The sequence below is a fragment of the Serinibacter arcticus genome, from assembly GCF_004786095.1.
GTDB classification, from domain to species: domain Bacteria; phylum Actinomycetota; class Actinomycetes; order Actinomycetales; family Beutenbergiaceae; genus Litorihabitans; species Litorihabitans arcticus.
The window spans coordinates 909,767-967,437 of the sequence record NZ_RHPJ01000001.1 but is presented as its reverse complement, the minus strand read 5'-3'; the positions used below and the strand labels follow the sequence as shown (position 1 = coordinate 967,437).

Genomic DNA, 57,671 nt, shown 5'->3' with positions numbered 1-57,671 from the left:
CGGGTGGCACCGATGACGGCCCTGATCACGACGAACACCATCGCGGTGACCGACGGCACGCTGAACATGACGTTCACGTCCACCGTCGACCAGCCGAAGGTGTCGGCGATCGAGATCGTCAAGGTGCCGTAGCGTCCCACGTGGCGCAGGCTGAGGGCGGGCGGTTGACTCAACTGCCCGCCCTCGGCCTGCGCCTGCCGATGAAATGGTGTTCAGCGACATGGTGAGGTGACGATGACTCAGACTCCCTCGGTGCGGGCCGACTCGGCGCACCTTCTCCCGAACGAGCCCGAGGGGAACGGAGCGGATGTGCGGCCTGAGGAGGTCCGACCGCAGATCAGCGACCGGCTCCTCGAAGGTGTCGCCGCCGATCTTCTAGCGAGCCGACGCGCGGTTCCTCTCCATCAGCTTCTGGCGCACCTGGGGCGCGCGGCCGCGCCGTCGCTGACTACGCTCGACCTGCTCTGCCGGGAGCTGCGCTCCCAGGGCTACCTCCGTCGCGCGTTGGAAGTTGCGGAGCGTGTCAATGCAGTCGCGCCGACCACTGGGGCGCGCCGCAGGGTATCGACCCTAGCGAGCGAGATCGCCGTACTGGAAGGAGGGAGCAGCACGGAGGTCGTCTCGCGCGACGGCTGGCGCGGCCCCGTCTCCGGCTCGGTCCTGCTGGTCATGGGTCGCTCGCTTCCCGACGTCGACACGAACTATGCGCGGCACCTCCACGCCGTCGCGGTGGGGCTGGCCGAGATGGGGCTCCGTGCCGAGATCGTCACCGAACTCGGTTACCGCGCGACTCAGGACGCCTATCGATCCGAGAACGTCGACGGGGTCGTCTACCACCGGCTTCCCGGCCCGGTGCGAGGCGAGGCGTCCTTGGAGGACTGGCTGCACAGGTACAGCCAGAAGCTGGCGACGGTCGTACGCAAGGTCAGACCAGCCGTGCTGGTCGCAGGCTCCGACTTCCTGAACGTGCTCCCGGCCCTCAGCTCCGGCGATGCGTTCGATCTTCCCGTTGTCTACGACGTCAGTGGCGACTGGGACGCATCCTGGTATCGCCGCACGGGTGAGCCCCTCGGCTGGCCGTCTCCGGAGGAGCTGGCGCTCTCGAGCCAGGGACTGCCAGACCGCTTCCTCCTTCGCCGCCGTCGTGAGCGCAGCGCACGGAACGCCGTGTCGCACGTGGTGGTGAGCTCGGCGAGCTCGTCGGTCCGCTCAGAGGTGGAGAGAGAGCTTGGTGAAAGTGGTGTTCCTTCGACGACGGTGGACAAGGACCCCATCGGCACCTACGCCCAGGTGCTCGAGAGTCTCGGTGCTGTTCCTCAGGGACTGCGGTCGCTCGTCGACGTTCGGGCCGACTCGACGTCGAGAGTCGCACTGACGCGACGGGCCGAGACCCTGCGACGACCACTCGAGGGCCACGTGACCCTCGACAAGCCTGAGGCCGTCGCGGAACTGCTGAGCGACGGATGGAGGTGGAACGGACTTCACCCTGTCTCGATGGCGCTCCCGATGGACTGGTGGGCCTGCAGTGGGAATCGCTCGCAGGACTTCCGTTACCAGGCCTGGAAGTTCATGGGCCCCGTCCTACGGGAGGACAGCGTCCGACCGGGTACCGAGCTCCTCGACTGGTGCCACGAGAGGGCGCTCGACTGGTGCGCAACCGCGGTCGATCGTCGCGAAGGAACATCGATGGTCTGGTACGACATGGCGCTCGCCCTGCGAGCACCACTGCTGGCCTACCTCTTCGAGCACGCCTTGTCCGACTCTCGAAGGACCCAGCCGGAGATCGATGCTCTTCACCGTGCGGTAGTCGCTCATCAACGCGCGTTCCTTGCGCCTGGCGCCTTCAACCCGGCGACGAATCACGGTTTCTACACGGCGATCGGCCAGCTGGCATTTGCCCGGCGGCTGATCGAGCTGCCAGGGATGAGCGATGTCCTCCAGCAGGGCCAGCAGCGGCTTCGCCAGGTTGTGGACCAGCAGTTCGCGAAGGACGGCGGGCATCGTGAGCACTCGCCGGACTATCACCGCATGCTCGTCGACTCGTTCGTCGATGCCGCGGAGGACGGACTCATCGAGGACGAGAGCATCCTCGCCCTGATCGAGCGGTCCGCGCACGTCACGGGATGGTTCATTCGGCCCGACGGCGAAATAGAGCAGATCGGTGATTCGATGGCCCGTCTCGTTGCCAGCCGGACGCGGTCGAGCCGTGATCCGGCGACCTCGTTCATCGTGAGCAGGGGCAAGTCGGGCGCGCCGCCGACGGAGGAGATGCTGGTCCTGCCGGAATCGGGTTACGCAATAGTGCGCGCTCCTCGGCCGACCACAGGTGAGGAGCTGGCGAACAGCTCCTACCTCACCCTGATGGCAGCGTTCCACTCGCGGACCCACAAGCACGCAGACGACCTCGCCGTGACCTGGTTCGACGGCGGGGCTGAGATATTGATCGACAGCGGGCGATTCGGCTATCTGGACCCTCTTCCGGAGGACCATCCCGACCGCGCCCTGGGCTTCTTCTACAGCAGGCCAGAGCGGCAGTACGTCGAGAGCACGCCTGCGCACAGCACAGTGTCCGCGGACGGACGCGATCACGATCGACGTGATCGCAAACCATACGGTGCCGCAGTCGTGAGCGGTCGTCACGAGGCAGGTGTCTTCGTGGTCGAGGGCGAGGTCGACCACGGGCACTGGCGGCATCACCGAGTCGTCCGACTCGCCCCCGGGCTTGGGCTCGACATCCGGGACGAGGTCGAGTCGCTCGACGGTGAACCGCACACCTTCACCACCTGGTGGAACATGGCAGGCGGGCTGACGCTGAACGACTCCGATCACAACTCCCTGCGATTCGGGCGCGACGGGGGATCCCTGGTTGTCGACGCGGTCGACGGCGGCGGCCAGTGGGACGCGCAGCGAGGACGCCACACGCCGCTGCTGGGTTGGCGCTCGCACCGTGACTTCGAGCTGGAGCCGTGTTGGAACGTCTCGCGCTCCGTCTTCTCGCGTCACCATGTGTTCGAGACTTCCTTCAGACTTGGCTCGGCGCGCTGAGTGGGCGCACGGGTGGAAGGACCAGGATGTCGCGTGTGAGCGTGAGGCACGTGTTGATCGTCGGTGCCGTCCTGGTGTCCGCGGCGGCACTCGCGACGCTGACGACGGTGTGGTCCGGGAACGTGTCCCGGAGCGTCGTCGCAGCGCTGACGCTGTCGACGCTCACCGCGGCTGTCCTCCTGCTCGGCCTACGTGAGCTCCGTCGACGACTCACGATCGTCGAGCGACGGTTGCAGGCCATCGAGAGTCAGGAGGCCAGTCGGCTGGCCTCGGGTCCAAACTCCACCGAACGCGGCGCCGACGTCGAGGTGGCGCGTGGTGCCGTGGCGGATCTCGAGCGGCGTTCCGCTGTGTCGACGGCGCTGCTGGATCTCCGGGTTTGCGGTACGGGCGGCCCGCTCGACGAGGTGCCTCTGCTTCTCGACGAACGGATGGCGACGATCGCGGTGCGCGCTCTGACTGAGGACGCACAGCTGCTGGACGCGGACGAAGTCGCGCAGCGATATGGTCTCGTGGACCACCTACCGCTCGGAACTCGACGAACTCTGGCACGGGGTCTGCGTGCTCGGGGATACCTGGTGCGATCGATGCGTTACTTCCGCTCAGCCGCAGCGACCGGACAAGAACGCGATGTCGTCCAGCTCGACCTGAGGCAGGCCGAGATCGACGTGATGTGCGGAGCGTTCTCGCCCGTCCTGACCAGGCGCGACGTCAAAGCTCCCATCAGTGGACGGGTTCTTCACGTCGTCGGCCGAGCAATCCCGGACACCCAGTCGGGCTACACCCTTCGGACGCACAGCACCGCCCGCGCCCAAGTATCGGCCGGCCACGAGGCGCACGTGTTCGTGCAGCTCGGCGTCGTCGAGAGCGAGGTCTCGGCGCAGGACGACTTGGACGGGGTCGTCTATCACCGCCCAGCAGGAGACTCCGTGTTCGCCTCCGGCCACCGGACGTGGTTGCAGTCGAACGCCGAGGCCCTCCTCAAGACCGCTCTGTCGGTTCGCCCGGAGACGATTCATGCCCACTCGGACTTCTACAACGTCCTGATTGCCGGCGCGGTCTCGGATGCGACAGGCATCCCTGTCGTCTACGAGACGAGGGGGTTCTGGGAGGAGACCTGGTTGTCGAGGACTGCCGTCACGCACGGATGGGTGGACGTCGACCGCACATTGACCACCTACGGCATACCTGAGGCCTACAGCTGGCGGCGCCAGCGAGAGGCGGACGCACGGGAACGCTCGAACGCCACTGTGACGCTGGCACGCACCATGCAAAGTCGGATCGTGGCAGCGGGACTGGATGGGAGCAACGTCACCATCGTTCCGAACGCTGTGGATGCGAGTCGTTTCGAGGCAGCCCACTTCCGAGAGGACCTGGCCGAGGAGCTGGGAATCCCGAGAGGTGCCGTGGTCATCGGCTCGGTGACGTCGGTCGTGGAGTACGAAGGCCTGGACGTCCTCGTCGAAGCCTTCGCGGTCGCGACTCGTTCCAGCGACGTTCCTCTCTGGCTGATGATCGTTGGTGACGGGCCCGTACTCGACCAGCTGCGCACCCAGGTAGAGACGCATGGCTTGACCAACGTGTCGATCACGGGTCGAGTGCCCCACGACAGAATCGTCGACTACTACGGCTTGATCGACATCTTCGTGGTTCCGCGGCGGGATATCGAGGTCTGCCGCCTCGTCACCCCGTTGAAACCATTCGAGGCACTCGCGGCGGGGTGCGCGCTGCTGATGTCGGACTTGGACGCCCTCCGGGAGATCGCCGAGGACTGTGGTTCCGTGCGTCTGTTCCGTCCCGACGACGTGTCGGCCCTCGCCGCAGAGCTCTCGAACATGGCGAACGCCCCGTCGGAACGTCGGCTGATGGCCGAGCGCGGCAGGGCGTGGGTGCGCCGAGAACGGTCCTGGGAATCCAATGCCAGTGCTTATACCAGGGTCTACGCGAGCCTCGGTTCGACCGGCTCGGGAAGGCGAACCGGTGTCTGAGGAGACCTATTTTCTTGTCGATCGTGACAGGGCGGAGATCGTGGTGTGCCCGTCTCTCGCAGGCATCAGCGAGGAGACGCGAGCCGCCCTCTATGACAAGGAACATCGGGCCTACGTCGATCTGACCGTGATCAAGCCAGGGGGCACGCACCGTATCGCCCTCGAGGCGATCCAGCCACTGCGTCGGTACTCCTTGAAACTTCAGCGTCGTGGCGCGGAATCGAAATGGCACGACCTGCGCCGTACCCTCAGCCTGGGGCTCCTGGGCGATCTGCACACCAGGACGGTCAGTCCCGGCGAGTGGGGTGTTCGGGACCACTGCCACGTACACCTCCGCGATGCGGTCAGTGGTGACGTTCTGCATCGCCGGTCGATAGCGCCGGGCGGCTCAACGACCTTCGTCCTCGAGCGCTCTGACGGTCCGACCCACCAGCTGGAGATCTTCGAGGACATCGATGGGCGGCCAGGTGGCCGCCTGGGGAATCGCATGAAGCTCACCCCGCCGGCGCTGCTCGGTCAGCTCCCTGCGACGTTCGAGGAGCATGAGAGCGGTCTCGCCCACACGAGACGCTCGAACGTGGTCGTGAGTCGAAACGTTCTGAAGAGGAAGCGAGCTCAGGGTCTCGCCTCCCATGGCTTCATCGGTGTGTGGGACCACGACGGACCGGTGCTCGAGGCGTCGGACTGGGTGCTCGGCAGGCAGCAGTATCAGCACCTGCCAGAGCGTCCGTCTGCGACCAGGCGTCTCCCCGTCGCCATCTACCTCGGGATCCCGCGACCTTCCTGGGGGCACTTCCTGACCCAGGGTCTGGCCCGTGCGTGGTACGCCCTCGAGCATCCAGACATACCCGTGCTCTGGCATGCAGGACGACTCGCATCGTTCCAGAAGGAGGTCCTCGACCTCATCGGTCTGCGGAACGAGCAGCTCTTCGTGACGGAGCCCACGGCGATCGACGAGCTGATCGTTCCTCTTCCCGGGGCCTGCATCGGCGAGTTCGTGCTCCCCGAGTTCGCGAAGGCCGTAGGTCGTCACCCGAGTCGCCCTCAGGTGGCCGGTAGGAAGGTCTTCCTCTCGCGGTCAGGCCTCGGAGATGGCCGCGGATCCATCGAGAACGACGGTGACCACACGTTGGACCGTCTCTTCGCTGACCATGGATTCACCATCGTGCGTCCCGAGGAGCTCTCGGTGCGCGAGCAACTCGACGAGATGACGTCAGCCGAGATCGTGGTCGGGCTCGAAGGGTCGGCCCTCCACTCGGTGCTGCTCATGGAGGATCCGGTGCGCACCAAGTTCTGGGCGCTCACGAGACACAGGGGTGGTAGCGGGGTCTACGCACACATCAAGTCGGCCAAGTCGCTGAGCTACGAAACTTTGAACTTCACGACTCGACGCATCAGGACGGCCGATGCCGACGTCGCTCTCGACGTCGAAGCGCTTGAGCGGGCGCTGCAGTCGACCGACGGGTTTTCACGAAATCTTGCAGCGTTGGATCAACGCATCGAGAGGCCGTCCGACTTCCAGACCCGCCTCATGGGCCATCTTCACAACGGACAGGTCCGCCTGGACGGGCGCGACGGAGCGGCTCGCGACGCCTACCTGGCGCTCCGATCGCGGTCTGGCGAGCCGGACGAGGTGGCGACCCTGCTCGAACCCCTGTTCTGAGCGAGGGGTGGTCCTCCACGCTGCAATCGTGGGAAGTCCTGAGGAAACTACGCGCTGCTCGTGACCTCTGGCGAGCACAATTGGTGATGTCGCCGAGCGCTGCGGCCCAGGACAACAGGGCCGCGGATCGAGGACCGCGCCGAGCCTGGTGGAGCGGTTGTGATCTCTGTTTCACCGGGTCCATGGGAAAGGTGTCCTCGTGTCGTCATCCACAAGCGGGCGCCGCGCAGTGGCGCGGCCGCTCGTGGTCTCGCTCGTCCTGATCCTCGGCCTTGTCGCCTGTGCGTTCGGAGGCATCTGGTGGATGCAGCGGTCGCTCGCGAGCAACATCGAATCTCTGGGTGATCCTTTCGCCGGTCTGGAAGGTCGACCGTCAGCGGGAGGGTCTGTCGACGCTGACGAGGGTGGTGCGGCGGACGCCATGAACGTCTTGGTCCTCGGCACCGACAGCCGCATCTCTGCCGGTGATCCGTCGCAGTGGGAGTCCGGGGCACAACGGACCGACACGGTGATGCTTGTGCACGTACCGTCGGACAGGCGAAGCGTGGTGGTGATGTCGATCCCCCGTGACTCCTGGGTCGACGTTCCCGGTCACGGTCAGGCGAAGATCAATGCTGCATTCTCGTACGGGGGCCCGTCCTTGACGATCGCGACCGTCGAGCAGCTGACGGGCGTCTTGATCGACCATTTCGTGGTCACAGACTTCGAGTCCTTCAAAACGATCACGGACGCGCTGGGCGGCGTACGTGTGAGTCTGAAGGAGGACCTCGTCGTCGGCAACGACCTCGTTCCAGCGGGTAACCAGCAGCTCCTCACGGGTGAGCAGGCGCTGAGCTTCGTACGCGACCGTGCGAGCCTCCCCCGGGGAGACTTCGACCGGATGCAGCGGCAGCAGGCCTGGGTCCGCGCGATCGTGGCCAAGATGCGGAACGACGGGACGATGGGGAACCCGTTGACGGCGCAGCGATTTCTGGACACGGTGACCCGGTCCGTAGCGGCGGATGATGGTCTGGACGCTGCCGTTGTCAATGACCTGCGCGGATTGGCGACCGACGTGGGATCCAACGACATCTTGTTCATGACCGTGCCGACCTTGGGTACCGCCCGGAGCGCGGATGGTCAGAGCATCGTCGAGCTCGACCGACCCGCTCTGGGCGAGCTCATGGAGTCGGTGCGCTCCGACACGGTCATGGATTACGTGATGTCCGAACCGGGCCAGTTCGACACGCTGCCGGCAGTGGTCGACTAGGCGTGGCTGGTCCCTCGATATGTAGCGGGCGCGGTCGTTGCCGCGTAGCTCGAGTACTGTCCGTCGGTAGCTCGTACTCTGCGCGACGGGGAGCGTGATCGTGACCGGGAGCAGAAGAATGGCCGCGCGGATCCGGATCCGCGCGGCGCGGCGCGCGCTCTGGCACCTCCGACACGGTGGCTTCGGCGGGCTGGGTACCCACCTTCGTCGGCGGCGAGCCATCGACCATCAGCTCGTGTCGAGACGTCAGGGTGCTCGAGGGCTCGTCGCCTATGACCCGGAGCGGTTCACGACGAATACGCGCCGCCGGGCTCTCCGGGTCGCGGTCATCCTGGATGAGTTCTCGGCGGCCAGCTTCGACTTCGAGTGGGTGCAGGTTCCGCTGACGATGAAACGTTGGCGTAAGGAGCTCGAGACTGCGGACGTCGATCTTCTGTTCGTGGAGTCAGCCTGGGCAGGCAACGGCGCTTCGTGGAAGTACCAGCTGACGGGGCCGGGCGGTCCGGGGCAGCCGCTGAAAGATCTGGTGACCCACTGCCAGTCGCGCGGGATCCCCACCGTGTTCTGGAACAAGGAGGACCCGGTCCACCACGAGGACTTCCTCGACGCAGCCCGGTTGTTCGACCACGTGCTGACGACCGACTCGTCCACCCTCGAGGACTATCGCTCGGCCCTGGGACACGATCGCGTCGGAGTACTTCCTTTCTCAGCGCAACCCGCGCTCCACAATCCCGTTCGTTCGGAGGGCGACGCTGTGCTCGGCGACATGGCGTTCGGAGGTATGTACTTCACTCATCGGCACCCCGGAAGAGCCACGCAGATGGACATGCTCCTGGGCGCGGCCGTGCGAGTGTCCGAGCGGACGGGTTCCACCTTGGACATCTACTCCCGTCAGCCCAAGGGCGATCCTCGGTACCAGTTTCCAGCGCCCATGGCTCAGCACGTCGTGGGGACGCTGTCCTACCCGCAGATGCTGTCTGCCTATCGCGCCTACAAGGTGTTCCTCAACGTCAACACCGTCGCGCTATCACCCACGATGTGCGCGCGCAGGATCGTCGAGATCACTGCTTGCGGTACTCCGGTCGTCAGCACGCCCAGTCCGGCGATCGATGCAGTTCTCGGCGAGGACGGCGTCGTGCAGGTTTCGGAACAACCAGAAGCCGAGGATGCCCTCCGGGCCCTCCTCGGTAGCTCTGAGCTGCGCGACCGGACCGTGCATCGAGCCCAGCGCCGGATCTGGGCCGGCCACACCGCGAGCCACCGTGTGGACGAGATACTCCGGCGCGTGGGCCTGACGGAGCACCTGCGCGAGGCTCGCACTCCCCGCGTCACAGCCCTCGTCTCGACGATCAGACCCGAGCGTGTGGATCTGGTCCTCGAGACGCTCGGTTCCCAGGTCGGGGTCGAGGTCCAGCTGGCTCTGCTCGCGCACGGCTGGGACCTGGACGAGGCGGACCTGCGGAGAAGGGCGCGAGACCACGGCCTCGACGACGTCGTCGTGCTGTCCGCCGATCGGTCCGTGGCGCTCGGAACCTGCCTCAACCGACTGGTCGAGGTCGCGGACGGGGCCGTGGTTGCCAAGATCGACGACGACGACCTCTACGGCCCCCAGTACCTGCTGGATCAGGTCAACGCTCTCGGCTACAGCGGCGCCGACGTCGTGGGGAAGCAAGCGCACTACGTCCATCTGGTCACGTCGGGTCTGACCGCTCTGCGGCACGCTGACCGGGAGCACCACTTCACCGACCTGGTCACCGGACCGAGCATCGTCGCCGGTACGGACCTGGTCCGCGACATCCCGTTCGCCGAGCTGACCCGCGGTGAGGACACCGGATTCCTGCGGGCGGTGACCGCCGCGGGGTGCCACATCTACTCGGCCGATCGCTTCAACTTCGTCCAGGTGCGCGGGGCGACCGCACACACCTGGAACGCCTCCGACATGGAGATCCTGGCGTCGAGCCAGGTCCAGGTCGTCGGCCCTCCGCTTCCGCACGCCCTCGCCTAGGAGAGACATGACCGACCCGATCCCCTTCGCTCACACGCCGGCCGCCGCTCCCGTCGACGCGCCGACCGTCGCCGTCGTCGGCCTCGGCTACATCGGCCTGCCGACGGCGGCGATCCTCGCCTCCCACGGTGCGAGGGTCATCGGCGTCGACGTCAACGCCCGCACCGTCGAGGCGGTGAACCGCGGCGAGGTCCCCTTCGTCGAGCCTGACCTCGAGACCTCGGTCGCTGGCGCCGTGTCACGGGGGCGGCTGACGGCCTCGCTCGACATGCCCGAGGCCGACGTCTACATCGTGGCCGTGCCCACCCCGTTCGCGGAGGACTACCGCGTCGACCTCACATACATCGACGCCGCGGCCGACGCCATCGCACCGAGGCTCGGCGGCGGGGAGCTGGTGATCCTCGAGTCGACGTCACCGCCCGGGACGACGCAGCACCTCGCCGACCGCCTCCTCGCCGCCCGGCCGGACCTGAGCTGGGACGGCTCCGGGGGGAGGCCCGTCGTCGAGTTCGCTCACTGCCCCGAGCGGGTCCTCCCCGGCCGCATCATGGTCGAGCTGGTCACCAACGACCGGATCGTCGGCGGACTCACCCTGGGTGCGGCCGAGCGCGCCAGGGACCTGTACGAGACGTTCTGCCAGGCCGAGATCCCTCTGACGGACGCGCCGACGGCGGAGCTCGCGAAGCTCGCCGAGAACGCCTTCCGGGACGTGAACATCGCCTTCGCCAACGAGCTGGCCAGCATCTGCGAGCGGGTCGGCGTCGACGTGTGGGAGCTGATCGAGCTCGCGAACCGTCACCCCAGGGTCAACATCCTGCAGCCCGGTCCCGGGGTCGGTGGGCACTGCATCGCCGTCGACCCCTGGTTCATCGTGTCCGCCGCTCCGGAGGAGGCTCGCCTCATCCGCACGGCGCGCGAGATCAACGATGCGCGACCCGCCCAGGTCGTGGAGAAGGTGCTCGCCGCGTCCGACCACCTGACCTCCCCGCGGATCGCGGCACTCGGTCTGGCGTTCAAGGCCGACATCGACGACCTGCGCGAGTCGCCGGCGCGCGAGATCGTGGGCATGCTCTCCGACCGCATCCCCGGTGGACTGATCGACGTCGTGGAGCCGCACGTGGACGAGCTGCCGAGCGAGCTCGAGGCACGGCAGAACGTGGCCCTGCGCCCGCTCGAGTCGGCGCTGGCCGACGCCGACCTCGTGCTCCTCCTGGTGGACCACGCGGGATTCCGGACCGTCGTTCCGCAGCTGCTCGACTCCCGGGCGCACGCGCCCGCCGTCGTCGACACGCGCGGTCTCTGGCGCGAGGTCCGCGCCGACCCGCGGAGCTCCTCGGCGCCCTGACCCGGACCTCGTGAAGTCGGCCGTGCGCCCCGTCGGCGAGGTGCGCGGCCGTCCTCAGACGGCGAGCGAGGGAAGGGCCGCCAGCACGGGAGCCGCTCTGAACTCGTCGATGCGGGACCCGACGCCGAGCAGCTCCGCGAGTGCGGCCACGCTCCGCGCGGCGGCACGCCCGTCACCGTAGGGGTTGACGGCGCGAGCCATCCGCCCGTAGGCGTTGGTGTCCGTGAGGAGGTGGCTCACCTCGCCCACGATGCGCCGCGCGTCCGTGCCGACGAGCCTCACCGTGCCGGCGTCGACCGCCTCGGGGCGCTCGGTGTTGTCGCGCATGACGAGAACCGGCTTGCCCAGGCTGGGGGCCTCCTCCTGGACGCCGCCGGAGTCGGTCAGCACCACCGTCGCCCGCGCCGTGAGGTGGACGAAGTCCGAGTAGCACAGGGGCTCGGTGATGACGACGTTGCTCCGCCCGCGCACCGCGGGCAGCACGGCGTCCCGGACCAGCGGGTTTCGGTGAGCGGGGAGGACGACGGTCAGCCACGGGAATGCGTCGGCGAGAGCGCCGAGAGCTGCCCCGATGTTCCTCATCGGAAGGCCCCAGTTCTCGCGCCGGTGGGTGGTGACCAGGAGCAGCGCGCCACCCCTGGCCGCCACGGCGGCGACGGCGGGATCCTGGAACAGCGCAGGGCGGTCGACGACGTCGAGGAGGGCGTCGATCACGGTGTTTCCGGTGACGACGACCGTCTCGGGGCGAACGCCCTCCCGGAGCAGATTGTCACGGCTCATGGCGGTCGGTGCGAGGTGGAGGTCGGTGATCTGCGTCGTGAGGCGCCGGTTCGCCTCCTCGGGGAAGGGGGAGGTGAGATCCCCGGAGCGCAGGCCGGCCTCGAGGTGGACGACGGGGATGCGGCGGTTGAAGGCCGCCATCGCGGCCGCCGTCGACGTCGTCGTGTCGCCCTGGACGAGCACCGCGTCAGGCTGCTCGACCGTCAGGACGTCGTCGAGCCTCGCCATCACCCGGGTGAAGATCTGCGAGAGGGACTGGCCGTGGCTCATGACGTCGAGGTCGTGCTCCGGCCTGATGCCGAAGACCGCGTTGACCTGGTCGAGCATCTCCCGGTGCTGGCCGGTGACGACGGTGATGCCGTCGAGAGCGTCGGAGGCAGCCAGTGCAGTGACCACCGGAGCCACCTTGATGGCCTCGGGGCGCGTCCCGTAGACGGTCATCACTCGGGGTCTGCTCATGTCCGCATCCTGTTCTCGAAAGGGGTGCGACAGCGCTTCCCCGCGATCAGTTTGCAGGCATTTCGAGGCACAAAAGCGAGGAATGTTAATACTGACGAAAGAACGAGGTTCTACTAACTCGCGTCCGTGTGATGTCAGCCTGAACGGCGATGTTCCTGCGTCATTCCTGAGGTTGTCGTACGCCTCTGGCTGGGTCAGGCACGTGCGTCTGGATCTCCCGGAGCGTGGGGCCGGAGGGCACGGATGCGCGCGACGAGGTCGGCGTAGACGTGCGGGGAGTAGTGGAACGGGGCCTCACCCCACGGGTGCGAGGGCGTGGTGGTGACGTCGAGGTCACGCCCGATGAGGTCCACCCCGAGGTCTGCGACGGTGTCGTAGTAGAGGGCGAGTCGTCGGTTGGCGTCGGCCGCGACGAGCCCGAAGCTCGAGGGGCCCTCGTCGCCGGACTCGTTGACACCGGCCCAGGGCGGCGCGAGCGCGACGAGAGCCGCCCCGGGGTGGTGCTCCCGCACCAGGCGCACGAACGCGTGCGCCGCCTCGGTCCACATCGCCCGGTGGGCCGCCGTTCCCAGCTCGACGAGCACGCCGGCGGCCGCGACGTCGAGGTCCGCCCCGGCGGCGATCAGGTCCACGGTGCGAGTCACCGCGGTGTCGTCCGGCAGGACCCAGACGCCGAGTCGCTCGTCCGTGAGATCCCAGAGCACGAGGTCGACACGTCCGGCGGTGCGCCGCAGCACGTCCGGCAGGCCCGAGGCGAAGTCGGCCGAGACCATCTGCTGCTGGAAAGGCGACGTCAGCGCGGGTGCATCGAGCAGCACGACCGGCGGCGAGAACGCCGAGATCAGGGACTGCCGCGCGACGTAGCCCACCAGGCTGAACCCGTCCGTCGGGAGGTGGGAGAAGGTGTCCCGCGAGACGCAGCTGCCGACCACGAGAGTGCGGACGCCGCCGGTCGTCATCGCCCACCCCGGCGTCGCACCTGGTGCTGCGCCGTGCCGCGCAGATCGAGGCGCACGTCGGTGTCGGTCCCGTCCCGGTAGGCCTCCTCGAGGAGTCCGGCGGCCTTCGCCTCCTCACCCTGCGCGAGCTGCCACGCGAACCAGCGGTACCGCCGCGCCACGTCTTCGGCCTCGCCGTCGAGCACCACCCGACCCTGGTGCAGCCAGACGGCGCGCGTGCACGTCTCCTCGATCGTCTGCGCGGCGTGGGACACGAGGAGGACGCACCCGGCGTTGCCCCGCAGGGCGGACATCCGATCCTGCGAGCGCTCCTTGAACGCTGCATCACCGGCACCGAGGGCCTCGTCGATGAGCAGCACCTCCGGATTCGACGCAGCGGCGATCGCGAAACGGAGCCGGGCGCCCATGCCGGTGGAGTACGTGCGCATCGGGTGGTCGATCGCGGCCCCGATGCCGGCGAGCTCGACGACGTCGGGAAGTGCGGCCGTCGCCTCGGCGGGCGACATCCCCATGGCCAGGCAGCCCAGCCGGACGTTCTCCCGGCCGGAGAGCTCGGTGAGCATCGCCGCGTTCACCCCGAGCAGGAGCGGCACGGAGGAGGCGAGCACCGTTCCTCGTGCTGGACGCTCGAGCCCGGCAACGACGCGGAGGAGCGTGCTCTTCCCCGATCCGTTCAGGCCGACGACGCCGACGGCCTCGCCCGCGTGCACCACGAGCGAGACGCCGGCGAGTGCACGCACGAGCACGCTGGGGGAGCTGCCCACCAGGCGGTGCAGAGCTCGACGCGGCAGGGAGACCTGAGCCCGCGCCGTCGCGGCGGACGAGGGCGTGGTGTATCGCACGTGGACGTTGTCGACGACCACGTGGACGGGGGCATCCGTGCCGCCAGCAGGGTGGCTCCCGGCATCACGGCGCGGCATAGGTCTCCTCGGCCTGCCAGAAGACGAGCGTTCCCAGAACGAGGAGGCCGGTCGACCACGCCGCCAGGAGGGCCCATGCCCCCCACGACGGCAGCACGCCGTAGAGGAGCAGGTCCCGCGCGATGTCGATGACGAGGAACATGGGGTTGACCTGCATGATCGCCGACAGCGCCGGGTACTCGGCGAACCGGTCGACGGAGAAGAACACGGCCGAACCGTAGAGCCAGAACCGGGCGAGGATGCTGATGATCTGAGTCAGGTCCGGAATCCTGGCCGTCACCCGGGCCGCGATGAGCGCGAGTCCGGTGTTGAGGACCAGCTGCAGCAGGAGCACGGCGGGCAGCAGGAGCCACGGCCAACCGATACGGAGGGCGATGGTCTCCCCGCCCGGATCCATCAGGGGGACGACGAACGGGATCGCCAGCACGAGGACGAGCATCGTCGCCAGCGCCGGCAGGAAGCGCAGCGTCTCCCGCATCACCACCGCCACCGGGAGCGCCGCACGCGGGAAGCTGAAGGCGCGGATCAGCTGGCGGCCCCCGCTGATCGACCTCGAACCCTGGTTGAGGCACTGGATCGTGTACTGGAACAGGAAGACGCCGACGACGAGGTATCCCAGGAAGTTCTCGATGCCCCGGCTACCACTCATCACCAGACCGAAGATGACGAAGTAGACCGCACCGCTCAGGAGCGGGTTCAGCACGAGCCACAGCGAACCGAGGAGATTGGCGCGGCTGTCCGTCTGCACCCGGGCGCGGGAGTCCGCCACGATGAAGTGGCGCCGCTGCCACAGCCGCCGCAGGTACTCACCGAGAGGGGGACGGCCCAGCACGTGCAGGAGACCGCCCGCGTCGACCTCGACGACGGTCCGCGCGCGGTAGACGCGCGGTGCTCCCGTCACGGGCCCGTCCCTCGTCGGGTCCTCGCTCCTCGCCGACCGCCTGCTCATGCGACCGCCTCGTACATCGTGCGGTAGCCCCGGCCGATGGCGGCCCACGTCCGATTCGAGGCGAAGGCGCGGCCCGCCGCGCCCAGCGACGCGCGCAGGGCGGGATCGGACGCGAGGAGCGCGAGCGCGTCCGCCAGCGAACGCGCGCTCTCAGGCTCGGTCAGCAGGCCGGCCCCTGGTCGACCCACGATCTCGGCGAGCGCCGGCAGGTCGCTCGCGACGACGGGGCGTCCCAGCGCCATCGCCGCCATCGGCTTGAGGGGGACCACGGTCCGGGTCACGGCGGTGTCCAATCGGGGGACCGCGACGACGTCGAGCGCCTCGTACCAGCCCGTGGCCTCCGCGGGCGGCACACGTCCGGGGAGGAGCACCACCTCTCCCAGCCCACGGTCGGCCACGAGACGCTCCAGCTCGGGACGGCTGACGCCGTCCCCCACGAGCGCGGCACGGACGTCCCGGCCCGCGGCCCGCTCGAGGGCGACGGCTTCGATGAGCGTCGCCAACCCCTCGTAGCCGACGAGGCTGCTCACGGTCCCGACCCAGAAGCCCTCGCGCGGGAGACCCAGGGCCGCCCGTGCAGCCGCGGGCTCGACAGCGCGGGTGAGCAGCTGTGCGTCCACCGCGTTCGGCGCCAGGACGATTCGACCGCGGTCCACGCCGCGAGCCACGAGCGCGTCCGCGACGCTCGAGCCCAGCACCACCACGCGATCGGCGGCCCGTGCCAGCTCGGTCTCCCGGGCGCGCAGGAGTCCGTAGCGCTCGCTCGCTCGCACGGCGGCTCGCTGCTCGGTCGGGAAGGAGGCGACCCACGTGTCCTCGAGGACGCCGCGCACCTCGTACACCCAGGGAATCCCGAGCTCGCGCGCCAGGCTTCTCGCCACCACGGCGTTGAGGTGGTCCGTCGTCGTGTGCAGCACGTCCGGCCGCAGCTGCGCAGCGAGCGCGCGCGCGGCGTCACGGTGCTGAACGAGGCGCGCAGCCGGGTCCGCCGCGAGTCGCCACGGAACGAGACGGTGGTAGCGGACTCCGTCGACGAGGTCGGAGCCCCGCACGACGGGTCGGCCCACGGTCACGGGATAGCCGAGGCGGGTGGCGGCGGCCACCTGGAGACCGGCCGCGGCCTGGGCGCGGAGCACCGCGTGGCTGCGGACGGCGTAGCCGCTCGTGGTCGTGGGCAGCGAGTTGGTCAGCAGGTGCAGCACGGTCGGGACGTCGGTCGAGCTGCGCCTCGGTCGAGCCCGCCGTCGCTCGGACGCGCGCCCGGGCAGGTCGTACCCGGCTTGGAGCGTCGAGAGCTCGGAGCTGAGGCGGCCTGCGAGGCGGCCTGTCGACCCCGCCGCCGCGACCGCGCCGCTCAGGTCACCGCGGCGCCGGAGAGCACGGGCCCAGGTGGCGCTCGCGATGTCGTCGCCCGTGAGCGGCACGTCGAGGAGCACCGCGATCTCGGCGACGAGGGAGGAGACGCGTCCGCGACCCAGCAGGTGCGAGACACCTCGGCGCGCGTCCGCGTCGTGCCCGGCGAGCCACCGTCCGACGACGTCGCGCGAGCTCCCGCTGCGAGATCGGGCAGCGACGGCGCGCGCCGCCGGGGCCCGCCAGGACGCTGGAGCGCGGCGCGCGGCCTGGATCACGAGCAGCGCGGGATCCTCTCTCGCCATCCGGGTCGCGACACCCACCGCGAGCACCACGCTCCGCGCGGGCGTCGCGAGCCGCTCGAACCGTGCGCTCACCGCCCCACCACCCCGTGCAGCACGTCCAGGTACCGCGCGGCGAGCAGGTCGTCGTCGGCGTTCCGGACCACCCACGCACGCGCCTCGTGCCCCGGGTCGAGGCGGCGGCGGTCGGCGGCGAGTCCGCGCCACAGGTCGACGAGGTCGTTCGGGCTCTCGGGTGGGACGACGTCGCCCCCGCGCGCCGCCTCGACCACCGTGGCGGTCTCGCCGCGCACGGCGGCGGAGACGTGGCGCCGCACCGCGAGGATCTCGTACAGCTTGGAGGGCACCGTCCAGTCGAACGGCGCCCAGTCGCGCAGCGTCACGAGCGCCGTGTCGGCCCAGGCGTAGTGCTCGCCGACGCCCGAGTGCGGCACCCGGCCGACGAACTCGACCGGTGCACCGAGCCGCGCGGCGAGGTCGCGGAGCGCGGCGTCGTCGGCGCCGGAGCCGACGAGCCGGAGGGTGACACCCAGGCCGCGGTCCCGCGCGAGCGCGGCGGCGACGACCGCCGTCGCCAGGCCCTGGCTCCGACCGATCGTGCCGAGGTAGAGCACCCGGAGACCCGGGCGGTCCAGTGGCGGCGGCTCGAGGACGGGGAGGAGGTGGACGGAGGAGCCGTTGCGGATGACGTGCGTGCGCTCCACCCCGCGTTCGCGCAGCACGCCGGCGAACGACTCCGTCGTCGTGACGACCGCGGCGGTCGAGCGCTGCAGGTGCGTGACGACCTCGTGCGCGCGGCGTGCGACCTGCCGGGTCAGCGGGTGGCGGCCGTCGTCGGGTCCGAACATCCCGCTCGGGGCGATGAGGTCGGGCCACGCGTCGCGCATCTCCACGACGGTCGGTCGGCACAGCGCGGCCCCCAGGGCCATCCCGGCCGGGATGGTCGGCAGTCCGGGTGCGGTGGCGACGACGACGTCGGGCCGGTGCCCGGGTCGCGTGAACAGGCGCAGGCCGGTGGCGAGGGTGTCCGCGGCGGTCACCGTCTGGTCGGCGACGCGGCCGGGGAGACCGGGGCCGTGCTCCCGGAACCGGACGCGGGCGATGCGCTCGCCCCACTCCCCGACGGTGCGGGCACCGGCGCGATGGGCGGCATCGGCGGCCTCGAACGTGCCCACCGGGTAGTGCGGGGGCGGGGCGATGACCGTCAGGCGGTGGCCGCTCGCGCGGAACCGTCGGGCGAAGGCGTTCCAGCGGCGCTGCGGCGCTCCGACCTCGGGCGGGTAGTAGTGCGTCAGCAGAGCGATGTGCACTGACGACTCCCGGCGGCCTCGACGCGTACGGACAGCGCCTCCCGAGCGGAGTGGGAGCGCTTCTGAACGGTAGCCGACGAGACGGCGTCCGGCCCGCCCGGGATCAGGCGCGTGCGACGGCGCGTGCGATCAGGCGCGTGCGGTGAGGATCAGCGGGCCGTCGGGCGTGACCGCCACGGTGTGCTCGCTGTGGGCGCCGCGGGAGCCGTCGACCGACCGCAGGGTCCAGCCGTCGGGGTCGGTCTCGATCTCGTCGGTCGCGATGAGGAACCACGGCTCGATGGCGATGACGAGGCCGGGCTTGATCTTCAGGCCGCGGCCGGCGCGGCCGTCGTTGGCGATGTGGGGCTCGCCGTGCATGGTGCGGCCGACGCCGTGACCGCCGAAGTCGAGGTTGACCGGGTAGCCGTACTGGTGGGCGACCTCGCCGATCGCCCAGGAGATGTCGCCGAGCTTGTTGCCGACGACAGCGGCTTCGATACCGGCCTTGAGGGCGACCTCGGTGGCCTCGATGACGCGCAGGTCCTCGGCGCGCGGCGTGCCGACGACGACCGACAGCGCCGAGTCGGTGACCCAGCCGTTCAGCTCGGCGGCGAAGTCGACCGAGAGCAGGTCGCCGTCCTGGAGCACGTAGTCGTGGGGGAGCCCGTGGAGCACGGCGTCGTTGACGCTCGTGCACAGCACCTTGCCGAACGGCGAGGCACCGAAGCTCGGGTGGTAGTCGATGTAGCAGGAGGAGGCGCCGGCGTCGCGGATCATCTCGTGCGCCAGGGCGTCGAGCTCGAGGAGGTTCACGCCGACGACGGCCTTCTCCTTCAGCGCGCTCAGCACGCTGGCGACGAAGACGCCGGCGGGGCGCATCTGCTGGACCTCGGTGGGCGTCTTGAGCTCGATCACGGGGTCCAGCCTACGGCGCGGGGCTCCGCGGGGCGCGCGTCACCCCTAGCCGCCGAAGACGAGACGTTCGACGGCGTCGACGATCGGCACGTCCGCCGGGAGCCACGGGACCGAGTGCAGGTCGGTCGGCTCGAGCCAGCGCAGCTCGTCGTGGTCCTGCAGCGGGGCCGGCGGGCCGGCCGTGATCGCCGCGGTCCACACGAGCATCACGTGGCCCTGGTGGATCGGCCAGGACAGGTCGCCGTTCGGGCCGGGGACGAGCTGGCCGAAGGTGATCTCGACCCCGAGCTCCTCGCGGAGCTCGCGCACGAGGGCCCCCAGGGGGTCCTCACCGGGCTCGACCTTGCCCCCGGCGAACTCCCACGACCCCGCGAGGGTCTTGGGCGCGCTGCGACGGGCGGCGAGGAGGCGGGTGGGGGCGGCGAGATCGTCGAGGATCGCGGCCGCGACGACGAGTACGGTCACCCGGCGATTCTAGGAGCCCCGGTGCGTGGGCACCGCTACCCATCGTCCGGCGCGCCCCCGGGACATAGGTTGATCCCCGTCGATCCGTTCCTCGTCGAACCCACCGTCCCGGAAGGACAGCGCCGTGACCACTCTCGCCGCCACTCCCGTCGCCACCCGGCCGCCGATGCCGCCGCTCGTCTACGTCCCCACCACGGACGAGGAGGACCGGGCCGCGCGCCGCCTGGTGATGCACACGGTCGAGGACGGCCGCACCGCGCTCTACACCTACTCGGCGATCGACCGCCTCGACCGTTACTACCTCGAGGGCTCCCCGTGGGTGGTGCTCGACGTCGCCTCGCTGCAGCGCGCGTACGAGGCCGCGCCCTACGACCTGCTGTTCGTGGACGTCAGCCCCGGACTGCAGGAGATCGACGAGGAAGCGCGGGACGCCGACCGTGCCTGACATCGACGTCGACCTCGACGACCTCGACACCATCGCCACCGGCCTGGGTGAGGCCGCCACGGCGCTGGAGGGGCTGCGGTTCCCTGACGGACCTGACGCCGGACTCGTCTCGCCGGGCATCACCTCGCTGCTCGGTCAGCTCGCCACCAGCACCGGCAACGTGGCCTCCTCGCTCTCCGCCGCGTCGGAGAACGTCGCGCAGTCGCGGCTGTACTACCAGCGGGCCGACGCCGAGTCCTCGGCGACGCTCGAGCAGATCAACCAGGCGATGGAGGACTGATGGCCGACGTCGACACCGAGATCACCGGCAGCCCCTCGTCGATCGAGGGCACGGCCACCTGGCTGCGCGACGCCCTCGCGAACGGCGTCGAGGCCGCGGCCGACAGCCTCACCGCCGCCCGTTCGACGGCGAGCTCCAGCTGGAACACGACGGCGGGGGACAACTTCCACACCGTCGCTACGCGGGCGATCCGGACGACCGACGACCTGAAGTCGGCCGTCACCACGCTCGCGGGCGACCTGGAGGACTTCGCCTCCAGCCTGCGACGCTGCCAGGAGGACATGGCTGCGGCGCGCGAGGACGCGCGAGGGGCCGGGCTGACCGTGACGGGTTTCGTCGTCGTGGACCCGGGGCCGATGCTCCCGGACCCGTCCCTGGTGCAGGACCCGACCCAGGCTCAGCAGGACAGCTTCTCGCAGGACTACGCCGCCTACGAGGCGCAGGTCGAGAAGGTGCGCACGTTCGTGTCGGTCCGAGCGGAGGCCGACCGCGTGGACCGGGCCTACCGCACGGCGTGCGACAAGCTCGAGGGCGACATCACCCCCGGCGCGCACGCGTCCTGGGTGGTCACGATCGGCGACCTCCTCGGCGAGGGCATCATCGCCGCCGAGGCGGTCACCATCGCCAACCAGCGCTCGGCGCTCCTGACGCGGGCGGACGAGCTGTTCGCGATGGGCCAGACCCAGCTCGACGACATCGCGAACAACAGCGGCTTCTGGGACCGACGCTACCGGCGCATCAGCTGGCTGCCGGGCTGGCTGGACCGCAATCGGATCGAGGCGGACCGGCTCGCCGCCCAGGGGCTGATCGACGAGGCCGCCGACCTGCGCACGCAGGCGGCCGACCTCGCCCCCGGCCGGGTCTCCCGCATCTTCCGGGTGGCGGGCCGGATCCTCGGGCCGGTCGGCTTCGGCCTCGGCGTCTACAACGACTGGCAGGAGGGCGAGAGCGTGGAGCAGATCGCCGTCTCCCAGGGCGGTGGGCTGCTGGCGGGTGTGGCCGCCGGGGCGGGCGTCGGCGCGCTCGTCGGCTCGATCGTGCCCGGACCGGGGACGGCCATCGGTGCCGCGGTCGGCGCCGTCGTCGGAGCCGGCGTCTCGATCTTCGCCGACGGCGCCATCGACTCGTTCTTCGAGAACGGCCCGGACGTGGGCGAGGCCCTCAGCTCCGGCGTCGACGCGCTCGCGGACACCGGTGAGGCGATCGGCGACTTCGCGGGCGGCGTGGCCGACACCGTGGGCGGCTGGTTCGATTGAGCAACCTCACCCGACCCTCGCCCCTGCTCACCGTCCTGGGGCTGGGGGGCAGCGCCGTCGCCGTCGCCATCGGTGCCGCCGTCGCGGCCAGGGGGACGACGGCGACCGTCGCGCTCGGGTCCCTGCTGGCGACGTTCGGCGTCACCGGGCTGCTGGCGTGGGTCTCGCGCACCGTCGGCGCCCGGCAGGCCGAGCGTGCCGCCGGTGATCTGGTGCTCGTGCCCCGTGCGGATCGGATCGACGGCGAGGACGCCGTGCTGCACCCGCGCTCGTCCGGCCCCGCCCAGGTCTTGGCGCACGCCGCGCTCGCCCTGATGGGCGTGTGGGCGCTGGTGATGATCGTGCTGGCGCTGCTGCGCGGCGCGCCTGGGTGGCTCGTGCTCCTGGTCCCGTGGGCGGTGCTGGTGCTCGGGGGTCCGGTCATGGCCGCGGCCGGACGGCTGACGCCGGGTGGCGTGTACGTGACGCCGACGAGGGTGGTCGACGTCGACCGCGGCGGCCGTGCGGAGGTTGCGCTCGCCGACGTCGACCTCGTCACGCCCATGGCGGACAGGCTGCTGCTGCGGCCGCGCCGGGCGGGCGCCGTGATCGCGCGACGGACCGCCGGCCCGTGGAGCCGCAAGCCCCGCACCGACCTCCTCGTGGTGGAGACGCTGGGCCTGTACGGCGGGAGCGGACCACTTGCCGACAGCGTGCGCCGGGCCGGGGCGGGACGATGACCGGCCCGGGGATCGAGGTGGACCTTGACGATCGGCGCTCGGCACGTTCGCCGACGGATTCGTCGACTCGATGTTCGAGTACGGCCTCGACGTGTTCCGCGCGTTCGACGCGGGCATCGAGGCGAGCGGGGAGTCGGTCGAGGTCCTGATCGACGCGATCTCTGAGGCCTCGGCGTAGAATCCTCCCGAACGACAGGGGAGCGCACCCACGCGCTGAGAGTGCGGCACAGCCGCAGACCCTCGAACCTGCTCCGGTCAGCACCGGCGAAGGAAGTCGGGAATCCTCTCCCCGGTGCGCACCCGCGCGCCGGGCCCTCCCACGCACGTCTGGGAGGACCACCGCATGACCCACCCCACCGCCCGCGCGCGACGGCGCACGGCTCGCTCCGCGGCGCTCGCCGCCACCGGCGCCCTCGCCGCCCTCGCCCTCGCGGGCTGCTCGCTCGGGGGCGGCCCCGCGCCGTCGCCCAGCGCCTCGGACCAGAACGCCTCGGAGACCTCCGACGACGGCGCGACGTCGGCCCCGGCGTCGTCCATCACCCTCGTCACCCACGACTCCTTCGCGCTCAGCGAGGACGTCCTGGCAGCGTTCACGGACGAGACCGGCATCGCGGTCACGCAGGTCGCGCCCGGCGACGCCGGAGCCCTGGTCAACCAGCTGGTGCTGACGAAGTCCTCGCCGCTGGGTGACGTCGTCTACGGCATCGACAACACGTTCGCGTCGCGCGCGATCGACGAGGGCGTTCTCGCGCCGTACACCTCGCCCGGGCTGCCGGCGAGCGCCGAGCCTTACCTGCTGGGTGACGCGCTGACGCCCGTCGATCTGTCCGACGTGTGCCTCAACGTCGACCTGGCGTGGTTCGAGGAGAACGGTCAGGAGCCGCCCGCCTCGTTCGACGACCTCGTGCAGCCCGAGTACGCGGGCCTGACGGTCGTGACGAACCCGGCGACGTCCTCGCCCGGTCTGGCGTTCCTGCTCGCGACGATCAGCGCGCAGGGGGAGGACGGCTGGGTCGGCTACTGGGAGCAGCTGCGGGACAACGACGTGCTCGTGGTCGACGGCTGGTCCGACGCCTACTACGTCGACTTCTCCGGCGCCGAGGGCGAGGGCGATCGCCCGATCGTCCTGTCCTACGCGTCCTCGCCGCCCGCGTCGGTCGGCGACGACGGCGTGCCCACCACCGCCGCGCTCCTGGACACCTGCTTCCGGCAGGTCGAGTACGCCGGGGTGCTCGAGGGCGCCGCAAACCCCGAGGGTGCGCAGGCGTTCGTCGACTTCCTGCTATCGCCGGAGGTCCAGGCCGACGTCCCGGGCCAGATGTACGTCTACCCGATCGACAGCTCCGTCGCGCTCCCGGACGACTGGGCCGAGTTCGCGCCGCTCGCGACGGCGCCGCACGAGGTCCCCGCCGACGAGATCGCCGCCAACCGGAGCGACTGGATCGACACCTGGACGGCCGCGGTCCTCCCGTGACCCTTCGCGAGGCACTTTCGGGCGTCTCCGAGGTACTTCTGGGCGTTCCCGAGGTGTTTTCCGGGCGTGCCGGATGAGCCGGGCCACGGAAAGTGCCTCGCGAGCGCCCGAAAGTGCCTCGCGAACGGGTGGGGTGGGGCGCGGGGTCGCCTGGGGGCTGGCCGTCATGATGCCGCTCGCGTTTCTCGGCCTGTTCTTCGCCTACCCCGTCGCGACCCTGGTCGGGCGCGGCTTCGTCACCGACGGCGCGCTCGACCTCGGCGGTTTCGCCGAGGTGCTCGGTGCCCCGCGCACGTGGCGGGTCGTCTGGCACACGCTGAGCCAGGCCGCGCTCGGCACCGTGATCGCCGTCGTGCTCGGCGTCCCCGGCGCGTACGTCCTCTACCGGCGCACGTTCCCGGGTCGCCGGGTGGTGCGCGCGCTCGTCGCGGTGCCGTTCGTGCTCCCCAGCGTGGTGGTGGGGGTCGCGTTCCGGGCGCTCCTGGCGCCGTCGGGACCGCTGGGGTTCCTCGGCCTGGACCGGACGTTCCCGGCGATCGTCGCCGCGCTCGTGTTCTTCAACTACGGGCTCGTGGTGCGCATGGTGGGCACCGTCTGGGAGCGCCTGGACCCCCGCACCGAGCAGGCGGCGCGCGCGCTCGGCGCGTCACCGCTGCGCGCCGCGCTGACGGTCACACTGCCCGCGCTCGTCCCCGCGATCGCGTCGGCGGCCGCCCTGGTCTTCCTGTTCTGCGCGACGGCGTTCGCCCTCGTCCTCGTGCTCGGCGGGTCCCGCTACGCCACCGTCGAGGTCGAGATCTGGCTGCAGACCACGCAGTTCCTCGACCTGCGCACGGCCTCGGTGCTGAGCGTCGTGCAGCTCGTCGTCGTCGGGCTGGCGCTCGTCGTCTCGGGTCGCGCCCGGCGCGGTCGGGAGCGCGCGCTCGCGCTGGTCGAGTCCTCGCGCGCGACGGCGCCGCTCCGGCTGGTGCGTCGCGACGGGCAGGCGGCCTCACCCCTGGACGTGGGAGCGGCGGCGGTGACGGCGGCCGTCGTCGCCCTCGTCGCGCTGCCGCTCGCGACGATGCTCGTGCGCTCGCTGCGCCACGACGGCGCGTGGACCCTGCGGCACTACGCGAACCTCGCCACCACGGGCGACCGCGCGCTGACCGTGAGCGTGTGGGAGGCGACCGCGAACTCGCTGCGCATCGCCGTCGACGCCACGGTCATCGCGGTCGTCATCGGCATGACGCTCGCGCTGGTGCTCTCGCGGCGGCCCGCGTCGCGCACGGGACGGCGCGCGCTCGGGGCGCTCGACGCCGTCGTGATGCTGCCGCTCGGCGTCTCGGCCGTGACGGTCGGGTTCGGTTTCCTCATCGCGCTCGACCGGCCGCCGCTGGACCTGCGCAGCTCGCTCGTGCTCGTGCCGATCGCCCAGGCGATGGTCGCGATCCCGCTCGTGGTGCGGGCGGTGCTGCCCGTGCTGCGCGCGATCGACCCGCGGCTGCGGCAGGCCGCCGCGACGCTCGGTGCCGGGGCCGGACGCGTGCTGCTGACCGTCGACGGGCCGCTCGTGCTGCGCTCGCTCGGGCTCGCGGTGGGGTTCGCGTTCGCGGTCTCGCTGGGGGAGTTCGGGGCGACGTCGTTCCTGTCGCGGCCGGACCGACCGACGCTGCCGGTGGTGATCTTCCGGCTGCTCGGTCGGCCGGGGGACGGGAACTACGGCATGGCGCTCGCGGCGTCGGTGGTCCTGGCGGTGATGGTCGGTGCGGTGATGACGACGGCGGAGCGGTTGCGGCCGCTCGGATCGGGGGAGGTGTGAGATGGCTGAGGTGAGGGATGGTCTCCGGGTGCGCGGCGCCGTCGTGCGCTACGGCTCGGGCGCGCAGGGCGGTCGCGACGCCGCGGTGACCACCGCCGTCGACGGCGTGGACCTCGACGTCGCCGGCGGGGAGGTGCTGGCGCTGCTCGGCCCGTCCGGCTGCGGCAAGTCGAGCCTGCTGCGCGCGATCGCCGGGCTCGAACCGCTGAGCGCGGGGTCGGTGGCGTGGGGCGAGGAGCCGCTGACCGCGGTGCCGACGCACCGGCGCGGGTTCGGGCTGATGTTCCAGGACGGGCAGCTGTTCCCGCACCGCGACGTCGGGCGGAACGTCGCCTACGGGCTGCGCGGGACGCGGTGGGGTGCCCCTCGTCCGGTGCGCGACGAGCGCGTGACCGCGATGCTCGAGCTCGTGGGGCTGGCCGGCTACGAGCGGCGCGCGGTCACCACGCTGTCGGGCGGGCAGGCGCAGCGGGTCGCGCTCGCGCGGTCGCTCGCGCCGTCGCCGCGGCTGCTCCTGCTGGACGAACCGCTGTCCTCCCTGGACCGGCGGCTGCGCGAGGACCTGGTCGGCGAGCTCGGTGCCGTGCTGCGGACGGCCGGCACGACCGCGCTGTACGTGACGCACGACCACGACGAGGCGTTCACGGTGGCCGACCGCGTGGGCGTGATGCTCGAGGGCCGGCTGGTCCGGGTGGCGAAGCCGGACGCGCTCCGGGCGGCGCCCGCGACCCCCGAGGTCGCGGCCTTCCTCGGCCTCCCCCGTGCGGGGAGCGAGCCGCACCGAACGACGAGCGATGGGGGATCGCGGGTGACGGGGTCGCGACATCCTGGGAGTGCCCGCCTTCGTCCCCGCGCATGATTCCCGTGCCGGTCATCCCTCTCCCTCGCCCCCGTCATCCCGGCGGGAGGGGGACGGGCGGGACGGGGCGCGACCGCGCCGACAGCGTCGATCCCACGCTGGCCCCGACCACCACGGCGACGGCGAGGGCCTGCACCCAGGTCAGGGTCTGCGACAGCAGCAGGAGACCGGCGAGACACGCCACCGCCGGCTCGAGACTGAGCAGGATGCTGAAGGCGCGCGCCGGCAGCCGGCGGAGCGCTGCGAGCTCCAGTGAGTACGGGATGACGGAGGCGAGGAGGGCTGTCCCGGCCGCCATCAGCAGCAGCTGCGGTTCGGCGACGACGGCGGCCGCTCCCTCGCCGAACGGCGCGACCGCGACCGTGGCCACGAGCATGGCGACGGCGAGTCCGCCCATCCCCGGCACGCGCGCGCTGACCCGGGCGTTGGCCAGGATGTAGGCGGCCCAGAACGCCGCGGCGATCAGCGCGAGCAGCACGCCGAGCGGGTCCAGCCCGCCCGGGGTGCCCCCGTCCCCGCCCTCCGCGCCGTGCCCCAGCCCGAGCGTGGCCACGCCCGCCGCCGCCACCAGCACCCAGATCCCGTCGCGGGCCCGGCGGGTGAGGGCGGCGGCGAGGACGAGCGGACCGAGGAACTCGACGGTGACCGCGATGCCGAGCGGGATGCGGGCGATCGAGGCGTAGAACGCGCTGTTCATCCCTGCCAGCGCCAGCCCGAGGCCGAGGATCGCGAGCCACTGCGAGCGGTTCCAGGCCCGTACCCGCGGCCGCAGCACCACCAGCAGCACCAGGGCAGCGATGCCGAGGCGGAGGAACGTCGTGCCGCCGGGCCCGAGGGCGGGGAACAGCTGGGCGGCGAACGCGGCCCCGACCTGCAGCGACAGACAGCTGCCGAGCACCATGACCGCCCCGACGCCGCTGCCGCCCCGGCGCGCGAGTCCGGGCTGCTGCGGGGTGCCGGGCGGGTTCACCGCCCCATCGTGCCGTGCGGGCGGCGCGACGGTGACCGGTGTCCGGCGTCCGCCACCCGCCCGTGCACGGCGAGCTACGGCAGGGTCTCGCGCTCGAGGGGGAGCGCGGGCTCGAGCCGCTTGAGGGCGGAGAACGTCGGCGCGAGCGCGTCCAGGAGCCCCGAGTAGACGGGCCGCAGCTGCCGGTAGACCGAGGCGCTCGGGGCCTGCGGGCGCACCGTGGCGGTGACCTCGGCCCCCGCCGTCGCCGTCTCGATCGAGTCGATCATCCCCAGGGCGAGCATGCCGAGCACCGCGGCGCCGTAGCCCGACCCCTCCTGACCGTGGGTCAGGTCGATCGGGAAGTCCAGCGCGTCGGCGAGCATCTGGCGCCACAGGTCCGAGCGCATCACGCCGCCGGTCGCCCGGATCGAGGTGATCTCGAGCCCCGCGCCGCGCATCGACTCGAGCACGAGCGAGAGCTGCAGGCAGACCCCCTCGAGGCTGGCCCGCACGAGGTGCTCGCGACCGTGGGCCCGCGTCAGGCCGACGTACGCGCCGTGCGGGAGCGAGGTCCAGCGCGGTGCTCGCTCCGAGAGCAGGTACGGCATCATCAGCAGCCCGCCGGAGCCGACCGGCGCGCTGGCCGCGAGCTCGAGGAGGGCGTCCTCGCCGTCGGGCCCGAGGTCGGGTGCGAGCGCCTCGAGCGCCCACCGCATGACGACCCCGCCGTTGTTGATCGCGCCGCCGACGACCCACAGGTCCTCGGTGAGCGCGTAGCAGAACACGCGTCCCAGCGGGTCGACCACGGGCCGGTCCACCACCACGCGCAGGGCCCCCGAGGTGCCGAGCGACGCCGCGACCATGCCGGGCTCGACGGCACCGACGCCGAGGTTGGCGAGCGGTCCGTCGCCGGCGCCGACGATCACCGGCGTGCCGGTCGGCAGCCCGAGGTCGATCGCGCCCTGCGCAACCAGCTCCAGGACGTGGGTGGTCGGCACGAGCTCGGGCAGCTGCTCGGGGAGCACCCCGGCCAGCGCGAGCGCCTCGCCGTCCCACGCGAGGTCCACCAGGTTCAGCAGCCCGGTGGCCGAGGCGATCGAGTGGTCCATGACGAGCGCACCCGTCAGGTTGAGGAGGACGAACTCCTTGATGCCGCACCAGTGGCCCACGCGCTCGCACAGCTTGGGCTCCTGGTCGTGGAACCACACCAGCCGCACGAGCGGTGACATCGGGTGGACGGGTGTGCCCGTGCGGCGGTGCAGCCCGAGCCCGCCCGCCGAGGCGCGGATCCGCTCGGCCTGGACGTCGGAGCGCGTGTCGCCCCACGACGTCGACGGCGTCAGCACCTCGCCCGTCGGCGACAGGCCCAGCAGCGTGTGCATCGCGGAGCTGAACGCGAGACCGGCGACCCGCTCGGGTCCGACCTCGGCCACCACCTCGGCGGTCGCGGCGACCACGGCCCGCAGGATCTCGTGCGGGTCCTGCTCGGCGTAGCCCGGGTGAGGCGTGTGCAGCGGGTAGGGCCGGGAGGCGGAGCCCGCCGGCACGCCGTCGACCGTGAACGCCACCACCTTTGTGGCGGTGGTGCCGATGTCGACGCCGAGGACGAGGTCGGCCTGCTGGCTAGCCACGGCTCGATCCTGCCAGCCGCAGCAGGACCTTGCCGGACGCGTCGCCGTCGCGCGCCGTGGTGAACGCCTCGGCGAGCACCGCGTCGTCGTCGATCCCGAACTCGTGGGTGATGACGAACTCGAGCCCCGGGTGGGCGGCGAGCACGGCCACGGCGTCGTCGATCTCGTCGGCGAACCGGAACGTGCCCACCATCGTCAGCTCCTTGGCGAGCATCGGGGCGAGGTTGATCGGTCGGGGCTCGCCCGCGAGCATGCCGAGCTGGACCACGGTGCCGCGGCGGCGTGCGGCGCTGACCGCCGTGGTCACGGCGGCCGCGGCCCCGGAGCACTCCAGGACCACGTCGAACGACGACGCGGGGACCTCCTCCTCGGTGAGGTTGACGGTCGCGGCCGCCCCGAGCGCACGGGCGCGCTGCAGCGGTGCGGCGAGCACGTCGCTCGCGACCACCTCGCTCGCCCCCTGGGCGACGCACGCCGCGACGGCGAGCAGCCCGATCGGGCCGGCGCCCGACACGAGCACGCGCCGTCCGACGACCCCGCCGCCCAGCGCGATGCCGTGCAGCGCCACCGCGAGCGGCTCGGCGAGCGCGGCCAGACGCAGCGTCAGGCCGGGCGGCAGGACCCGCACCATGGACCGCTCGACCACGAGGAGCTCGCACGCGGCCCCCTGCGTGTGGGGCCAGGTGGCCGCGCTGCCCAGGTAGGAGCCGCCGGGCCACAGGTGCGGGGCGTCGGCGAGACCCGGCACCGGCTCGCCGAACCGGGCCGGGTGCACCGTGACGGGCGTGCCGGGAGCCAGCGCGCCGGTGGGGTCGAGCTCGACCGTGGCCGAGAGCTCGTGGCCGGGCACGAGCGGCTCGCGCAGCGCGTACTCGCCCGTGGCGCCCCGGTGGTAGTAGTTCAGGTCCGACCCGCAGATGCCCACGTAGGCGACGCGCAGCAGCACCTGGTCGGGACCGGGCCGCGGGTCGGGGAGGTCGCGGACCTCGACGTGACGGGCCTGCTCGATGACGACGGCGCGCACCTCACACCACCGCCGTCATGCCGCCGTCGACGAAGATGTTCTGTCCCGAGACGAACGACGAGGCGTCCCCGGCGAGGTAGACGAGCGTGCCGATCAGCTCCTCGACCCGACCCCACCGCTGCGCCGGCGTGCGCTGCGTGACCCAGGCCGTGAACTCCTCGTCGGCGACGAGCGCCTGGTTCATCTCGGTGGCGAAGTAGCCGGGCGAGATGGCGTTGACCTGGATGCCGTGACGGGCGAGGTCGGCCGCCATGCCCTTGGTCAGCGCGGCCAGCCCGCCCTTGGAGGCCGAGTACGGCGCGATGGTCTGACGCGCCAGGAGCGACTGCACCGAGGCGATGTTGACGACCTTGCCAGAGCCGCGCTCGACCATCGCCGGCACGAGGTGGCGCGAGACGTAGAACGCGCTGGAGAGGTTCGCGGCGATGACGGCGTCCCAGTCGGCGACCGGGAACTCGGCGAACGGTGCCCGGCGCTGGATGCCCGCGTTGTTCACGAGGACGTCGGGCGTGCCGTGCTGCTCCAGCAGCGCCGCGGCGGCCTCGGCGACGGCGGCCGGATCCGTCACGTCGAACGTCACGGTGGCCGGGGTGCGGCCCGTCCGCTCGCCGATCGCGACGGCCGCGGCCGCCAGACGCTCGGTGTTGCGGCCGTGCAGGATGACGCGGGCGCCGGCATCAGCCAGCCCGCCGGCCATCGCGAGACCGAGGCCGCGCGAGGAGCCGGTGACCAGGGCGAGCCGGTCGGTGAGGTCGAACAGGGAGGTGGGGGATGTCGGGGAGGTCATGAGGATCCTTCCGGGTGCTGGCTGACGTGCTAGACGACGAGGAACAGGGCACCGATGAGCGCGAAGGCGAACACGGACTCCAGGGCCTGCTGGATGGTCCACGTCTGCAGCGTCTGCTTGACGCTCATGCCCATGAGTCGTCCGACGAGCCAGAAGCCCGAGTCGTTGACGTGCCCGGCGAAGACCGAGCCGGCCGCCGTCGCGAGCGTGATGCAGGCGATCTGCAGCGGGGAGAAGTCGCCGGCGGCCACGGCCGGGGCCATCAGACCGGCGGCGGTGACGAGCGCGACGGTCGCCGAGCCCTGCGCGAGGCGCAGGATGAGGGCGACGACGTAGGCGGCCACGATGACCGGGAGGCCGATGTCGCCGAGCGCGTCGGCCAGCGCGTCACCGATGCCCGACGCGCGCAGGATCCCGCCGAACATGCCGCCGGCGCCGGTGATGAGGATGACGGAGGCGACGGGGCCGAGCGCGGAGTCGAGGATCTTCTCCAGCGCGGTGCCGTTCTCGCCGCGGCGCGTGCCGAGCGCGATGCTCGCCACGAGAACCGAGATGAGCAGCGCGACGGGGGAGCTGCCGATCATGACGAGCGCCTTGACCCAGGTCGCGTCGCCGTCCACGACGCCGGCGGTTGAGAGCGTCGACAGGCCCGTGTTGAGGAAGATCAGGACGAGCGGCAGCAGGATGACGGTCAGGACCGTGCCGACCCGGGGCGGGTGCGTGGGCTGGTCGTTGTCGAGCTGGCCGAACAGCGTGGGGACCGGGAGCTGCAGCCGGGAGCCGACGAAGCGCCCCCACAGGTAACCGGTGAGGTACCAGGTCGGGATCGCGATCACGAGGCCGAGCAGCAGGACGAGGCCGAGGTTGGCGCCGTAGAACTCGGAGGCGGAGACCGGCCCGGGGTGCGGGGGCACGAAGACGTGCATGACCGAGAACGCAGCCGCGGCGGGGATCCCGTACAGCAGCACGTTGGTGCCGCCCATGCGCCGGGCGACGGCGAAGATGACCGGCAGCATGATCACGAGGCCGGCGTCGAAGAAGATCGGGAAGCCGAAGATGAGGCTCGCGACACCCAGCGCGAGCACGGCGCGCTTCTCGCCGAAGAGGTTGATGAGGGCGTCGGACAGCACCTTGGCGCCGCCGGAGTGCTCCACCAGCTTCCCCAGCATCGCGCCGAGTCCGACCAGGAGCGCGACGCTGCCGAGGGTGCCGCCGAAGCCGCCGGTGAGCTCGCTGACGATCGCCTCGAGCGGCACGCCGGTGGCGACGGCGGTCAGCAGCGACACGATGATCAGCGTCAGGAAGGCGTGCACCTTCAGCCTGATGACGAGGAAGAGGATCAGCGCGATCGCTCCTGCCGCGATGAGCAGCAGGGGCCCAGCGCCCAGTGTCTGGGTCCAGTCGTCCATGAGGATCTCCGTTGATCGTGGTGCGGCGGTGCAGGCGTGGCCCCGAGCGTGGCACTCGTGGCGGTGCGTGACCAGACCCGCCGAGGGGGTCGCGAGGACTCTGGCAGAAAAGTATGACTTTTACAATAGGCAGATCTTTGGCGGCCCCGACCTACGATGAGGCCCCGACGTCACCGAAGGAGATCGCGTGCTGCACACCGGTGTGCTCGACGACCTCGGGCGATCCATCGCCTGGGGCGAGATCCGGCCCGCGACGGTGCTGACGATCGCCGGGCTCGAGGAGCGCTACGAGGTCTCCCGCTCCGTCGTGCGCGAGGCGGTGCGCGTGCTGGAGTCCATGCGCATGGTGGCGCCTCGCCGCCGGGTCGGGCTGACCGTGCGGCCGCGCAGCGAGTGGAACGCGCTCGACGTCCGCCTCATCACCTGGAACCTCGCCGGACCCGCGCGTCAGCGCGAGCTCGGCGCGCTGATGGAGCTGCGCGTGGCGATCGAGCCCGTCGCGGCGCGGCTGGCCGCCACGCATGCGGACGACGACGAGCGCGACCGCCTCGCGGCCCTCGCGGCCCGGCTCCGCGAGCTCGGGAGCGCCGGTCTCGGCGAGAGCCCCGAGTACCTCGCCGTGGACATCGAGTTCCACACGCTCATCCTGCGCTCCAGCGGGAACGAGATGTTCGCGGGCACCCTGGGGGACGTGATCGGCGAGGTGCTCGCGGGCCGCACACGGCTCGGCCTCTCGCCGTCCGAACCCGTGGCCGAGGCCCTCGACCTGCACGAGATCGCGGCCGGGGCGCTCCTGGACCGCGACGGCGCGGCTGCGGAGGAGGCGGTGCGCGGCATCGTGCTCGAGGCCCACCGCAGCGCGTTGGCCGAGGGGGCGCTGGGGGACGTCCCCGAGCCGGACGGACCCGTCCGCAAGACCGGCCGCGCCTAGGCTTGCGGCGTGACGCCAGAATCCCCCGGCACGCTGCGCCTGACCGGCGTGTCCAAGACGTTCGAGGACGGGACGACGGCGCTCACCGGCATCGACCTGACCGTCGCCCCCGGTGAGCTCGTGACCCTGGTGGGGCCCTCGGGCTGCGGCAAGACCACGATCCTGCGCCTGGCGGCCGGGCTCATCGCCCCGAGCGAGGGCGAGCTCACCGTCACCGCCGACACCACGTCGTTCGTCTTCCAGGACCCGACCCTGCTGGAGTGGCGCACGGCCCTGCGCAACGTCGAGCTCGTCGGCGAGCTCCGGCACGTGCCGCGCGCGGAGCGGCGCACGCGGGCCCTCGAGGTGCTCGACGCCGTGGGCCTCGCCGATGCCGCGGCGAAGCACCCGCGCCAGCTGTCCGGCGGGATGCGGATGCGCGTCTCGATCGCGCGGGCGCTCGTGGCGCAGCCGGACCTGGCGCTGTTCGACGAGCCGTTCGGCGCGCTCGACGAGATCACCCGTCTCAGCCTGCAGACGCTGCTCCAGGACCTGTTCGCGCGCGCGGAGTTCGGCGCGCTGTTCATCACGCACTCGGTCAACGAGGCCGTCTACCTGTCCGACCGCGTGCTCGTCATGGGGCAGGGGCGGATCGCCGCCGAGGTGGCCGTGCCGTGGCCGCACCCGCGACCGCCCGAGCTGCGCTACAGCGCCGAGTTCGCCGCCGTCGCCGGCCGGGTGTCGGCGCTGCTGGAGGAGGCCTCGTGACCGGCCCGACGGCGTCGCGCAGCCTCCCCGGCTGGCTCACACAGGCGACCTCGGTGGTAGCGGCGCTGCTCGGGATCGGCCTCGTGTGGACGTTCGTGAGCCTCGTGGTCCTCACCCCGGAGCGGCGGTTCCTGCTGCCGCCGCCGACCCAGGTGCTCGGCACGCTCGGCAACCCCACGATCATGACGCCGATGCTCGCCGCCCTGGGACGCACCACCCTGGTGGCGCTGGTGGGGCTGGCGATCGCCGTCGTCGTCGGGCTGGTGTGGGCCGTGCTGATGGCGCAGTCGCGGTGGGTCGAGCGGATCCTGTACCCCTACGCCGTCATCCTGCAGACGATCCCGATCCTCGCGCTGACGCCGCTGATCGGGATCTGGTTCGGCTACGGGATCCCCGCACGCGTCGTGGTCGCGGTCATCATCGCGATCTTCCCGCTCATCTCCAACACCTTCTTCGGCCTGACGGCGGCGCCCAGCCCGGCCTCGCACGACCTGTTCACGCTCGCGCGCGCCTCGCGCTGGCAGCGGCTGGTGAAGCTGCAGGCACCGGCCGCCGTCCCGTCGATCTTCACCGGGCTGCGGACGGCGGCAGGGCTCAGCGTGATCGGCGCGATCGTCGGGGACTTCTTCTTCCAGCAGGGCGAGGTCGGGATCGGCGGCCTGCTGCGCGTCTACACGCTCCGGCTGAACATGGAGGCGCTGCTGACCGCCGTCGGGCTGACCGCGCTGTTCGGCGTGCTGGTGTTCTCGGTGTTCGCGGCCCTGGACCGGTTCGTGGTGGGACGCTGGTACGGGCGCTGAGGGCCTGCGTCAGCGGACCTGCGTGACCTCGAACTGCATGCGCGGGTGCGCGTAGAACTCCTGGGCCGCCACGAGCTGGAGCTCGCGCTCGCCGGAGTCGTAGGTGGTCTGCAGCAGGTCGAACACCGAGGACGTCGTGCGCGCGAGCGCGTCGGCGGCGTCGCCGGTGCGGCGGTAGTGGGCGGTGAAGAGCGCGGCCGTCACGTCGCCCGACCCGTTCGCCTTGAACGGCAGCAGCGGCGTCTGCACGATCCACGCACCCTCGGGCGTCACCGCGAGCATCTCGATCGTGCCCTCGGGGCGGTCGGGCTGCGCGACGCTCGTGACGAGCACGGTGGAGGGTCCCATCGCTCGCACGGCCTCGACCGAGGCGAGCGTGGACTCCAGCGTGTCGGGATCCGTGCCGGTGAGGAAGCCGAGCTCGAACTGGTTCGGCGTGATGAGGTCGGCGGCCGGGACCACGCGCTCGCGCAGCAGCTCGGGGATCGCGGGGGCGACGAAGCAGCCCGACGTCGCGTTGCCCATCACGGGGTCGCACGCGTAGATCGCGGCGGGGTTCGCGGCCTTCACGCGCGCGACGGCGTCGAGGATCACGTCGCCGATGCCCTCGCCACCCTGGTAGCCGGACAGGACGACGTCGACCTGGGCGAGCGCGCCGCGCTCCTCGATGCCGGTGACGACCTCGCGCACGTCCTCGGGCGACAGCAGCGGACCGCGCCACGCGCCGTAGCCCGTGTGGTTGGAGAAGTGCACGGTGAAGACGGGCAGCACCTCCACGCCGATGCGCTGCAGCGGGAAGACCGCCGCGGAGTTGCCGACGTGGCCGTAGGCCACCGAGGACTGGATCGAGAGGATCGTCACGGCACCAGGGTAGGCCCGGCCGCCGGTCGCGGAACGCGGCGGTAGTCTGACGCCGCCGCTGAAATCGCCAGGAACCACCGGCTGGTTCCCCAGAGCCCGAAACGGATCCACCATGACCCGACCCACCCTGCTCCGACCCGTCCCCTCACGTCGGTCGCGCACCGGTGCCCCGCGCACGCGCGCGGCCGCACCCGCCCTGACGATCGCCGTCGCGCTCGTCCTCGCCCTCGGCGCGTGCAGCGGGGGTGGGGACGCCGCCGCCGGCGACGGCTCCGGTCAGGGGGGTGACGCCGGGGCTCCTCTCGACGAGACGGCTGAGGCGGCCGAGCCCGGCTCCGCCCTCGACCTGGCGGAGGTCTGCCCCGCCACCGTCGTGATGCAGCAGGACTGGCAGCCCCAGGCCGAGCACGGCGGGATGTACGAGCTCGTGGGCTCCGACTACGAGGTCGACAACGACATCAAGGCCGTGCGCGGCACGCTCGTGGCCCAGGGCACCGACACCGGTGTGCAGATCGAGGTCCGCTCCGGTGGCCCGAACGTCGGTTTCCAGCGCGTCAGCGACCTGATGTACCTCGACACCGACATCCTGATCGGCGCCGTCAACACCGACCAGGCGATCGGGGCTGACGCCGACGGCCGCCCCGTCGTCGCGCTCGCGAGCCAGCTCACGCTGTCGCCGCAGATCTACATGTGGGACCCGGCCACCTACCCCGACGCGACCACCATCGCCGACGTCGCCGCCACCGGCGCCACGATCGTCACGGGCGGCGAGCTCATCCCCTCGCTGCTGGCCGGTCAGGGCATCGTGAGCATGGACCAGATCGACACGTCCTACGAGGGCACGCCGCAGCGGTTCGTCACCGACCCCTCGATCGTGCAGCAGGGTTTTGGCACGAACGAGCCCTTCGTGTACGAGAACGAGATCCCGCAGTGGGACAAGCCGGTCGCGTTCCAGTACCTGCACGAGCTCGGGTACTCGATCTACCCCGAGCCGATCACGGTCCGCGCGGCCGACGTCACGGAGCAGGCCGACTGCCTGGCGCGGCTCGTCCCGATCCTGCAGCGCTCGCAGCTGGACTTCCTCGCGGACCCCGAGCGCACCAACGCGCTGATCGTGGACCTCGTGGAGCAGTACCAGACCTCCTGGACCTACACCGACGGCGTGGGGGCGTTCTCCGTCGCGGCGCAGGTCGAGGACGGTCTGGTCTCGGACGACCCGGCCTCCGGCGTCTTCGGTCAGATCGACGGCGACCGCGTGGCCGAGACGGTCGCCACGTTCGTCCCGGTCCTGCAGGAGACGGGGTCGCTGGCCGCGGACGCCGCCGTCGACCCCGAGGACCTCTACACGAACGAGTTCATCGACCCGTCGATCACGATGGCCGACTGACACCCGTCACCCCGCCGCGAACGCCTCCGGGGTCGTTGTGAGCGCGACGACGACCCCGGGGGCTTTCTCGCGACAGCAGGGTGGGGCGGGGGTGGGGCGGGGGTGGCAGGGGGTGGCACGTACGGTGGGGAGATGACCGAACCGATCGAGCCGGGTGCCCCCGCGGTCTCGCTGGACCACCTCGCGCAGATGTTCCGGCAGATCGACGGCGAGGGCGCCTCCGACACCGATGCCGCCGAGCTGCGGGAGATCGCGCTCGGCTTCCGGCGGTTGCTGATGACCTACCGGTTCGGTCTCGACGAGATGATGACGAAGGTCACGATCCTGCGCGAGGAGTTCCGGCACATCCACGACTACACGCCGATCGAGCACATCGGCTCGCGCATGAAGTCCTTCGAGTCGATCCTCGCCAAGGCGAACCGGCGCGGCATCCCGCTGCGGCCCGACGCCGTCCGCGACTCCCTCACCGACATCGCCGGGGTGCGCATCACCTGCAGCTTCGTCACGGACATCTATCGGATGCGCGATCTGCTGATCGGCCAGCGGGACGTCACGCTGCTCCAGGAGAAGGACTACATCGCCGAGCCCAAGGCGAACGGCTACAAGAGCCTGCACCTGATCCTGTCGGTGCCCGTCTACCTCTCCGACCGGATCGAGCAGGTGGTGGTCGAGGTCCAGCTCCGAACGATCGCGATGGACTTCTGGGCCAGCCTCGAGCACAAGATCTACTACAAGTACGACCGCGAGATCCCGCCGCACCTGACCGCGGCGCTCGCGGCCGCGGCCACCGAGGCGGCGACGCTCGACGCCACGATGCAGCGCATCCACTCCGAGGTGCAGGAGCTCGCGCGCGACGGCGACGCGGCCGGCGCTGCCGGCAGCGGTGGGAGCGACGCCCCGGTCCGTGCCGGCGCCCCGATCATCGCGACGATCGTCGAACCCCCGAGCGACCTGGGCCACCGCACCGTCGCCCTCTGACGCCGAGAGGGTTGCCGCCCCTCGCCGAGGGGACTTCCGCCATCCCGCGGCCCGCACCGGCCTGCGGGGTGGATCGGCGGCGTCCAGCCCCGCCGATCCACCCCACAGCGCTCGAGAGGGTCAGCCGGCGGTCAGGCGCAGGCCCCGGGTCCGACGACGGCGGAGCACCAGTCCGCCCCCGGCCAGCGTCAGCGCCGCGGCGGCGGCCAGCAGTCGGGCCGCGTCGCTGCCGGTCGCGCCGAGGGCGCTGCCGGCGCCCGCGCCGCCCGCGCCACTGCCGCCACCCGCACCGCCAGCGCCGCCGCCCGCTCCCGGCGGCAGCGCGCCGCCGGTGCCGGTCTCGGTCGGCGGCTCGGTGGCCGGCGGCTCGGTCGTGGGCGTCTGCGTCGCGCCGTCGGCCAGGGAGACGAACGTCAGGAACACGTCGCTCGCCCCCGCGTTCGCGGCGCCGTCGACCGCACCGAAGGTCACGCCCTGCACCCACACCCCGGCGCTCCCGTCGGGGCCGGTGCCCGCCGCCGCGAACAGGTTCGCCTCGTCGTAGAGGTCGGCGCCGTCGCGCTGCGCCGAGCCGAGCTGGCGCACCTCGCCCGGCGTCCCGTCCGCGTCCAGGGGCAGCACGACGACGTCGACCCCGCCCGCCGGGACGCCCCACGCGCCGTCGGTGTGCGCCACGAGCGTCACACCGCCCGACGCCGGGTCGTCCCCGGGCACGAGCGCCGCACCCCGGTCGTCGCCGGCGGTGCCGAGCTGCCGCTGCCAGCGCACGGTGCCGTCGGTCCCGAGCGCGATCGCCATCGCGTCGACGCCGCCGGAGCTCGCCGCCCCGGGCAGCACACCCCCCGTGTACCCGGCGGCGACCACGCCGTCGGGCGTCGTCACGAGCGCCTGCAGCTGGTCGGCCGCCCCCGTGCCGATCTGGTGGAGCCACAGCAGCGCGCCCGACGGCGAGTACCCCGCCACCCACGCGTCCAGCCCGCCGGCCGCGGTGCCGCCGGGCATCGCGCCCGTGGTGCTGCCGGCGACGACCACGGTGCCGTCGGTCGCCGTCGTGACCGCGTAGGCCTTGTCCTCACCCGGGCCGCCGAGCTGCGCCGCCCAGAGCACCTCCCCGCCCGCGCCCACGTGCACGAGCGCCGCGTCCTTGTCACCGGCCGTGGTGCTGCCGGGCAGGGAGCCGGAGGTGTAGCCCGCCAGGAGGGCGCCGCCGGCGCCGTCGGCCGCGACCGCGTAGGCGCGGTCGGCCGCCGCGGGGTCGCCGGCCGTCGTCGTCCACAGCCGCTCACCCGCACCGGAGACCCGCGTGAGCACCATGTCGTCGGTCGCGGCGCGCGAGTAGCCGCCCACGAGCGCGCCGCCGTCGCCGTCGTCCACCACGCCGTAGGCCCGGTCGTTGGCGGGGCCGGCGATCGCCGTCGTCCACGCGAGGGCGCCGTCCGCCCCGCGGCGCTGCACGACGGCGTCGAGCCCGCCGGCGCCGGTGTGCTCCGCGGTCGACCCGGCGAGGTTCGTCGCGGTGATCGTGCCGCCGTCGGCCGCCGCGAGCACGCCGCCCGCAAAGTCCTCGCCGTCGGACCCGGTCTGGGTCCCGGGGAAGGCGGGGGGCGTGGAGGTCCGCAGCCGCGGCCCGAGGTCGCGCATGCCCTCCTCGAAGCCGCGCGCCCAGACGCCCCAGTCGTGCCCGCCGTCGTACACGCGCAGCTCGGAGCTCACGCCGGGCACGCGCTTGGCGGCGTTGTAGAGGGTCGCCGCCTCCTGGTCGAGGTCGTGCAGGGCATCCTCCGGCAGCGGGTTGACCCACTCGTCGTCGCCGACCGCGATGAACAGGCGCACCGGCAGCGCAGGGTCGAGCGCCGCGAACGTGCTCGGGTAGGCGAGCTCGGTGTAGCGCGCGTCGTCGAAGAGCGCCTGCCCGACGCCGTACGCGCCGAACTCGCGCGCCGAGGAGTCCGCGGGCGGGAGGGGCACGTAGACGGCGGGGCTCAGCACGAGGCCGGCCGAGAAGAGGTCCTGGTGCGCGGTGGCGTAGCGCAGCGCGCCCGCACCCCCCATCGAGTAGCCGCCGACGGCGCGCGCACCGCGGTCGTCGACCGTCGCGTAGGTCGTGTCCACGTGGTCGACGAGGTCGGTGGTGAAGGCGGTCTCGACGGCGGCCCCGCCGTCGGCCAGCGAGTCCACGTAGTAGCTGCCGCGCTCCGACCACGGCGCGTCCGGCATCACCACGATCATCGGCGGGATCGCGCCCTCGTCGATGAGGGCGTCCAGCTGCGGGGCGACCTGCGTCCACGCGGCCATGGTGTCGCCGCGGCCGTGCAGCAGGTAGAGGGTCGGGTACCGGGTGGTGGCCGGATCGCCGGGATCCGCCGCGGCGTCGTAGCCCGGCGGCAGGTAGACCGTGGACTCGATCGTGCCGACGGCGGCGGACGGCGCGCTCGTCGTCGTGAGCGTGCCGGCGGGCGGGGCCGCGGCGGCCGGGGAAGACCCGGCCGGGACGACGGCGAGCGTCGTCCCGGCGATCAGGGCAGCGGCGCCGAGGGCGAGGGAACGGGCGAGGGGGCGGGCGAGCGGGTGGTGGTGGAACACGAGGACTCCTTCGTCGGTCGTGCGGGGTGGGCAGCCAAGGGGGCGGGCGCTAGCGGGGTGGGGTGCGGGTGAGGATGCGAGTGGCGCGGCCACGCATGGCGGGGTCGACCATCGCGCCGTCGGGCAGCCGGGTCACGGCCCCGCCTGACGTCTCGAGCGCGACGACGACGGCGCGCGCCCACGCCACCTCGTCCCGGCTCGGTGCGAACGCCCGCGCGATCACGGGCAGCTGGGAGGGGTGGATCGCGACGCGGCCGCTCGCCCCGAGCGCCCGGCCGCGCACGGTGTCGGCGAGCAGCCCGTCGAGGTCGCGGATGGCGGGGTAGGCGGACAGCATCGGTGCGTCGAGGCCGGCCGCGCGCGCCGCGAACAGCAGGCGCACCCGCGCGTACGTGATCGGCGCCTCGGCGTCCGGACCGGTGCCCGTTCCCAGGTCGCTGCGCAGGTCGGACTCCCCGAGCGCGAGGCGCGTCACGGCGGGGTGGGCCGCGACGGCGACGGCCGCCTCGACACCGCGCGCCGTCTCCAGGATCGCTGTCACGGGGCGGGGCCCGGCCGCGGCGACGACGTCGTCCAGCCCGTCCGTCCCCTCGACCTTCGGCAGCCGCACCTCGACCGCCCCGGCCGCCGCCGGCAGGGACGCGAGCGCCGCCAGGTCGGCGTCGTGCCACGGCGTCCCGACGGCGTTCACTCGCACCTGCAGCACGGGCCGCCCGCCGTCGCCCGTCCCGAAGAACCGCCCGACCCAGGCCACGACGGCCTCGCGGGCCGCGTCCTTCGACTCCGGGGCGACGGCGTCCTCGAGGTCGAGGATCAGCAGGTCGGCGCCGGTCGCGAGGGCCTTGTCGAACCGGTCGGGCCGGCTCCCGGGAACGTACAGCCCGCTGGTCGGCGGGAGCGTCGGGGCGGCCGGCGTGCTCACACGACCCCCGCCCCGCGCAGCTCGGCGATCTCCTGCGCCGAGTAGCCGAGCTCACCCAGCACCGCGTCGGTGTCGGCCCCGGGGGCGCGCCCCGTGTGGGCGATCACCCCGGCGTCCCGCGAGAGCCGGAACAGCGGTCCCTGCATCGCGATGTCGCCGAGGTTCGGATCCGGCAGGGTGCGGATCGTGCCGAGCGCCGCGAGCTGCGGATCGGCGGCGATGTCCGAGGCGTCGTAGATCGGGGCGATCGCGGCCTGCGCGGCCTCGAACGCGGCGATGACCTCGGCGCGCGGCCGGGCCGCGATCCAGGACCCCACGGCGTCGTCCAGCTCGTCCGCGTGCTCGGCGCGGGTCGCCCCGGAGGCGAACCACGGCTCCTGCGCCAGGTCCGGGCGCCCCACGAGCGTCATCACGCGTTCCGCGATCGACTGGGCCGACGTCGACACCGCCACCCACGAGCCGTCCGCGGTCGCGTAGGTGTTGCGCGGGGCGTTGTTGGAGGAGCGGTTGCCGGTGCGGGCCTGGACCGTGCCGAGCTGCTGCCACCGCGAGATCTGCGGCCCGAGCAGCGCCAGGATCGGCTCGACGATCGCGAGGTCGACGACCTGGCCGAGGCCCGAGCGCTCGCGCGAGTGCAGCGCGACCATCACGGCGTACGCGGTCGCGAGCGAGGCGACGCCGTCGGCCAGCCCGAACGGCGGCAGGGTCGGCGGCCCGTCCGCCTCGCCGGTCATGGCCGCGAAGCCGCTCATCGCCTCGGCCAGCGTGCCGAATCCCGGCCGACGGCGGTACGGCCCGATCTGCCCGAAACCCGTGACGCGGGCCAGCACGAGGCCGGGGTTGTCGGCGCTCAGCGCGTCGTACCCGAGTCCCCAGCGCTCCAGCGTGTCGGGCCGGAAGTTCTCGATGACGACGTCGGCGCTCGCGGCGAGCCGCCGGAACGCCTCGGCGCCGTCGGGGGAGGACAGGTCGAGCTGCACGGTCCGCTTGTTGCGCCCGAGCGTCGCCCACCACAGGTTGTGACCGTCGCGCGAGGGGCCGTGGCCGCGCGAGGGGTCGGGCCGGCGCGGGTGCTCGACCTTGATGACCTCGGCGCCCATGTCGCCCAGGTGCATGGCGGCCATCGGGCCGGCGAACAGCGTCGAGGCGTCGATGACGCGGAGGCCGTGGAGGGCGCCCCGGTCGTCTGCGGGCACGCTCACGAGGCGCTCCTTCCGTCGTCGGGCAGGTCCCAGCAGACGCGGAACCCGATGCTCGGCGACCGTTCGACCCCGAGCCCCGGCAGCAGGAGCTTCAGCGCGAACTCCGGCGGGCGGACCCCGCCGTCGGTGTACCAGTCCGAGCCCTCGCTGACGTGGTCGCTGCCGCCCTTGAGCATCACGAACCGGGTGCGGCCGTCGGTGTGCTCGCTCTCGGTCCAGCTCCAGACGGCGGGCGCGCGGCGCTCGAAGCCGGGCAGGACGGCGGCGAGCTGCCACTCGTCCTCGGTCGGCAGCCGCCCGCCCCGCCAGGCGGCGTAGGCGCGCGCGTCCGCGAGGTTGACCCCCGTGACCGGGGCGTCGTCCCCGCGGCGCTCGCCGCGGAACCGGTGCGCGACGGCCGGGGCGTACCCGGTCGCCGCGACGAACGCGTCGAACTCCGCCTCGCTCACCTCGCGGGCGGCGACGGCGACCGGCGCCGTCAGCGTGCACGTGCGCTCGAGCGTGCGGGAGTCGTGCAGGCGCGGCGGCAGCGGCTTCCACTCCTCCACGTACGGGGCGCCGTCGTACATCCCGGTCTCGCGCTGCCGGTGGCGCACCGTGAGCACGTGCTCCCCGGCGTCGACCACGACGTGCGGCGCCGAAGGCGCACCGGTGGTCCGGGCGACGCCGATCCGGTGCGCGCGTCGGTGCGGGAACGCGGGCTCGGGAGAGCCCGCCGGCGGCTCGGCGAGCTCGGCGAGCAGCGGCGCGAGGTCGCGCTCGCTCCCCGGCGGCAGGTGCACGACGGCGGCGATCGAGCGCGCGGGGACGCGCACCTCGAGCCCCGGGGCGGCCGCCCCGGACCCTTCGGGGTTAAGGGACCCGCCGTCGACCTCGCGGGTGAGCGTCACGCCGTCGTGCAGCGCCACCCACGCTCCCGGAGCGTCGGCGGGCAGCGTGAGCACGCGGTCGACGTCGGACCGGCTCGCGATCGTCCACAGGCGCAGGTCCTCGCGCTCGTACAGCGACGCGAAGAGACCCTCGCCGGGGGCGTCGGGGCCGAGATCGGCGAGCGGGGTCCACCGTCCCTCGTGCAGCACGTCCGCGAGCGCGCGCTGGACCGGGAGCATGCGGCGCAGCGTGGCGGCGTCGCGCGCGTTCCACCCCACCCAGACGCCGAACACGACCTCCCAGACCATCACCCCGACGCCGTTGAGCCACGCCGAGGTCAGCTCCTCCGCGTGGTCGCGGTTCCAGCGCCGCACGTGGTGCTGCAGGTGGCGGCGCTCCAGCCAGTGCGCGCGCAGCACCCCGGGGACCGGGGAGTCGGCGAACCACTGCGCCCACGACGTCGCGTGGTCGGCGATCCGCTCCGTGGCGAGCTTGGACTCACCCTCGAGCGCGATCCCGGGGCGGGCGGCCTCCAGGGTCGCGACGAGCTCGGGGTCGGCCTTGCGCAGCGTGTCGAGGAAGACGCCGTCGGCGCCCAGGCGGCGGATCGTGGCCGCGAGCTCCTGCGCGTCGGTGCCCGGCGAGCGGCGCGTGCCGGTATCCCACGGGTTGTAGTCGACGAAGACCGCGACCCCCGCCGCGCGCAGCTCGGCCGCCGCCTCCGCCAGGCCGGGGACGTCGTAGAAGTCCCACTGGTTGCGGTCGTCGATGCCGATGACCGGGTAGGCGTGCCAGAGCACGACGCCGTCGAGCCCGCCGAGCCGCTCGCGCGCGTCCGCCAGGAACCGCGCGGGTGCGAAGGCCTGGGCGTCGGCGTCGAAGAACAGCTCGTCCCACAGCCACACCTGGGCGACGGCGAAGCACCGCGACGCCCACGCCGCCTCGGGTCGGGCGTACCGCGCGCCGAGGTCGGGGTGGCGTGCCAGCACGCCGTCGCGCCAGGTCCCGAGGGCCTCGCGCCACGCGGGCCAGCGGGCGGGATCGGTGGGCGGGGCGAGGATCTTGGCGTCCTCCAGGGCGACGGCGACCTCGCCGTCGCGCAGGTCGACGTCCAGCGGGACCTCGCTCCAGCGATCGATCTCGCGGGGGACGAGCGGATCGAACCCGCCGCTCATCGCGCCCCCTCCCCGTGGGAGCGACCTTCCCGCGCCGAGGACGACCCCGCGGAGGTCGCTCCCGGCACGGACGGGTCGCTCTCGGCAGAGGTGGCGGGGGCGGAGGCGGACGCGGCGGAGGTGAGCGCCGCGGCGACCTCGGCGTGCGTCGGCGTCGCGTCGGCCGCGCCGGGGCGCTGCACCGCGAGCGCACCCGCGGCGCTGCCCCACCGCGTCGCCGTCACGAGGTCGTCCCCGGCCGCGAGCCGCGCCGCGAGCACGCCGCAGAAGCAGTCGCCCGCGCCGGTCGTGTCCACCGCGGTCACCGGGGTGCTCGGCACGCTCGTGCGCACGCCGTCGGACACGACGACGGCGCCGCGCGCGCCCAGCGTCACCACGAGTGCTCGCACGCGTCCGGCCAGGCGGTCGACGGCGTCGGCCAGGTCGGCGGCACCGGTGAGGTCGCGCGCCTCGTGCTCGTTGACCACGAGCACGTCGACGTGCGGCCACAGGTCCTCGGGCAGCGGCGTGGAGGGCGCCGCGTTGAGCACGAAGCGTGCGGCCTCGCGGGCCGCGCGAACCACGGTCACCATCGGGATCTCGAGGCACGCGAGCACCACGTCGGCCGCTGCCACCGCGGCGAGCTCGTTCTCGTCGAGGTCCGTCAGCGCGGCGTTCGCCCCCGCGACGACGACGATCGAGTTCTCGCCGTCGTCGCCGACGGTGATGAGGGCCGAACCGCTCGGCGCGTCCGCGAGGCGGCGCACCGCGTCCGTGCCGACGCCCGCCCCGGTGAGGGAGGCGAGCAGGGCGTCGCCGTCGGCGTCACGTCCGAGCGCGGCGACGAACCGGACGTCCGCGCCGCCGGAGCGCGCCGCTCCCACGGCCTGGTTGGCGCCCTTGCCGCCGGGGCTGCGGGCGATCGAGGAGGCCATGACGGTCTCGCCGGGCCCGGGGATGCGCACGACGCGCAGGGTCGTGTCGAGGTTGGCGCTGCCGACCACGGTGACGCTCATGCGCCGGCCCCCGTCGCCGTCGCCGTCGCCGTCGCCGTCGGCGAGCGGAACGCGACCGCCAGCTCGCGCGTCCGGGCGGCAAGGTCCTCGATGCGCCGCTGCGCCCCACCCGGCATCGACGTGGCGATCCGGCCGTCGATCGGGCCGGTCCAGGCCGCTCCGATCGGCGCCCCGAGACCGCCGAGCACCGATCCGACGGTCGCGCCGGCCGAGTCGGTGTCCCAGCCGCCGAGGACGGCGGCGGTGACCCCCGCGGCGACGTCGCCGCGCGAGGCGGCCACGGCGTACGCGATCAGCGCGGCGTTGTTGAGCGTGTGGACCCAGTGCAGGTGGCCGAGCTCGGCGTGCAGCGTGACGAGCACCTCGGCCTGCGGGCGGCCGGAGGCGGCGAGCTCGCGGCCGAGCGCGATCGCCCCGGCGAGGCGGCTGCGCGGCGGGACCACGGTGTCGGCGAGGTCGAGGACGGCGCCGGTGCCGCCGTCGTCGCGGGCCTGCGGATCCGGCAGCGCGACGGCCGCCGAGCACAGGGCGGCGGCCCACATCGCCCCGTACAGACCGTTGCGGGTGTGGCTCAGCCGGGCGTCCGTCCACGCGAGCCGGGCGGCGGAGCGGACGTCGCCGGGGTGGACCCAGCCGTACGCGTCCGTGCGGATCAGCGCGCCGATCCACTCGCGGAACGGGTTGAGGTGCGTGGCGGTCTCGGGCGCCTCGCGGCCGTCCAGGAGGTTGCGGTAGGCGGCGCGCTCGGCGGTGAAGACGCGGCCGCCCGGCAGGTTGTCGAGCCAGCCTTGCGCGACCTGGTCGGTGCTCAGGCCGGCGCCGTGGGTGTGCAGCAGGTGCAGCGCGAGGATCGGGAAGTTGAGGTCGTCGTCCTCGGGGGCGCCGTCGACGTTCTCGGCGAGCGACGTCGGCGCGCTGCGGCGGTTCCACGGCCACGCCCGCGCGACGTCGTCGGGGAGCCCGACCGCCGAGAAGTAGTCGCTCAGCGGCCAGCGACCCCCCGCCCGCAGGATCGCCTCGATCCCCTCGCGCGGGATCTTCTCGACCGGTTTGCCCAGCACGCAGCCGACGGCGCGGCCCGTCCAGGCGCCGGTGTAGCGCGCCAGCGACGGCACGTCGAGGACGTTCGAGGGGCCGGGCGCGGGAGCCGCCGCCGGCAGCAGCGCCTCGATCGCCTCCCAGCCGTCCGGCTCCTCGGCGCTGCGCGGGGTGGCGTGCGCGAGCTCGGCCAGCAGGCGGCGCGCCAGGGCGCGCACCGCCGTCGTCGCCGGCACGTCGCCCGCGCCGCTCCGGGGCGGGACGGGCGAGCCACCGGCCGCCACCCAGCGGGTGGCGACGTCGTCGAGCACGGCGCGGTCGGCACCCTGCTCGGCGAGCGCCACCAGCTCGTGGGGCAGCAGGTCCTCGGGCTGGGCCCAGGTCAGTCGCACGGTGATGATCTCCTGTGGTTCGCGAGGTGGTTTCGGGCGTTCGCGAGGTACTTCTCGTCGGCTCAGTCCGCCAGCAGCGCCGTGGCGGCGGCCGCGCGGGTGCGGGCGGCCTCGGCGTCGTCGGCCAGGACGTCGCGCACGACGGCGGTCATCACGTCGGCGACGGCGTCCAGGTCGATCCGGCTCGCCGTCGCGACGTCGCGGCGCCAGTCGGCCGGGACCGAGTCCAGGCCGTTCAGCCCGCCGCAGATCGCGCCCGCCATGGTGGCGATCGAGTCGGCGTCGCGGCCGTAGTTGACGGCGCCGAGCACGGCGGCGCGCGTGTCGCCGTCGTGCGCCAGGACGAAGCCGAGCGCCGCGGGCAGCTCCTCGATCGCTTTGGTGCGCGAGGGCAGGCGGGCGTCCATCGCGGGCTTGCGGTACTCGGGCCCGACCGTGTCGTAGGGCGCGACGGCGTCGCGGATCGTCTCGCGCACCTGCGCGGTCGTGGGCGACGGCGTCCGCGCCAGCAGGTCGGTCACCGCCGTCGTGACGGCGCCGATCGCGGCCGCGGTGCCGTCCTTGGCGAGCGAGGTCGCGGCGGCCATGACGGAGGCGACGTCCGCACCCGGGGCGACGGCGGCGGCCACCGTGGCGGCGAACACCCCGGCGGCCTCGCGACCGTAGGAGACCTGGTGGGCGCCGGTGACGTCGATCGCCTCGCGGTAGGCGGCGGCGGGGTCCCCGGCGTTCACGAGCCCGACGGGCGCCATGTACATGGTCGCGCCGCAGTTGACGATGTTGCCCACACCGGCCTCGCGCGGGTCGACGTGCCCGTAGTGCAGGCGCGCCACGATCCACTTCTCCGCCAGGAAGACGCGCTGCAGGATGAGGGCCTCCTGCTCGAGCTCGGGCACCCAGCGGGGTTCGCCGATCATCAGCGGCACGAGGTCCTCGGCGACGGCGTACGCGTCCAGGTGGCCGCGACGGTGCGCGTAGACCTCGACCAGCGCGTGCGTCATGAGGGTGTCGTCGGTGACGTGCCCGTCGCCCTTGTGGTACGGCGCGATCGGCCTGGCCGTGCGCCAGTCCGGGTAGTACGGCGGCACGATCCCGGTGACCTCGCCGCCGTGGCGCTGCGCGATCTGCTCCGGCGTCCAACCCTCGGTCGCGCCACCCAGCGCGTCCCCGACGGCGGCACCCGCCAGCACGCCGGCGACCCGGTCGGCGAGGTGGCCGGGGGTGGTCTCGGCCGCGGGGGCGGCGTCGGTCTGGTCAGGTGCGGTGGTCGTCTGCTGTGTCATGTCGCTGCGTCCCGTGGTTGGTGGGGTCGCCCCGGGGCGCGCATGGGTCGCGCCCCCCGGGGCCGTGCTGGTGGTGCGGCCGTCAGCCGCGGTTGACCTGGCTCCAGCCGTCGGTCATCTCCGAGCGGAGCGCCTCGAGGTCGATCTCCCCGGCGAGGTACCGCTGCAGCGCCGGCGTCGCGACGGTCTCGTTCCACTGCTGGTAGAGGTCGACCTTGAGGAACGCGGGGGCGGTGAGGTTCTCGCCCGAGGCGAGGATCTGGTCCCAGCCGGGCTGGTCGGCGGTCAGACCGGCGAGAGCCTCGCGGGCCTGCTCCGACGTCGGGATGAGCGCGTCGGCGTAGTTCAGCGCGGCCAGGTTCTCCGGCTCCATGAGGTACTCGATGAACGCCGCGGACTCCTCGACGTGCTCGGAGTCGACGTTGACCGAGAACGTCTGCGGGTTCGCCGACTGCGCGGAGCTCGCGGAGCCCTCGAGCGGCGGCAGGACGGTCCAGTTGAAGCCCTCGGGGGCGTCGGCCGCGATGTTCGTGGCCTGGAACGAGCCCTGCACGGTCATCGCGACCTGGCCGCCGTAGAACGAGGGCAGGACCTCCGAACCGGACTGCGTGAGCGAGACGGGCTGGATGGAGGCGTCCGTGGTCGCCATCTCGTTGATCGCGAGCGGCACGGCGAGCTCGGCGTCGCCGACCTCGATCTCGACGTCGGTGCCCTCGCCGGAGAAGAACGTGCCGTCGTTGCCGAGCCCGAGCGACATCACGGTCGCGGTCGGGCTCTTCAGGCCCCAGCCGAGGCCGTACACGCCGTCACGCGTGGTGGCCCGGGCGATCTCGCGCAGCTGGTCCCAGGTCATCGTGTCGCCCGTGGGGACCTCGACGCCGGCGGCCTCGAGCAGGTCGGTGTTCGCGAAGACCATGTAGGACTGCATCATCGTGGGGTAGGCCACGATCGCGTCGTCGACCGTGACGGACTCCCAGACGCCGTCGCTGATGCCGCTGCGCAGGTCCTCGGAGATGTAGTCGGTGAGGTCGGCGAGGTAGCCGTCCACGGCGAACGGGCGGATGCCCGCGGCCTCGAAGTGGATGACGTCGGGCGCTGAGCCGCCGTTGAACTGCGTGACGAGCTTGTCGTAGACGCCGTCCCACGCGGCCGGGACGATCTCGACCTGGACGTCCGGGTTGGCGGTGTTCCACTCGTCCACGAGCCGCTGCGTCTCCGCGATGGTCGCCTCCTGGCCGGCGAGCGACTGGAAGGTGAGCGTGACGGCGTCGCCGTCGGCGGCGGAGGACCCGCCGTCACCGCCCCCTCCCTCACCGGAGGTGCTGCTGCCCTGCTGGCACGCGGAGAGGGCGAGGGTGAGCGCGAACGCGCCGGCGACGACGGCGGCGCCTCGGTTCCTGATCATGGTGGGACCTTTCGGGTGGTGGGTGGTGAGCGAGGGGGGAGTCAGCCCTTGACGGCGCCTGCGAGCGAACCGCTCGTGAGGCGGCGCTGCAGGAGGCCGAAGATGACGAGCGACGGGATCGTGGCCAGCACGGCCCCGGCCGCGAGCGGTCCGAGCTGCGTCTGGCCCTCGAGGCCGATGAACGTGCGCAGCGTGAGCGGGAGCGTGTACAGCTCGGGCGACTGGATGAGCACCAGGGCGAGGAAGAACTCGTTCCACGCGGCGACGAAGGTGAACATCGCCGTCGCCACGAGCCCGGGGACCAGGAGCGGGAAGACGATGAGGCGCAGCACCGTGAAGCGCGTCGCGCCGTCCATCGACCCGGCCTCCTCGAGGTCGCGCGGGATCGCGGCGACGTAGCCCTGCAGCATCCAGAGCGTGAAGGGGAGCGTGAAGGTGACGTAGACGAGGATCAGGCCGAACATCGTGTCGTTCAGCTGCAGCGTCCGCAGCACGATGAAGAGCGGGATGATCAGCAGGATCGCGGGGAACACCTGGCTGACCAGGATCCACGCGGTACCGGCGGCGCGGAGCTTGCCGCGGAACCGTGCCAGCGCGTAGGCGGCGGGCATCGAGACCAGCGTGGTCACGACCATGGTGACGACGGAGACGAGCAGCGAGTTGCCGGCCGAGCGGATGAGGTTCTGCCGGTCGAGGGCCTGCGGGTAGTTGCCCCACGCGAACTGCTCGGGGATGAGGTTGACGGCGAGGGAGTTGATCTCGCCGGAGGACTTCAGCGACGTCGACAGCAGCCACAGCAGCGGGAAGCCGAGGAAGACCAGGTAGGCCGCCAGGGCCACGTACTGCCCGGCGCGGGCGAGCGGGTTGCGCGTGATCACGACTGGACCGCCTTCCCGCGGCGGAGCTGGACGAACAGGTAGCCCGAGAGCACCAGGACGACGGCGAGCACCATGACGTTGCCCATCGCCGCGGCGTACCCGGTGTTGCGGTTCGTGAACGCCTCGAGGTAGGTGAACAGCATCGGCAGCATGGTCTTGCCGCCCGGACCGCCCTCGGTGAGGACGTAGACGAGGCCGAAGGAGTTGAAGCTCCAGATGAAGTCGAGCGACGTGATCGCGAAGATCACGGGGCGCAGCGCGGGCAGCGTGATGTGCCAGAACCGGCGGAGGCTGGAGGCGCCGTCGACGGCCGCGGCCTCGTGCTGCTCGATCGGGATCTGCTGCATGCCGGCCAGGAGGAGCACCGTGGACTGCGGGATGCCGCTCCAGACCGCGACGACGATGACCGCCGGCAGCGCCGTGGAGAAGTCCCCGAGCCAGTTGACGCCCTCGAGACCGACGGCCTCCAGCCCCGCGTTCAGCGGTCCGGCGGTGGGGGAGTAGATCAGGCGCCACACGATGGCGACGACGACGGGCGGCATCGCCCACGGGATCAGCGCCAGCACGCGCGTGATGCCCTTGAACTTGAGGTCGGCGTTGAGCAGGAGCGCGAGGCCGAGTGCCGCGACGAGCGTCAGCAGCGCCACGCTCACCGCCCAGATCAGACCGATGCGGAAGGACTCCCAGAAGAACGTGTCGCCCAGCAGCCGGGAGTAGTTCTCCAGGCCGGTGAACTCGCTGGTGGAGTTGCGGCGCAGCGTCGAGTTCGTGAAGCCGAGGTAGATGCCGGTGACCAGCGGGATCACCGAGAACACGAGGATCGGGAGCGTCGCGGGGATGACCAGCGCGGCGGCCTCGGTGCGCTGCGCGCGCGACGCGGTGCCGCGACGGGGCCGGCGCGGAACACCGCCGGGCGTCTCGGGGCTTCCCGGCGTGCCGGGGCCGCCGGGGTCTCCCGGCGGGCGGGTGGGGGTCAGGGTCGTCATCGGTTACCTGCCTGCGGGGTGGGGGCGCTGGAGCCGCGCACGTGCAGCAGCGGGGGGACGCTGAGCACCTGCGGGGCGCGGGTGGGGTCCTCGATCCGACGCGTCAGCAGCTCGGCGGCGAGCTGCCCGCGTCGGCGGGAGTCGAGGCTGACCGAGGTCAGCGGGGGGTGGACGATCTCGGCGAGCGAGGTGTCGTCGACGCCGGTCACGGCCAGCCGGCCGGGGACGTCGAGCCCGAGGTCGTGCGCGGCGTGGAGGGCGCCGATGGCGAGGAGGTCGTTGGCGGCGACGATCGCGTCGACGGGTCGTCCGGCGGCCGTGAGGATGCGGTGGGCGGCCTCGCGACCCGCCGCCATGGTGAAGTCGGCAGCCTCGTGGGTGGAGGCGACGACGTCCAGGTGCGCGACGGCGTCGTCGAACCCGCGACGCCTGGCCGCACCGGGCGTGGTGTCGCCCGGGCCGTTGAGGAAGGCGATCCGGCGTCGCCCCTGCGCGTGGAGGTGCTCGACGGCGAGCGCCACGCCGCGTGCCGAGTCGGTCATGACGGTGTCGACGCCGGCGCCGTCGGGGAGCCGGCCGATGACGACCACCGGGATCGGGGTCGCGGCGATCTCGGCGACGAGCTCGGCGGTGACGCGCAGCGGTGACAGGACCAGCCCGTCGGCGTAGCCGCGACGCATGCTGCGCAGGAGGTCCAGGACGTCCGCGACGTCGCGCGTGCCGCCCGTGGCCGTGACCTGGAGGCGGAAGCCGCTGGCGGCCACGACCTCCTGGACGCCGGTCATCATCTCGACGTAGACGGGGTTGCCGATGTCGTCGACGGCGAAGGTGATCTGCCCGGTCGCGCCCATCTTCAGGGCCCGGGCGGAGGCGTCGGGAACGTAGCCGAGGTCGTCGGCGGCGCGGCGGACCTTGTCCACGGTGGCGGGGCTCGCGACGAGGCCGTTCAGGGCGCGGGAGGCGGAGGCGATGGAGACGCCGGCGCGCTGCGCGACCTGGGTCAGGGTTGCCCGGTGAGCCATGTGACCTCCTCGTCACGACGGTGGGCGCTTCCTGGAAACGATTACAGCGCCCGGTGATGGAGACGTTTCCACATCGGCGCGGTCGGGGTCAACCCCGTGACCGGATCCTGACTCGGTCCTGACGTGCCGTGAGGCTGGGGGCTGGAACGCAGCAACGCGGCAGATCGGCGGCGCCTGACGCCGTTGATCTACCGCGTTGCTGCTTCTCGTGGGTGATGGGGACAGGCTGTCACTGCACGGACGCCGAGTTCGGGGCTTTGTGCCGAGTTCGGGGCCAGGGGCCCCGAACTGAGCGCTAAACCCCGAACTCGGCGGAGACTGCCCCGAACTCGGAGCAGGAGCCCGAACTCGGCGGTCGGTGGGTCGGCCGTCAGCGGGTCAGCAGCGGCTGCCCCCGGGTCAGGCGCGCGCGGCGCCGTCCCCGGCCGCCACGAGCTCGCGCTCCGGCTCGTCCGTGAACAGGTCCTCGGCCGACGCCGAGTCGTACTGCTCCTGGTCCAGGATGCCCTCGCGCTTGGCCACCAGCGTCGGCACGAGCGCCTGCCCGGCCACGTTCACCGCGGTCCGGCCCATGTCCAGGATGGCGTCGACCGCGAGCAGCAGGCCCACGCCCTCGAGCGGCAGACCGAGCGTCGAGAGCGTCAGCGTCAGCATGACGATCGCGCCGGTGAGTCCCGCCGTCGCGGCGCTGCCGACCACCGAGACGAACGCGATGAGCAGGTAGTCCGTGATCGAGAGCTGGATGCCGTAGAACTGGGCGACGAAGATCGCCGCGACGGCGGGGTAGATGGCGGCGCAGCCGTCCATCTTGGTCGTCGCGGCGAGCGGCACCGCGAACGACGCGTAGCCCTGGGGCACGCCGAGGTTGCGCTCGGTGACCCGCTGCGTCAGGGGCAGGGTGCCGATAGAGGAGCGCGAGACGAACGCGAGCTGGATCGCGGGCCAGGCGCCGCGGAAGAACTGCACGATCGACAGGCCGTTGGTCCGCAGCAGGATCGGGTAGAGCACGAACAGCACGAGGGCGAGGCCGGCGTAGATCGCGACGGTGAACATGCCGAGCGTCGGGATCAGGTCCCAGCCGTAGGTCGCGATGGCGCGTCCGATGAGGCCGATCGTGCCGAGCGGCGCGAGGCGGATGATCCACCACAGCACCTTCTGCACGACGGCGAGGGCCGAACCCGCGAAGGTCAGGAACGGCTCGGCCTGCTTGCCGACCTTGAGCGCCGCGAGGCCGACCACGATCGAGATCACGACGATCTGCAGCACGTTGAAGCTGAAGCCCACCGAGCTCCCGTCGGAGCCCACCGAACCCTCCAGGCCGAGGACGTTCGTCGGCAGCAGCCCGACGAGGAAGTCGGTCCACGAACCGCTGCGACCGGGCTCGTAGGTGGGGTCGGCGCTGATGCTGGTGCTCGTACCCGGCTGCAGCACGAGCCCGAGGACGATGCCGATACCGACCGAGATCAGCGCGGTGATCGCGAACCACAGCAGCGTCTGGCCCGCGAGCCGCGCCGCGTTCTTGACCTGGCGCAGGTTCGCGATGGAGGCGACGATCGCGAGGAACACCAGCGGCGGAACGACGGCGCGCAGCAGGTTGATGAAGGAGCTTCCGACGGTCGCGAGGACGTCCGTGAGCCAGTTGGGCGTCTCGTCGTCGATCGGCCCCATCTCGCGGGCGACGAAGCCGAGGGCGACGCCGAGCACCAGCGCGATGACGATCTGGGCCCCGAACGACGGGAGCCTCAGCCTCCGGCGGGCGGGTTCGGTCTGCTGGCGCTGCTCGGGGGCTTGCTGGGACGACACGGGGCGACCTTCCTTCTGGCATGACGAACACCCGAGGGATCGGGGTGTCGGATCTACTGTGCGCCTCGGGTGAACGCTCCGAACCGACCGCCGCATTCCGTCCGCATCACGAGACCTCCACCCGGGGTGGACCGCCGCGGGCTTGCTACCGTGGCGAGATGCCCTCCGCCGCACGCGTCGACAGCTGGCTCTGGGCCGTCCGGATGTACAAGTCGCGCTCGGCCTCCGCTGCCGCGTGCCGCGGTGGACACGTGGAGGTCGACGGCGACCGCGCCAAGCCCGCCACGACCGTGGGCGTCGGCTCCACCGTCACCGCCAGGGTCGGCGACCGGATCCGGATCCTGGAGGTGATGGATCCGATCGTCAAGCGCGTCGGCGCCCCCGTGGCCGTGCGCTGCTACCTCGACCACTCCCCACCGCCCCCGCCGCGCGAGCTCGTCGCCCCCATCGCGATCCGCGACCGCGGCGCCGGCCGCCCCACGAAGCGTGAGCGCCGCGAGATCGAGCGCCTGCGGGGCCACTGAGCCGGATCGCCGAGGCACCGGGGGAGCCCGACGGCGTCGCGCCGGATCGCACGCGGCCCCTGGCGCGTTGTCGGTGGCCGGTGGTATCCAGAACCCATGGCGATCGAGACGCAGGCCCCGACGACGACGACGGCGACCACCCCCGGCGTCGAGGCGCCCGTCGAGGGCGTGCTCGAGCAGGCGGAGCGCCTGCGCGGTGAGCTGCGGGGGTTCGCCTACCGCATGCTCGGTTCGCCGCACGACGCCGAGGACGCGGTGCAGAACGCCATGGTCCGCGCGTGGCGCAGCGCCGAGAAGTTCGACGGTCGCAGCAGCGTGCGCACCTGGATGTACCGGATCCTCACGAACGTCTGCCTCGACGAGATCTCCGCGCGCAAGCGCCGCGCGCTCCCCGTCGACCTCGAGTCCCAGGCCTCCCCGCCGGTCGTCGCGTCGCTCGGGGAGCCCCTGCCCGCCAGCACGTTCGTCGAGCCGGTGCTCGACTCGATGATCGGTGACCCGGCCGACGTCGTCGTCAGCCGGGACTCGGTGCGTCTCGCGTTCGTCGCGGCGCTGCAGCACCTCCCCGCCTCGCAGCGTGCCGTCCTGGTGCTGCGCGACGTGCTCGCGTGGCGTGCCGCCGAGGTGGCGCAGCTCCTCGAGATCTCGGTGGCCGCCGCCAACAGCCAGCTGCAGCGGGCGCGCGAGACGATGGCGGCCGTGCGGGACGGGTCCAGGGGTGCCAGGCCGAACGGGACGCGCGAGGTCGAGGAAGACGTGGTCGCGCGGTACGTGGCCGCGTTCGAGCGCTACGACATGACGGCGCTCGCGACCATGCTGGCCGAGGACGCGGTGATGTCGATGCCTCCGTTCCGGCTCTACCTCGCCGGTCGCGCGGACGTCCTCGCGTGGCTCGTCGGCCCCGGCCACGAGTGCGAGGGTTCGCGCGTGCTGCCGGTCGAGGTCAACGGCGGCCCCGGGTTCGCGCAGTACCGGCGGGATCCCGACGGCGGTCACGTCCCCTGGGGCGTCCACGCGCTCGTGGTGCGCGACGGCGTGGTGGCCGAGGAGACCGTCTTCCTGGGGGCCGAGATCTTCGCGGCGCTCGGGCTGCCCGCCCATCTCGACTGAGCAGGCCGGGCCCGACGTGGTGGGTCCTCAGGCTCCCGCGCCCCGGATCACCCCGGTGATGATGAGCGTGACGACGGTCGTCCACGCGACGATCGCGACGCCCTGCCACAGGAGCACGCGTCCCTTGGGCACGCCCGCCCCGACGAGCATCACGGCGGTGAAGTGCGTCGGCAGCAGCAGCGGCCCGAGCAGGCTCACGCCCGGGACCCCGTAGCGCGTGAACGCCTTCTGGAACTTCTCGCGGCGTGCGGTCGGCCGCGCACCCTCGCCCCGACCGGTCACGGCCGAGCGGACCCGCGAGCCGAGCAGCACGAGCAGCGCGACGCACAGGAAGTTGCCGGCGGCGCCGGCCAGAGCGGCGACGACCGGGTGGATCCCACCGACGATCCCGATGGCCGCCGCGCCCTCGCCCTCCACGAACGGCACGGCGCCGGCGAGGGCGACGATCAGCGGCTGGACCGCGGTGGGCACGTCGGCGACGAGCTCCTGGAAGTTGACGATGAGGTCGGTGAGCGGGTTGGCCATGGTGGGTCCTCCTGGGTCGGTCGCCGGGATCGGTGTCCCGGCCATGACTCCAGTCCACCGGATCGCCGGCGTCCCCGTCAGGGCACTCCCTCACCGCCGCGCGTGAGGTGTGGCCCCCGACGGCGGTGACATCCGTCATGCACCGCGGCGCGCGGCCTCCAGCGCGGCGAGGTCGAGCCTGCCCATCTGCATCAGCGCGGTGTTGACGCGGGCGTTCGCCTCCGGGCCGTCCTCGCCGCGGAAGATCGGCTCTGACGGCACGATCTGCCAGGAGAAGCCGAACCGGTCCGTGAGCCAGCCGCACCGCGACTCCTGGCCGCCGCCGGCCAGCAGCGCGTCCCAGTAGTGGTCGATTTCGGCCTGGTCGGCGCAGGGGACCTGGAGGGAGACCGCCTCGGTGAAGGGGAGGTCGGCGCGCCCGTTGAGACCGAGGAAGGCCTGCCCGTCGAGCTCGAACGCCACGGTGATCACGGTGCCCGACAGGTCCCCCGAGTTGTTCGGGTAGTGCTCGGTGTGCGTCACGCGGGAGTTCGGAAAGACCGAGACCCAGAACTCGGCGGCCTCGGACGCCTCTCCCCGGAACCACAGGCACGTGGTGAACATCGACATGAGGACCTCCTGGTGCGGACCGCCGCCGCTGCTGCGCACGACACCGGGTGGACCGGCGTCGCCGGGAGAAGTCATCGGTGCGCCGACATCCACCCGACACACTTGGGGTCCACAATGCGTCCCAGACGACAGTCCGTCGCCTCCACGGCTCCGATCAGGGGAACGCCATGTCCATGACGCAGCAGCTGTTCCGGCGCAAGCCGATCACCCCGCCCTCCACCTCGGAGGACGGCCTCGCGCGGAACATCTCGACGTTCCAGCTGACGATGTTCGGCGTCGGCGCCACCGTCGGCACCGGCGTCTTCTTCGTCATGCACGA

Annotated in this window: 50 protein-coding genes and 1 riboswitch (2 of these 51 running past the window's edge); of the genes, 22 read left to right on the top strand and 28 right to left on the bottom strand. The window is 72.3% G+C overall.

All coding sequences use genetic code 11. From position 1 onward, the window contains the following. The 7 genes from SERN_RS04500 to wecC all read left to right on the top strand — a co-directional run. A protein-coding gene (locus SERN_RS04500; protein WP_135848857.1) for a PA14 domain-containing protein crosses the window boundary here: on the top strand, window positions 1-132 show its 3' end. 11,304 nt of this gene lie to the left of the window's left edge; 132 of the gene's 11,436 nt are visible here — the last part of the coding sequence; its start codon lies beyond the left edge, outside the window; it ends in the stop codon at window positions 130-132. 120 nt (window positions 133-252) lie between these two features. Next, entirely contained in the window at window positions 253-3,045 is a 2,793-nt protein-coding gene (locus SERN_RS04495) for a heparinase II/III domain-containing protein (RefSeq protein ID WP_158292561.1), read from the top strand. A gap of 50 nt (window positions 3,046-3,095) precedes the next feature. Then, complete coding sequence (locus tag SERN_RS04490) at window positions 3,096-5,033, top strand: glycosyltransferase (protein ID WP_158292560.1); 1,938 nt, start codon at window positions 3,096-3,098, stop codon at window positions 5,031-5,033. Continuing rightward, window positions 5,026-6,696 carry a glycosyltransferase family 61 protein gene (locus tag SERN_RS04485; protein ID WP_158292559.1) on the top strand — a complete coding sequence of 557 codons (1,671 nt, stop codon included), beginning with the start codon at window positions 5,026-5,028 and terminating at the stop codon, window positions 6,694-6,696. The genes SERN_RS04490 and SERN_RS04485 overlap by 8 nt, the downstream gene beginning before the upstream one ends. A gap of 199 nt (window positions 6,697-6,895) precedes the next feature. Then, window positions 6,896-7,945 (top strand): LCP family protein, encoded by a 1,050-nt coding sequence (locus tag SERN_RS04480; RefSeq protein WP_233251455.1) that lies wholly within the window; start codon window positions 6,896-6,898, stop codon window positions 7,943-7,945. Window positions 7,946-8,063: 118 nt separating this feature from the next. Next, complete coding sequence (locus SERN_RS04475; protein ID WP_135848853.1) at window positions 8,064-9,950, top strand: glycosyltransferase family protein; 1,887 nt, start codon at window positions 8,064-8,066, stop codon at window positions 9,948-9,950. Window positions 9,951-9,957: 7 nt separating this feature from the next. Beyond that, window positions 9,958-11,295, top strand: a complete 1,338-nt coding sequence (wecC, locus tag SERN_RS04470; RefSeq protein WP_135848852.1) for a UDP-N-acetyl-D-mannosamine dehydrogenase — start codon at window positions 9,958-9,960, stop codon at window positions 11,293-11,295. Window positions 11,296-11,349: 54 nt separating this feature from the next. On the opposite strand, the gene wecB is transcribed toward wecC, so the two are convergent. The 8 genes from wecB to SERN_RS04430 all read right to left on the bottom strand — a co-directional run bounded on the left by wecB (window position 11,350) and on the right by SERN_RS04430 (window position 19,689). Further along, the gene (gene wecB / locus SERN_RS04465; RefSeq protein ID WP_233251454.1) at window positions 11,350-12,534 is read right to left on the bottom strand and encodes a non-hydrolyzing UDP-N-acetylglucosamine 2-epimerase; all 1,185 of its coding nucleotides are present in this window, start codon (window positions 12,532-12,534) and stop codon (window positions 11,350-11,352) included. A gap of 194 nt (window positions 12,535-12,728) precedes the next feature. Next, window positions 12,729-13,493: a DUF6270 domain-containing protein gene (locus SERN_RS04460; RefSeq protein WP_135848851.1), complete on the bottom strand. Its 765-nt coding sequence runs from the start codon at window positions 13,491-13,493 to the stop codon at window positions 12,729-12,731. Beyond that, a complete protein-coding gene (locus SERN_RS04455) occupies window positions 13,490-14,335 on the bottom strand; it encodes an ABC transporter ATP-binding protein (protein ID WP_233251453.1) in 846 nt (281 codons plus the stop codon). The genes SERN_RS04460 and SERN_RS04455 overlap by 4 nt, the downstream gene beginning before the upstream one ends. A 64-nt stretch (window positions 14,336-14,399) precedes the next feature. After that, complete coding sequence (locus tag SERN_RS04450; RefSeq protein ID WP_135848849.1) at window positions 14,400-15,314, bottom strand: ABC transporter permease; 915 nt, start codon at window positions 15,312-15,314, stop codon at window positions 14,400-14,402. Between the two features lie 44 nt (window positions 15,315-15,358). Continuing rightward, a complete protein-coding gene (locus tag SERN_RS04445) occupies window positions 15,359-17,092 on the bottom strand; it encodes a glycosyltransferase (protein WP_135848848.1) in 1,734 nt (577 codons plus the stop codon). Beyond that, window positions 17,089-18,327, bottom strand: coding sequence for a glycosyltransferase family 4 protein (locus SERN_RS04440; RefSeq protein ID WP_135848847.1), 1,239 nt, complete (start codon window positions 18,325-18,327; stop codon window positions 17,089-17,091). The genes SERN_RS04445 and SERN_RS04440 overlap by 4 nt, the downstream gene beginning before the upstream one ends. A gap of 129 nt (window positions 18,328-18,456) precedes the next feature. Next, on the bottom strand, window positions 18,457-19,224 hold the full coding sequence (gene map / locus SERN_RS04435) for a type I methionyl aminopeptidase (protein ID WP_135848846.1): 768 nt from the start codon (window positions 19,222-19,224) through the stop codon (window positions 18,457-18,459). 45 nt (window positions 19,225-19,269) lie between these two features. After that, entirely contained in the window at window positions 19,270-19,689 is a 420-nt protein-coding gene (locus tag SERN_RS04430) for a (deoxy)nucleoside triphosphate pyrophosphohydrolase (protein WP_135848845.1), read from the bottom strand. Between the two features lie 124 nt (window positions 19,690-19,813). Here SERN_RS04430 and SERN_RS04425 point away from each other — a divergent pair, with 124 nt between their 5' ends. The 7 genes from SERN_RS04425 (at window position 19,814) to SERN_RS04395 (ending at window position 26,523) form a co-directional block, all read left to right on the top strand. Then, window positions 19,814-20,134 (top strand): SAV_915 family protein, encoded by a 321-nt coding sequence (locus tag SERN_RS04425; RefSeq protein WP_135848844.1) that lies wholly within the window; start codon window positions 19,814-19,816, stop codon window positions 20,132-20,134. Further along, window positions 20,127-20,414 (top strand): hypothetical protein, encoded by a 288-nt coding sequence (locus SERN_RS04420; RefSeq protein WP_135848843.1) that lies wholly within the window; start codon window positions 20,127-20,129, stop codon window positions 20,412-20,414. Before SERN_RS04425 ends, SERN_RS04420 begins: the two co-directional genes overlap by 8 nt. Next, window positions 20,414-21,670 (top strand): hypothetical protein, encoded by a 1,257-nt coding sequence (locus tag SERN_RS04415; RefSeq protein WP_135848842.1) that lies wholly within the window; start codon window positions 20,414-20,416, stop codon window positions 21,668-21,670. The genes SERN_RS04420 and SERN_RS04415 overlap by 1 nt, the downstream gene beginning before the upstream one ends. Further along, complete coding sequence (locus tag SERN_RS04410; RefSeq protein WP_135848841.1) at window positions 21,667-22,389, top strand: hypothetical protein; 723 nt, start codon at window positions 21,667-21,669, stop codon at window positions 22,387-22,389. Before SERN_RS04415 ends, SERN_RS04410 begins: the two co-directional genes overlap by 4 nt. Window positions 22,390-22,573: 184 nt before the next feature. After that, a riboswitch (TPP riboswitch) is annotated at window positions 22,574-22,679 on the top strand. Window positions 22,680-22,732: 53 nt separating this feature from the next. Beyond that, entirely contained in the window at window positions 22,733-23,863 is a 1,131-nt protein-coding gene (locus tag SERN_RS04405; RefSeq protein WP_135848840.1) for a thiamine ABC transporter substrate-binding protein, read from the top strand. Window positions 23,864-23,936: 73 nt separating this feature from the next. Next, window positions 23,937-25,664: an ABC transporter permease gene (locus tag SERN_RS04400; protein WP_135848839.1), complete on the top strand. Its 1,728-nt coding sequence runs from the start codon at window positions 23,937-23,939 to the stop codon at window positions 25,662-25,664. Between the two features lies 1 nt (window position 25,665). Further along, a complete protein-coding gene (locus tag SERN_RS04395) occupies window positions 25,666-26,523 on the top strand; it encodes an ABC transporter ATP-binding protein (protein ID WP_135848838.1) in 858 nt (285 codons plus the stop codon). Window positions 26,524-26,557: 34 nt separating this feature from the next. Here the strand turns inward: SERN_RS04395 and SERN_RS04390 are convergent, their stop codons facing one another. The 5 genes from SERN_RS04390 to SERN_RS04370 form a co-directional block, all read right to left on the bottom strand. Next, window positions 26,558-27,493 (bottom strand): EamA family transporter, encoded by a 936-nt coding sequence (locus SERN_RS04390; RefSeq protein WP_233251452.1) that lies wholly within the window; start codon window positions 27,491-27,493, stop codon window positions 26,558-26,560. Between the two features lie 74 nt (window positions 27,494-27,567). Beyond that, window positions 27,568-29,106: a gluconokinase gene (locus SERN_RS04385; protein WP_135848837.1), complete on the bottom strand. Its 1,539-nt coding sequence runs from the start codon at window positions 29,104-29,106 to the stop codon at window positions 27,568-27,570. After that, window positions 29,099-30,130 carry a zinc-binding dehydrogenase gene (locus SERN_RS04380; RefSeq protein ID WP_135848836.1) on the bottom strand — a complete coding sequence of 344 codons (1,032 nt, stop codon included), beginning with the start codon at window positions 30,128-30,130 and terminating at the stop codon, window positions 29,099-29,101. The genes SERN_RS04385 and SERN_RS04380 overlap by 8 nt, the downstream gene beginning before the upstream one ends. Window position 30,131: 1 nt before the next feature. Continuing rightward, window positions 30,132-30,917, bottom strand: a complete 786-nt coding sequence (locus tag SERN_RS04375; protein WP_135848835.1) for a glucose 1-dehydrogenase — start codon at window positions 30,915-30,917, stop codon at window positions 30,132-30,134. A 29-nt stretch (window positions 30,918-30,946) separates the two neighbouring features. Further along, entirely contained in the window at window positions 30,947-32,326 is a 1,380-nt protein-coding gene (locus SERN_RS04370) for a GntP family permease (protein WP_135848834.1), read from the bottom strand. 187 nt (window positions 32,327-32,513) lie between these two features. Between SERN_RS04370 and SERN_RS04365 the strand changes: the two genes are divergently transcribed. From SERN_RS04365 to SERN_RS04355, 3 genes are read left to right on the top strand one after another with little or no spacing between them, the layout of a single operon-like run. Then, the gene (locus tag SERN_RS04365; protein ID WP_135848833.1) at window positions 32,514-33,257 is read left to right on the top strand and encodes a FadR/GntR family transcriptional regulator; all 744 of its coding nucleotides are present in this window, start codon (window positions 32,514-32,516) and stop codon (window positions 33,255-33,257) included. Between the two features lie 9 nt (window positions 33,258-33,266). After that, complete coding sequence (locus tag SERN_RS04360) at window positions 33,267-34,004, top strand: ABC transporter ATP-binding protein (RefSeq protein ID WP_135848832.1); 738 nt, start codon at window positions 33,267-33,269, stop codon at window positions 34,002-34,004. Further along, window positions 34,001-34,804, top strand: a complete 804-nt coding sequence (locus tag SERN_RS04355; protein WP_233251451.1) for an ABC transporter permease — start codon at window positions 34,001-34,003, stop codon at window positions 34,802-34,804. The genes SERN_RS04360 and SERN_RS04355 overlap by 4 nt, the downstream gene beginning before the upstream one ends. 9 nt (window positions 34,805-34,813) lie before the next feature. Here the strand turns inward: SERN_RS04355 and pdxY are convergent, their stop codons facing one another. Then, window positions 34,814-35,665: a pyridoxal kinase PdxY gene (gene pdxY / locus SERN_RS04350; protein WP_135848830.1), complete on the bottom strand. Its 852-nt coding sequence runs from the start codon at window positions 35,663-35,665 to the stop codon at window positions 34,814-34,816. 112 nt (window positions 35,666-35,777) lie between these two features. Between pdxY and SERN_RS04345 the strand changes: the two genes are divergently transcribed. Together SERN_RS04345 and SERN_RS04335 are read left to right on the top strand one after the other, a co-directional pair. Beyond that, window positions 35,778-37,052, top strand: coding sequence for a hypothetical protein (locus SERN_RS04345; protein WP_135848829.1), 1,275 nt, complete (start codon window positions 35,778-35,780; stop codon window positions 37,050-37,052). A gap of 189 nt (window positions 37,053-37,241) precedes the next feature. Further along, window positions 37,242-38,030: a GTP pyrophosphokinase gene (locus SERN_RS04335; RefSeq protein ID WP_135848828.1), complete on the top strand. Its 789-nt coding sequence runs from the start codon at window positions 37,242-37,244 to the stop codon at window positions 38,028-38,030. Window positions 38,031-38,150: 120 nt separating this feature from the next. On the opposite strand, the gene SERN_RS04330 is transcribed toward SERN_RS04335, so the two are convergent. The 12 genes from SERN_RS04330 to SERN_RS04275 all read right to left on the bottom strand — a co-directional run bounded on the left by SERN_RS04330 (window position 38,151) and on the right by SERN_RS04275 (window position 54,584). After that, the gene (locus SERN_RS04330; RefSeq protein ID WP_135848827.1) at window positions 38,151-40,613 is read right to left on the bottom strand and encodes an alpha/beta hydrolase-fold protein; all 2,463 of its coding nucleotides are present in this window, start codon (window positions 40,611-40,613) and stop codon (window positions 38,151-38,153) included. 49 nt (window positions 40,614-40,662) lie between these two features. After that, window positions 40,663-41,535 (bottom strand): HpcH/HpaI aldolase/citrate lyase family protein, encoded by an 873-nt coding sequence (locus SERN_RS04325; RefSeq protein WP_135848826.1) that lies wholly within the window; start codon window positions 41,533-41,535, stop codon window positions 40,663-40,665. After that, on the bottom strand, window positions 41,532-42,737 hold the full coding sequence (locus tag SERN_RS04320; protein WP_135848825.1) for a CaiB/BaiF CoA transferase family protein: 1,206 nt from the start codon (window positions 42,735-42,737) through the stop codon (window positions 41,532-41,534). The genes SERN_RS04325 and SERN_RS04320 overlap by 4 nt, the downstream gene beginning before the upstream one ends. Next, on the bottom strand, window positions 42,734-44,782 hold the full coding sequence (locus SERN_RS04315) for an SUMF1/EgtB/PvdO family nonheme iron enzyme (protein WP_135848824.1): 2,049 nt from the start codon (window positions 44,780-44,782) through the stop codon (window positions 42,734-42,736). Before SERN_RS04315 ends, SERN_RS04320 begins: the two co-directional genes overlap by 4 nt. Beyond that, entirely contained in the window at window positions 44,779-45,777 is a 999-nt protein-coding gene (locus tag SERN_RS04310) for a ribokinase (RefSeq protein ID WP_135848823.1), read from the bottom strand. The genes SERN_RS04315 and SERN_RS04310 overlap by 4 nt, the downstream gene beginning before the upstream one ends. Then, entirely contained in the window at window positions 45,774-47,207 is a 1,434-nt protein-coding gene (locus SERN_RS04305; RefSeq protein WP_135848822.1) for an ADP-ribosylglycohydrolase family protein, read from the bottom strand. The genes SERN_RS04310 and SERN_RS04305 overlap by 4 nt, the downstream gene beginning before the upstream one ends. Before the next feature lie 62 nt (window positions 47,208-47,269). Next, window positions 47,270-48,490 carry an ADP-ribosylglycohydrolase family protein gene (locus SERN_RS04300; protein ID WP_135848821.1) on the bottom strand — a complete coding sequence of 407 codons (1,221 nt, stop codon included), beginning with the start codon at window positions 48,488-48,490 and terminating at the stop codon, window positions 47,270-47,272. A gap of 82 nt (window positions 48,491-48,572) precedes the next feature. After that, window positions 48,573-49,895 carry an ABC transporter substrate-binding protein gene (locus SERN_RS04295; RefSeq protein WP_135848820.1) on the bottom strand — a complete coding sequence of 441 codons (1,323 nt, stop codon included), beginning with the start codon at window positions 49,893-49,895 and terminating at the stop codon, window positions 48,573-48,575. Window positions 49,896-49,936: 41 nt separating this feature from the next. Continuing rightward, on the bottom strand, window positions 49,937-50,773 hold the full coding sequence (locus tag SERN_RS04290) for a carbohydrate ABC transporter permease (RefSeq protein ID WP_233251450.1): 837 nt from the start codon (window positions 50,771-50,773) through the stop codon (window positions 49,937-49,939). After that, on the bottom strand, window positions 50,770-51,759 hold the full coding sequence (locus SERN_RS04285; RefSeq protein ID WP_135848819.1) for a carbohydrate ABC transporter permease: 990 nt from the start codon (window positions 51,757-51,759) through the stop codon (window positions 50,770-50,772). The genes SERN_RS04290 and SERN_RS04285 overlap by 4 nt, the downstream gene beginning before the upstream one ends. Further along, entirely contained in the window at window positions 51,756-52,781 is a 1,026-nt protein-coding gene (locus SERN_RS04280) for a LacI family DNA-binding transcriptional regulator (protein WP_135848818.1), read from the bottom strand. The genes SERN_RS04285 and SERN_RS04280 overlap by 4 nt, the downstream gene beginning before the upstream one ends. 399 nt (window positions 52,782-53,180) lie before the next feature. Further along, entirely contained in the window at window positions 53,181-54,584 is a 1,404-nt protein-coding gene (locus tag SERN_RS04275) for a dicarboxylate/amino acid:cation symporter (protein WP_233251449.1), read from the bottom strand. Between the two features lie 158 nt (window positions 54,585-54,742). Between SERN_RS04275 and SERN_RS04270 the strand changes: the two genes are divergently transcribed. Together SERN_RS04270 and SERN_RS04265 are read left to right on the top strand one after the other, a co-directional pair. Next, the gene (locus SERN_RS04270) at window positions 54,743-55,108 is read left to right on the top strand and encodes an RNA-binding S4 domain-containing protein (protein WP_135848816.1); all 366 of its coding nucleotides are present in this window, start codon (window positions 54,743-54,745) and stop codon (window positions 55,106-55,108) included. Between the two features lie 96 nt (window positions 55,109-55,204). Next, window positions 55,205-56,218: a sigma-70 family RNA polymerase sigma factor gene (locus SERN_RS04265; protein ID WP_135848815.1), complete on the top strand. Its 1,014-nt coding sequence runs from the start codon at window positions 55,205-55,207 to the stop codon at window positions 56,216-56,218. Window positions 56,219-56,245: 27 nt separating this feature from the next. On the opposite strand, the gene SERN_RS04260 is transcribed toward SERN_RS04265, so the two are convergent. After that, a complete protein-coding gene (locus SERN_RS04260) occupies window positions 56,246-56,743 on the bottom strand; it encodes a small multidrug efflux protein (protein ID WP_135848814.1) in 498 nt (165 codons plus the stop codon). 135 nt (window positions 56,744-56,878) lie between these two features. After that, window positions 56,879-57,352, bottom strand: coding sequence for a VOC family protein (locus SERN_RS04255; protein WP_135848813.1), 474 nt, complete (start codon window positions 57,350-57,352; stop codon window positions 56,879-56,881). Between the two features lie 167 nt (window positions 57,353-57,519). On the opposite strand from SERN_RS04255, the gene SERN_RS04250 reads away from it, so the two are divergent. Beyond that, a protein-coding gene (locus SERN_RS04250) for an amino acid permease (RefSeq protein ID WP_199241490.1) crosses the window boundary here: on the top strand, window positions 57,520-57,671 show its start. 1,306 nt of this gene lie beyond the right edge of the window; 152 of the gene's 1,458 nt are visible here — the first part of the coding sequence; its start codon is at window positions 57,520-57,522; the stop codon falls past the right edge of the window.

What these genes read in the sequence shown, in the direction of transcription:
- SERN_RS04475 (WP_135848853.1), top strand. Translation starts at nt 8,064, where the DNA reads ATGGCCGCGCGGATCCGGATCCGCGCGGCGCGGCGCGCGCTCTGGCAC.
- wecC (WP_135848852.1), top strand. Translation starts at nt 9,958, where the DNA reads ATGACCGACCCGATCCCCTTCGCTCACACGCCGGCCGCCGCTCCCGTC.
- wecB (WP_233251454.1), bottom strand. Translation starts at nt 12,534, where the DNA reads ATGAGCAGACCCCGAGTGATGACCGTCTACGGGACGCGCCCCGAGGCC.
- SERN_RS04460 (WP_135848851.1), bottom strand. Translation starts at nt 13,493, where the DNA reads ATGACGACCGGCGGCGTCCGCACTCTCGTGGTCGGCAGCTGCGTCTCG.
- SERN_RS04415 (WP_135848842.1), top strand. Translation starts at nt 20,414, where the DNA reads ATGGCCGACGTCGACACCGAGATCACCGGCAGCCCCTCGTCGATCGAG.
- SERN_RS04405 (WP_135848840.1), top strand. Translation starts at nt 22,733, where the DNA reads ATGACCCACCCCACCGCCCGCGCGCGACGGCGCACGGCTCGCTCCGCG.
- SERN_RS04400 (WP_135848839.1), top strand. Translation starts at nt 23,937, where the DNA reads ATGAGCCGGGCCACGGAAAGTGCCTCGCGAGCGCCCGAAAGTGCCTCG.
- SERN_RS04395 (WP_135848838.1), top strand. Translation starts at nt 25,666, where the DNA reads ATGGCTGAGGTGAGGGATGGTCTCCGGGTGCGCGGCGCCGTCGTGCGC.
- SERN_RS04375 (WP_135848835.1), bottom strand. Translation starts at nt 30,917, where the DNA reads ATGACCTCCCCGACATCCCCCACCTCCCTGTTCGACCTCACCGACCGG.
- SERN_RS04370 (WP_135848834.1), bottom strand. Translation starts at nt 32,326, where the DNA reads ATGGACGACTGGACCCAGACACTGGGCGCTGGGCCCCTGCTGCTCATC.
- SERN_RS04345 (WP_135848829.1), top strand. Translation starts at nt 35,778, where the DNA reads ATGACCCGACCCACCCTGCTCCGACCCGTCCCCTCACGTCGGTCGCGC.
- SERN_RS04335 (WP_135848828.1), top strand. Translation starts at nt 37,242, where the DNA reads ATGTTCCGGCAGATCGACGGCGAGGGCGCCTCCGACACCGATGCCGCC.
- SERN_RS04315 (WP_135848824.1), bottom strand. Translation starts at nt 44,782, where the DNA reads ATGAGCGGCGGGTTCGATCCGCTCGTCCCCCGCGAGATCGATCGCTGG.
- SERN_RS04310 (WP_135848823.1), bottom strand. Translation starts at nt 45,777, where the DNA reads ATGAGCGTCACCGTGGTCGGCAGCGCCAACCTCGACACGACCCTGCGC.
- SERN_RS04300 (WP_135848821.1), bottom strand. Translation starts at nt 48,490, where the DNA reads ATGACACAGCAGACGACCACCGCACCTGACCAGACCGACGCCGCCCCC.
- SERN_RS04295 (WP_135848820.1), bottom strand. Translation starts at nt 49,895, where the DNA reads ATGATCAGGAACCGAGGCGCCGCCGTCGTCGCCGGCGCGTTCGCGCTC.
- SERN_RS04285 (WP_135848819.1), bottom strand. Translation starts at nt 51,759, where the DNA reads ATGACGACCCTGACCCCCACCCGCCCGCCGGGAGACCCCGGCGGCCCC.
- SERN_RS04280 (WP_135848818.1), bottom strand. Translation starts at nt 52,781, where the DNA reads ATGGCTCACCGGGCAACCCTGACCCAGGTCGCGCAGCGCGCCGGCGTC.
- SERN_RS04270 (WP_135848816.1), top strand. Translation starts at nt 54,743, where the DNA reads ATGCCCTCCGCCGCACGCGTCGACAGCTGGCTCTGGGCCGTCCGGATG.
- SERN_RS04265 (WP_135848815.1), top strand. Translation starts at nt 55,205, where the DNA reads ATGGCGATCGAGACGCAGGCCCCGACGACGACGACGGCGACCACCCCC.
- SERN_RS04260 (WP_135848814.1), bottom strand. Translation starts at nt 56,743, where the DNA reads ATGGCCAACCCGCTCACCGACCTCATCGTCAACTTCCAGGAGCTCGTC.
- SERN_RS04255 (WP_135848813.1), bottom strand. Translation starts at nt 57,352, where the DNA reads ATGTCGATGTTCACCACGTGCCTGTGGTTCCGGGGAGAGGCGTCCGAG.